The 55,627-nt window shown below is 64.3% G+C and carries 58 protein-coding genes, 1 tRNA gene and 1 pseudogene (1 of these 60 running past the window's edge); 17 read left to right on the top strand and 43 right to left on the bottom strand.

Annotated features, from left to right (window positions below):
• The 19 genes and pseudogenes from Q2M23_RS05890 to Q2M23_RS05800 all read right to left on the bottom strand — a co-directional run.
• Positions 1-189, bottom strand: the beginning of a protein-coding gene (locus Q2M23_RS05890) for an HK97-gp10 family putative phage morphogenesis protein (protein WP_316394944.1). Its footprint begins 219 nt before the window's first position; only the first 189 of its 408 coding nucleotides appear in the window; it begins with the start codon at positions 187-189; its stop codon lies beyond the left edge, outside the window.
• Between the two features lie 5 nt (positions 190-194).
• Entirely contained in the window at positions 195-1,844 is a 1,650-nt protein-coding gene (locus tag Q2M23_RS05885) for a terminase large subunit (protein ID WP_316394943.1), read from the bottom strand.
• On the bottom strand, positions 1,822-2,202 hold the full coding sequence (locus tag Q2M23_RS05880; RefSeq protein WP_316394942.1) for a phage terminase small subunit P27 family: 381 nt from the start codon (positions 2,200-2,202) through the stop codon (positions 1,822-1,824). The genes Q2M23_RS05885 and Q2M23_RS05880 overlap by 23 nt, the downstream gene beginning before the upstream one ends.
• Complete coding sequence (locus Q2M23_RS05875; protein WP_316394941.1) at positions 2,199-2,660, bottom strand: HNH endonuclease; 462 nt, start codon at positions 2,658-2,660, stop codon at positions 2,199-2,201. The genes Q2M23_RS05880 and Q2M23_RS05875 overlap by 4 nt, the downstream gene beginning before the upstream one ends.
• Positions 2,657-3,418, bottom strand: a complete 762-nt coding sequence (locus Q2M23_RS05870) for a hypothetical protein (protein ID WP_316394940.1) — start codon at positions 3,416-3,418, stop codon at positions 2,657-2,659. The genes Q2M23_RS05875 and Q2M23_RS05870 overlap by 4 nt, the downstream gene beginning before the upstream one ends.
• Positions 3,415-3,735, bottom strand: coding sequence for a phage head closure protein (locus tag Q2M23_RS05865; RefSeq protein WP_316394939.1), 321 nt, complete (start codon positions 3,733-3,735; stop codon positions 3,415-3,417). The genes Q2M23_RS05870 and Q2M23_RS05865 overlap by 4 nt, the downstream gene beginning before the upstream one ends.
• Entirely contained in the window at positions 3,735-4,154 is a 420-nt protein-coding gene (locus Q2M23_RS05860) for a DUF3168 domain-containing protein (RefSeq protein ID WP_316394938.1), read from the bottom strand. The genes Q2M23_RS05865 and Q2M23_RS05860 overlap by 1 nt, the downstream gene beginning before the upstream one ends.
• A gap of 1 nt (position 4,155) precedes the next feature.
• Positions 4,156-4,437, bottom strand: coding sequence for a head-tail connector protein (locus tag Q2M23_RS05855; protein WP_316394937.1), 282 nt, complete (start codon positions 4,435-4,437; stop codon positions 4,156-4,158).
• Complete coding sequence (locus Q2M23_RS05850; RefSeq protein WP_316394936.1) at positions 4,434-4,985, bottom strand: hypothetical protein; 552 nt, start codon at positions 4,983-4,985, stop codon at positions 4,434-4,436. Before Q2M23_RS05850 ends, Q2M23_RS05855 begins: the two co-directional genes overlap by 4 nt.
• A complete protein-coding gene (locus Q2M23_RS05845) occupies positions 4,982-5,305 on the bottom strand; it encodes an HNH endonuclease signature motif containing protein (protein ID WP_316394934.1) in 324 nt (107 codons plus the stop codon). The genes Q2M23_RS05850 and Q2M23_RS05845 overlap by 4 nt, the downstream gene beginning before the upstream one ends.
• Positions 5,305-5,532: pseudogene (locus tag Q2M23_RS05840) on the bottom strand (hypothetical protein); the annotation flags it as partial. The gene Q2M23_RS05845 and the pseudogene Q2M23_RS05840, both read right to left, overlap by 1 nt.
• A gap of 83 nt (positions 5,533-5,615) precedes the next feature.
• Complete coding sequence (locus tag Q2M23_RS05835) at positions 5,616-5,882, bottom strand: hypothetical protein (protein ID WP_316394933.1); 267 nt, start codon at positions 5,880-5,882, stop codon at positions 5,616-5,618.
• Between the two features lie 5 nt (positions 5,883-5,887).
• Positions 5,888-7,048, bottom strand: coding sequence for a phage major capsid protein (locus tag Q2M23_RS05830; RefSeq protein WP_316394932.1), 1,161 nt, complete (start codon positions 7,046-7,048; stop codon positions 5,888-5,890).
• Between the two features lie 32 nt (positions 7,049-7,080).
• Positions 7,081-7,572, bottom strand: a complete 492-nt coding sequence (locus Q2M23_RS05825; RefSeq protein ID WP_316394930.1) for an HK97 family phage prohead protease — start codon at positions 7,570-7,572, stop codon at positions 7,081-7,083.
• Positions 7,559-7,885: a gene transfer agent family protein gene (locus Q2M23_RS05820; RefSeq protein ID WP_316394929.1), complete on the bottom strand. Its 327-nt coding sequence runs from the start codon at positions 7,883-7,885 to the stop codon at positions 7,559-7,561. The genes Q2M23_RS05825 and Q2M23_RS05820 overlap by 14 nt, the downstream gene beginning before the upstream one ends.
• On the bottom strand, positions 7,885-9,141 hold the full coding sequence (locus Q2M23_RS05815) for a phage portal protein (protein ID WP_316394928.1): 1,257 nt from the start codon (positions 9,139-9,141) through the stop codon (positions 7,885-7,887). The genes Q2M23_RS05820 and Q2M23_RS05815 overlap by 1 nt, the downstream gene beginning before the upstream one ends.
• Before the next feature lie 238 nt (positions 9,142-9,379).
• Positions 9,380-9,453, bottom strand: a tRNA-Gln gene (locus Q2M23_RS05810).
• 196 nt (positions 9,454-9,649) lie between these two features.
• Complete coding sequence (locus Q2M23_RS05805; protein WP_316394927.1) at positions 9,650-9,847, bottom strand: hypothetical protein; 198 nt, start codon at positions 9,845-9,847, stop codon at positions 9,650-9,652.
• Between the two features lie 300 nt (positions 9,848-10,147).
• Positions 10,148-12,628 (bottom strand): penicillin-binding protein 1A, encoded by a 2,481-nt coding sequence (locus Q2M23_RS05800; protein WP_076826508.1) that lies wholly within the window; start codon positions 12,626-12,628, stop codon positions 10,148-10,150.
• 558 nt (positions 12,629-13,186) lie between these two features.
• On the opposite strand from Q2M23_RS05800, the gene Q2M23_RS05795 reads away from it, so the two are divergent.
• Positions 13,187-13,522, top strand: coding sequence for a hypothetical protein (locus Q2M23_RS05795; RefSeq protein ID WP_316394926.1), 336 nt, complete (start codon positions 13,187-13,189; stop codon positions 13,520-13,522).
• Between the two features lie 118 nt (positions 13,523-13,640).
• Here the strand turns inward: Q2M23_RS05795 and ggt are convergent, their stop codons facing one another.
• The 8 genes from ggt to Q2M23_RS05755 all read right to left on the bottom strand — a co-directional run bounded on the left by ggt (position 13,641) and on the right by Q2M23_RS05755 (position 23,241).
• Entirely contained in the window at positions 13,641-15,377 is a 1,737-nt protein-coding gene (ggt, locus tag Q2M23_RS05790; protein WP_316394925.1) for a gamma-glutamyltransferase, read from the bottom strand.
• Between the two features lie 84 nt (positions 15,378-15,461).
• Positions 15,462-16,961, bottom strand: a complete 1,500-nt coding sequence (locus Q2M23_RS05785; protein ID WP_410469694.1) for an amino acid permease — start codon at positions 16,959-16,961, stop codon at positions 15,462-15,464.
• Positions 16,962-17,107: 146 nt separating this feature from the next.
• The gene (locus tag Q2M23_RS05780) at positions 17,108-17,416 is read right to left on the bottom strand and encodes a BA14K family protein (RefSeq protein WP_316394922.1); all 309 of its coding nucleotides are present in this window, start codon (positions 17,414-17,416) and stop codon (positions 17,108-17,110) included.
• Positions 17,417-17,552: 136 nt separating this feature from the next.
• A complete protein-coding gene (locus tag Q2M23_RS05775; protein WP_057020025.1) occupies positions 17,553-18,050 on the bottom strand; it encodes a c-type cytochrome in 498 nt (165 codons plus the stop codon).
• A gap of 34 nt (positions 18,051-18,084) precedes the next feature.
• Positions 18,085-19,362, bottom strand: a complete 1,278-nt coding sequence (gene soxC / locus Q2M23_RS05770) for a sulfite dehydrogenase (protein WP_141340571.1) — start codon at positions 19,360-19,362, stop codon at positions 18,085-18,087.
• Between the two features lie 221 nt (positions 19,363-19,583).
• Complete coding sequence (locus tag Q2M23_RS05765; RefSeq protein ID WP_141340570.1) at positions 19,584-20,054, bottom strand: DUF1801 domain-containing protein; 471 nt, start codon at positions 20,052-20,054, stop codon at positions 19,584-19,586.
• A gap of 157 nt (positions 20,055-20,211) precedes the next feature.
• The gene (locus Q2M23_RS05760; RefSeq protein ID WP_316394919.1) at positions 20,212-21,168 is read right to left on the bottom strand and encodes a catechol 2,3-dioxygenase; all 957 of its coding nucleotides are present in this window, start codon (positions 21,166-21,168) and stop codon (positions 20,212-20,214) included.
• Between the two features lie 180 nt (positions 21,169-21,348).
• Positions 21,349-23,241: a putative bifunctional diguanylate cyclase/phosphodiesterase gene (locus Q2M23_RS05755; protein ID WP_316394918.1), complete on the bottom strand. Its 1,893-nt coding sequence runs from the start codon at positions 23,239-23,241 to the stop codon at positions 21,349-21,351.
• Between the two features lie 398 nt (positions 23,242-23,639).
• Between Q2M23_RS05755 and Q2M23_RS05750 the strand changes: the two genes are divergently transcribed.
• From Q2M23_RS05750 to Q2M23_RS05740, 3 genes are all read left to right on the top strand, one after another.
• Positions 23,640-25,388: an ATP-binding protein gene (locus Q2M23_RS05750; RefSeq protein ID WP_137479616.1), complete on the top strand. Its 1,749-nt coding sequence runs from the start codon at positions 23,640-23,642 to the stop codon at positions 25,386-25,388.
• Positions 25,389-25,486: 98 nt separating this feature from the next.
• Positions 25,487-26,065: a peroxidase-related enzyme gene (locus Q2M23_RS05745; RefSeq protein WP_076826497.1), complete on the top strand. Its 579-nt coding sequence runs from the start codon at positions 25,487-25,489 to the stop codon at positions 26,063-26,065.
• Positions 26,066-26,073: 8 nt separating this feature from the next.
• On the top strand, positions 26,074-26,586 hold the full coding sequence (locus tag Q2M23_RS05740; protein WP_316394916.1) for an MgtC/SapB family protein: 513 nt from the start codon (positions 26,074-26,076) through the stop codon (positions 26,584-26,586).
• On the opposite strand, the gene Q2M23_RS05735 is transcribed toward Q2M23_RS05740, so the two are convergent.
• Positions 26,547-27,173, bottom strand: coding sequence for a ParB-like protein (locus tag Q2M23_RS05735; RefSeq protein ID WP_057019711.1), 627 nt, complete (start codon positions 27,171-27,173; stop codon positions 26,547-26,549). The genes Q2M23_RS05740 and Q2M23_RS05735 overlap by 40 nt on opposite strands.
• Before the next feature lie 436 nt (positions 27,174-27,609).
• Here Q2M23_RS05735 and Q2M23_RS05730 point away from each other — a divergent pair, with 436 nt between their 5' ends.
• The 6 genes from Q2M23_RS05730 to Q2M23_RS05705 all read left to right on the top strand — a co-directional run bounded on the left by Q2M23_RS05730 (position 27,610) and on the right by Q2M23_RS05705 (position 32,432).
• Positions 27,610-27,951: a hypothetical protein gene (locus tag Q2M23_RS05730; protein WP_057019710.1), complete on the top strand. Its 342-nt coding sequence runs from the start codon at positions 27,610-27,612 to the stop codon at positions 27,949-27,951.
• A gap of 181 nt (positions 27,952-28,132) precedes the next feature.
• Positions 28,133-28,432: an acyl carrier protein gene (locus Q2M23_RS05725; RefSeq protein WP_024582229.1), complete on the top strand. Its 300-nt coding sequence runs from the start codon at positions 28,133-28,135 to the stop codon at positions 28,430-28,432.
• Between the two features lie 9 nt (positions 28,433-28,441).
• Positions 28,442-28,918 (top strand): 3-hydroxyacyl-ACP dehydratase FabZ family protein, encoded by a 477-nt coding sequence (locus Q2M23_RS05720; RefSeq protein WP_141340566.1) that lies wholly within the window; start codon positions 28,442-28,444, stop codon positions 28,916-28,918.
• Positions 28,911-30,095: a beta-ketoacyl-ACP synthase gene (locus Q2M23_RS05715; RefSeq protein ID WP_141340565.1), complete on the top strand. Its 1,185-nt coding sequence runs from the start codon at positions 28,911-28,913 to the stop codon at positions 30,093-30,095. The genes Q2M23_RS05720 and Q2M23_RS05715 overlap by 8 nt, the downstream gene beginning before the upstream one ends.
• Positions 30,096-30,201: 106 nt before the next feature.
• Positions 30,202-31,479 carry a beta-ketoacyl-ACP synthase gene (locus tag Q2M23_RS05710; RefSeq protein ID WP_028344597.1) on the top strand — a complete coding sequence of 426 codons (1,278 nt, stop codon included), beginning with the start codon at positions 30,202-30,204 and terminating at the stop codon, positions 31,477-31,479.
• Between the two features lie 17 nt (positions 31,480-31,496).
• Positions 31,497-32,432: a lipid A biosynthesis lauroyl acyltransferase gene (locus Q2M23_RS05705; RefSeq protein ID WP_057019707.1), complete on the top strand. Its 936-nt coding sequence runs from the start codon at positions 31,497-31,499 to the stop codon at positions 32,430-32,432.
• A gap of 103 nt (positions 32,433-32,535) precedes the next feature.
• Here the strand turns inward: Q2M23_RS05705 and Q2M23_RS05700 are convergent, their stop codons facing one another.
• The 7 genes from Q2M23_RS05700 to Q2M23_RS05670 form a co-directional block, all read right to left on the bottom strand.
• Positions 32,536-33,645, bottom strand: a complete 1,110-nt coding sequence (locus tag Q2M23_RS05700; protein WP_316394913.1) for a polyamine ABC transporter substrate-binding protein — start codon at positions 33,643-33,645, stop codon at positions 32,536-32,538.
• A gap of 6 nt (positions 33,646-33,651) precedes the next feature.
• Complete coding sequence (locus Q2M23_RS05695) at positions 33,652-34,821, bottom strand: aminotransferase (RefSeq protein ID WP_316394911.1); 1,170 nt, start codon at positions 34,819-34,821, stop codon at positions 33,652-33,654.
• Between the two features lie 8 nt (positions 34,822-34,829).
• On the bottom strand, positions 34,830-35,159 hold the full coding sequence (locus Q2M23_RS05690; protein ID WP_016848419.1) for a rhodanese-like domain-containing protein: 330 nt from the start codon (positions 35,157-35,159) through the stop codon (positions 34,830-34,832).
• A gap of 136 nt (positions 35,160-35,295) precedes the next feature.
• The gene (locus tag Q2M23_RS05685) at positions 35,296-37,221 is read right to left on the bottom strand and encodes a potassium transporter Kup (RefSeq protein WP_057019704.1); all 1,926 of its coding nucleotides are present in this window, start codon (positions 37,219-37,221) and stop codon (positions 35,296-35,298) included.
• Between the two features lie 155 nt (positions 37,222-37,376).
• On the bottom strand, positions 37,377-39,275 hold the full coding sequence (locus Q2M23_RS05680; protein ID WP_038376908.1) for a potassium transporter Kup: 1,899 nt from the start codon (positions 39,273-39,275) through the stop codon (positions 37,377-37,379).
• Between the two features lie 112 nt (positions 39,276-39,387).
• Positions 39,388-40,218 (bottom strand): flagellar motor protein MotB, encoded by an 831-nt coding sequence (locus tag Q2M23_RS05675; RefSeq protein ID WP_028334286.1) that lies wholly within the window; start codon positions 40,216-40,218, stop codon positions 39,388-39,390.
• Between the two features lie 28 nt (positions 40,219-40,246).
• Positions 40,247-41,020 carry a motility protein A gene (locus tag Q2M23_RS05670; RefSeq protein ID WP_016848416.1) on the bottom strand — a complete coding sequence of 258 codons (774 nt, stop codon included), beginning with the start codon at positions 41,018-41,020 and terminating at the stop codon, positions 40,247-40,249.
• 374 nt (positions 41,021-41,394) lie between these two features.
• Between Q2M23_RS05670 and Q2M23_RS05665 the strand changes: the two genes are divergently transcribed.
• Both Q2M23_RS05665 and Q2M23_RS05660 read left to right on the top strand, forming a co-directional pair.
• A complete protein-coding gene (locus tag Q2M23_RS05665; protein WP_316394970.1) occupies positions 41,395-42,375 on the top strand; it encodes an NADPH:quinone oxidoreductase family protein in 981 nt (326 codons plus the stop codon).
• A 296-nt stretch (positions 42,376-42,671) separates the two neighbouring features.
• Positions 42,672-42,860, top strand: coding sequence for a hypothetical protein (locus Q2M23_RS05660; protein ID WP_016848414.1), 189 nt, complete (start codon positions 42,672-42,674; stop codon positions 42,858-42,860).
• 6 nt (positions 42,861-42,866) lie between these two features.
• Here Q2M23_RS05660 and Q2M23_RS05655 read toward each other — a convergent pair whose 3' ends face one another.
• Complete coding sequence (locus Q2M23_RS05655; RefSeq protein WP_246786574.1) at positions 42,867-43,178, bottom strand: hypothetical protein; 312 nt, start codon at positions 43,176-43,178, stop codon at positions 42,867-42,869.
• 42 nt (positions 43,179-43,220) lie between these two features.
• Here Q2M23_RS05655 and Q2M23_RS05650 point away from each other — a divergent pair, with 42 nt between their 5' ends.
• Positions 43,221-43,454 (top strand): hypothetical protein, encoded by a 234-nt coding sequence (locus tag Q2M23_RS05650; protein WP_057019701.1) that lies wholly within the window; start codon positions 43,221-43,223, stop codon positions 43,452-43,454.
• Positions 43,455-43,474: 20 nt separating this feature from the next.
• Here the strand turns inward: Q2M23_RS05650 and Q2M23_RS05645 are convergent, their stop codons facing one another.
• Together Q2M23_RS05645 and Q2M23_RS05640 are read right to left on the bottom strand one after the other, a co-directional pair.
• Positions 43,475-44,746 (bottom strand): NAD(P)/FAD-dependent oxidoreductase, encoded by a 1,272-nt coding sequence (locus tag Q2M23_RS05645; RefSeq protein ID WP_076826735.1) that lies wholly within the window; start codon positions 44,744-44,746, stop codon positions 43,475-43,477.
• Between the two features lie 42 nt (positions 44,747-44,788).
• The gene (locus tag Q2M23_RS05640; RefSeq protein ID WP_076826490.1) at positions 44,789-46,450 is read right to left on the bottom strand and encodes a thiamine pyrophosphate-binding protein; all 1,662 of its coding nucleotides are present in this window, start codon (positions 46,448-46,450) and stop codon (positions 44,789-44,791) included.
• Between the two features lie 137 nt (positions 46,451-46,587).
• Between Q2M23_RS05640 and Q2M23_RS05635 the strand changes: the two genes are divergently transcribed.
• Together Q2M23_RS05635 and Q2M23_RS05630 are read left to right on the top strand one after the other, a co-directional pair.
• A complete protein-coding gene (locus Q2M23_RS05635; protein WP_316394904.1) occupies positions 46,588-46,737 on the top strand; it encodes a hypothetical protein in 150 nt (49 codons plus the stop codon).
• 676 nt (positions 46,738-47,413) lie between these two features.
• The gene (locus Q2M23_RS05630) at positions 47,414-48,823 is read left to right on the top strand and encodes a methyl-accepting chemotaxis protein (RefSeq protein WP_316394902.1); all 1,410 of its coding nucleotides are present in this window, start codon (positions 47,414-47,416) and stop codon (positions 48,821-48,823) included.
• 151 nt (positions 48,824-48,974) lie between these two features.
• Here Q2M23_RS05630 and Q2M23_RS05625 read toward each other — a convergent pair whose 3' ends face one another.
• From Q2M23_RS05625 to Q2M23_RS05605, 5 genes are all read right to left on the bottom strand, one after another.
• Positions 48,975-50,120, bottom strand: coding sequence for an acyl-CoA dehydrogenase family protein (locus Q2M23_RS05625; RefSeq protein WP_057019698.1), 1,146 nt, complete (start codon positions 50,118-50,120; stop codon positions 48,975-48,977).
• A gap of 12 nt (positions 50,121-50,132) precedes the next feature.
• Entirely contained in the window at positions 50,133-50,960 is an 828-nt protein-coding gene (locus tag Q2M23_RS05620) for an SDR family NAD(P)-dependent oxidoreductase (RefSeq protein WP_057019697.1), read from the bottom strand.
• A gap of 217 nt (positions 50,961-51,177) precedes the next feature.
• Entirely contained in the window at positions 51,178-51,582 is a 405-nt protein-coding gene (locus Q2M23_RS05615; protein ID WP_076826486.1) for a MaoC family dehydratase, read from the bottom strand.
• On the bottom strand, positions 51,579-52,034 hold the full coding sequence (locus Q2M23_RS05610; RefSeq protein WP_316394898.1) for a MaoC family dehydratase N-terminal domain-containing protein: 456 nt from the start codon (positions 52,032-52,034) through the stop codon (positions 51,579-51,581). Before Q2M23_RS05610 ends, Q2M23_RS05615 begins: the two co-directional genes overlap by 4 nt.
• Before the next feature lie 7 nt (positions 52,035-52,041).
• Positions 52,042-53,226 (bottom strand): lipid-transfer protein, encoded by a 1,185-nt coding sequence (locus Q2M23_RS05605; protein ID WP_253587148.1) that lies wholly within the window; start codon positions 53,224-53,226, stop codon positions 52,042-52,044.
• Positions 53,227-53,321: 95 nt separating this feature from the next.
• On the opposite strand from Q2M23_RS05605, the gene Q2M23_RS05600 reads away from it, so the two are divergent.
• Together Q2M23_RS05600 and Q2M23_RS05595 are read left to right on the top strand one after the other, a co-directional pair.
• Entirely contained in the window at positions 53,322-54,116 is a 795-nt protein-coding gene (locus tag Q2M23_RS05600) for a TetR/AcrR family transcriptional regulator (protein ID WP_310885955.1), read from the top strand.
• Positions 54,046-55,602, top strand: a complete 1,557-nt coding sequence (locus Q2M23_RS05595) for a long-chain fatty acid--CoA ligase (protein WP_316394894.1) — start codon at positions 54,046-54,048, stop codon at positions 55,600-55,602. Before Q2M23_RS05600 ends, Q2M23_RS05595 begins: the two co-directional genes overlap by 71 nt.
• Positions 55,603-55,627: the final 25 nt, after the last annotated feature.

Raw genomic sequence — 55,627 nt, 5'->3', positions numbered from 1 at the left:
CCGGACGACAGTGCAACTCTCCTCGAGGTGGCCCGTCTCGTCGGGTGACTGTTCCAGCGACTGCAGCGCGCGGCGCTGGGCGTCCGAAAGCTGTTCGGCCTGCTCGCGGACCACGTCCGATAGGTGCGCCTCGAGCTTGTCCGGGAGCGCCTGCAGCCATGCGTCAAAGTCGTCCTGATCGCTCGCCACGCGCGTCACCCTATGAGCATTTCTACGGTCACCGAGGGATCATCCCACGGCGACAGGCCACCTTCGCCGGCCGCAGCGCGCGACACGGCCATCCACGTCGCCGCGACCCCGTCGATTCGGTCGGTCGATTTCTGCTTTGCGATGATCCGATTGTTGTTGGTATCCGTGTGGAGGGCGACGTTGCCGAAGTTCCAGCGCAGGATCGGGTGCCCGCCGTGCTTGAACTTGCCGCCGATAATCGCCTCCTCAAGGAGGTTGAGCGCGGGGGACTGAGTCTTCCAGCCTTGCCTCAGGGTAACGACGCGATCGCCAAAGCCGTCATTCATAAGTGGGCGCATAACCGATTGCGCGTAGGTCTCGTCAAAGGCGACTTCGCGAACGTCAAACCGCTCAGCAAGGCCGCGAATGTAGGCCTCGACCATGCTATCGTCGATCACGTCGCCGAGCGTCGCGGTTAGGGCCCCGTCTTTCGACCATTGCAGATAGTTGACGCCATCGACGTCGCCACGCCGGCGGACGTTTGCCTCTGGTGCGAAAAAGTGCGGCAATACGGTGTAGGTGCCATCGTCGGATCTGAAGCACGCGACCACGGCGCTGAGATCGACCTTGCGGCTCATATCGACGCCGACCCAGCAGGGCCGGCCCCGGAAAGTCTCATAATCGATCGGGTCGCCGCCCTTGTCATAGATGGCGAGGTCCACAAACGACGAGGTCGTCTTGGCCAACCAGCGGTTCAGATTTAGCTGCAGGAAGCTGTCACGCTCCGACGGGGAATCGATCGCCTTCTTCGCCCGGTCGCGGTAGCCGCCAAGATCGGGATAGCCGTGACGCATGCCCGGGTTGAGGGCCTTCCACACCGCCTCGCTCTTCCAGTCGTCGCCCTCTTCCATCATGAACACGATGGGCAGGGTTGCTGGGTCGTCGATCTCGCCCTTCTGGACCTTGATTGCGTGCTGGACGATCTCGAATGCCAGGTTGTCCTCGCCGCGGCCCGCCGTCGTGGCTACCACCATGAGGGTCTCGGGCACTTTGATGAGGGCCGACTCAAGAGCTTCCCACTGCGATCGGCCGGCGCGGCCTTCCCACGCATGGAGTTCGTCAGCGATCACGACCTTGGGCGTCTTGCCGTGCTGCACCTTGCCGTCCGACGCCACGGCCTTGTAGCGGATGTTCCGCTTGCCGAACGTCATGGTGTGATTGCTGCCCCGGAGGATACGGACATGCCGGGACAGGCGCCGATCGCACTCGATGATCAGCGCCGACTCTTGGAACAACTCCAGCGCCTGCTCGTGTGCCGACGCCGCTGACACAATGAGGCTGCCGGGGTGCTTCTCGGGTCCGAGCAGGTGCAGGAGGTTGATGGCTGCCGCGAGACTGGTCTTACGGTTGCCGCGCGGTAGCACCATGATCACGCGCCGGACGATGCGCGAGCCCTTGCGCGCGACCAGAATGCCGTCGTCGTAAACGTCGTCGAGGTGGCGCGGGCCGTAAATCCGGAGCAAGATGCGCTCTTGCCACGAGTCAAGCTGGAACGGATGTCCCGGCGCAGGATTGCTCGGGTGCTTCAGCTTGCGAAGCCACTCCACCGCTGCCGCGCCACGCCCGAACGGGTCCGGAATGTCGGATCCGTCATCAATCCACGAGGGAATCAGCATCACTGTCATCTTCGCGGACTGACGGCCTAGACCTTGAGACCGGCGTCAGGCCAAGTTCGGCCGCAAGCTGGCGCGCGGTCACGATCGCCTTGTCCTGCATCCGGAAAACCTTGGGGTCGATGGTCTTGTTCTCTTTGAGGCCGATGCGCAGGAGGTATTCAAGCTCGCGGACGCGGCCGATGCCGATGCAGTAATTTTCGAGACTGCCTAAGTCTGCGGGGGTCAGGATCCTTCGCTGGGATAGCTCCGGCATGACGCGGCGCCATTCCTCCCTCGCAAAAGAAGAGAGCCATTCGGGTGGCTTCTTTCTGCGGATGGCCTTTGAGGCTTCGCGCAGTTTCGGCTTCGTGCCTTTCATTGGTCGACCCTCGCGAACTCGCCGAAGTGTTCGCGCGCGGCCCTGGCGTAGGACTCGGCTGCAAGCTCTATCGTCGGGAAGGTCCCAAGGTGAAGCTGGCGCTTCTTCATGAAAATGCGGGCGCGGTATCCGTATTTGGTTGAGGACACTCCTTTGATGCCAAGCTTGTTGCGGGCCTTCCGGCCCATTGCGGTTTGGCTCTGCGACGCGAGCCGCAGGTTGGGCCAACTCACGTCCGCCCGGTCACCGTTCCAGAAACTGACGCCGCGCGGGGGCCATTCACCCTTCATGAACAGCCACGCCAAGCGGTGCGCGAGGTAGTGCCGACCGTCGACCATGATCTCGCGGTAGCCTTGTGGATCGATATGTCCCGCGACCTTGCCGCCAGCGTCGGTGAAGATGCCGGAGATGGGGTCATAGTCGAGAACAGCGCGAAGGCGCTCAACGGTGAGGATCATCGAGCCACCCCCTCGACGAATCGGGGGAAGGACGGCACTTCTATCGTATGAAAAAGACAGAGTGGCCCGGAATAGCGACTGCTGTTGGGATCGTGTTTATCCTGACGATGATCGCATGGTTGGGCTTGTGGGGGCCTGTGAATCTGACTGCAATAAAAGATTGGCAAACGCTTATTGGCTTCGGCGGCACGTTGGCGGTTGGTTGCATTGCTTGGATAAACGTTACGCGACAAATCAGACAGCAGAGAGCGGGAACGCGTCTTACACTCCTGAGTCGAGAGGAAGATCGCATCGAGAAGACATTGCCGGGTTTCAAGGATGCGGCGAAACTCTGCGAAAATCTTTCGCGACGCTTGGACGCTGTTAGTGGCGATATTCAAGCGACAATTAGAGAGCTTCGGAGGGGAAACGTTGATTCTCCTCCAGACAAAATGCGCGAAACAGTGGGCAAGCTCCTCCCAGCGACGGATGAAGCAACGCGACAATCTGTAATCAATAGCCTTCAGATACTGGTCAACAAATGCCTGTCTGCATCCATCATGGACTCGGCCGGTCGCAAAGGCCCTGTCGATGCCCCTGGCGAAGTAGAGTTCGATCAGGATGCCCGTGAACGATTCGAGCAGCAGATGGCCGAGGTCAGAGACGCCATAGAAGAGCTCGCACGACTCGGCGCAAAGTTGCGATCCAAAGCTCGATGGAGCATAGCCCGACTCGATCGGATCAGGGCAGAAATAGAAGCCACGATCATATAGGGTCACGGTCCGACCCTCTCGCAATGGATGTCCCAGCCGACACGGCGACTTAGCTCTTTCAGATTCCGGATGGCGTAGGCGTCGCCCTGGCAGACAACCCGGTGCTCCAAGGTCAGGCCATCGAGCCAGCGGGTGCGGAACACGATAACCTTGTCCGAGGTGCTGCCCCGGTTGGCGCTCTCGGTGTCATTGACGGCAATCTGCATCAGCTTCGCCCGCACGGTGGCGAAGGGTGACCACGTATCCACCGCTGACCGGAACTCATTGACGGTCGTCGTGCGCTGCTGAATCTCAATCACGCGGTCTAGGTCGCCAGCACGCATCAGCGTTCCCTCATGATAGCTGCAACGTTGACCACGCCGTGGGAAAACGGGCCGTGCAGATCGCGCAGAAATCGGGTGCTATCCACGGCCATATCGAACACTGAGAAGTGCTCGGTCTGGATCACGCTACCTGCCACCTGTGCATCATGGTAAAGCGCGTCAACGATGGCACTAGCCGCCAGCTTTGCCTTCACCAGCGCGTTCTCTTCAAACCAGACGTGCAGCGTGGCGTTCACCGTGGCATCCCATCTCCGATAGATGGTCTGTGCCTCGCCGATGATGAGGCTGGGGAAGCGTTCCGGACGGCCGGTAACGTCCAGCACGTTGTCAGCCGGGATCATTTCCATGAGGTCCGCAGACTCCAAAAGGCGGTTACCGATCAGGGTTTGAAGCTCTAGACTGGGCTCAAAAACGGTCATGTCAGAACGCAAACGCCCGATAGGGACACAAGAGATCGAGCATCCCGAACGGCAGGGACGATGCCGTGACGCCAACGAGGCTGGCCTCCCTGTTCTCATAGAGGTGTCCGCAAAGCTGTAGGACAGCCTCAAGCACTGGGGCTGGCGCGCTGTCTGCATCCACGTCGCCGGCTGTGTAGGATCCGACCCAAGCCTTCGCCGCGTCCAGCTTCTGCTGGATGAGGACATCGTCAAAGTCGGTGGTGACGTTCAAATGGGCCTTCGCGGCCTCGAGAGTGATCACTGAAAAAACTCCAATTCGGAAGAATCTTGCGCTTGAGAGGAGCTGCGGTCTGAGACGCTTCCCTGTGGCTTTTGACCCACCCGGGGGGATGCTTGCCGTTGATGTTTGGCCGGTGCGAACAGCGCTTCCTCGATCGACCAGCCGCAACTGATGCGGTAGTAGACGGTCTGCTTGAGAACCGGTGACTCCTTCAGCCAGTCGGCAAAGCGCTTGGTCACGCCGTTGATCGTGCATGTCTTGCCCCGCAACTTAACCGGCTTGGGCTTCGCTGGACGTTCTACGCGCACGCGCTTCGGTGATGCATCGACGCGCTGGCGAGCGCGGGTGCGAACGTAGTCAGGCTCTAGATCAGCCAGCGCGCAGGACTCGTTGAAGTCGGGGTTGGGAGTGAACAGCCAAGAGAGGGCCTGCTGGTGCTCAAGCTCGGTGCAGTTGACGCCGCAGGCATCGAGGATCATCTGTTCGATCATGGCGCGCCACAAAGTTTTGCGTCCGCCGTTCTGTTCGGGCTCCGAGGAGTCCTGATATTTGGGGCGCTCGGCGGTCATCGTTCCTGTGCCTGCTTGGTGCTGTTGTGGTGATGGGTGCAGAGCGGTTGCCAGTTGCTCTTGTCCCAGAACAAGGCCTTGTCGCCGCGATGGGGGTTGATGTGGTCGACCACGGTTGCGGGCTTGCCGCACATGGCACAGTTGGGATGGCTGGCGAGGAAGCCGCTGCGGGCCTTCTGCCATGCGGTGCCGTAGCCGCGATCGGAGGCTGTTGGGCGGCGTCGTGCGGCTTCGGCCTTGCGGAGGATCTGACACGCGCACAGGACGCCGGCGGCGACCTTTCTGCCACAACCACAAATTCTGGGTGGACGCATGGGCATTACAGCGGAACCTCGACCATGCTATGGACGGTCTGGTCACCGAGCGCGTTGAGCCGGTCGCGCGCCGAACTGATGTTGGTGACGGTGTTGTCGTCGGCGTCTTTGCCGCTGCCGAAGATGGCCTTGAGCATTTCCATGCGGCCTTGGTAGGCCTCGTTGATCTCGGCGGGTGTGGCGTTCCACGCCTGCTCCGGCGACCAGCCCAACCAGCCGGTAGCGAGGCGAAAGAGCTTGGCGAAGTATTCATCGAAAGTCGGATCGTAGCCATGTCGTTCTGTGAGCCAAGGAGTTGAGTGTTATAGTTGTCTTCCTAAGACCGCTTGGCCTCCGACTTTCGCAGCGCGTTCAGTGTTTCAAGGGTCTCATAGGCGATCATCAGTTCGGCCGCTGTCGGATTGACTGCGCCCAAGCGGACCACGTCCGCAATGGTGGTCAGTCGCCATGCAGCGATGTCGTCCGAAAGCTTCTGAAAGCCGCCGTAATCCCGCTCAAGGCGTATTGCGGCCCGCAAGGTCGGGCGTAGCCTGATCGTGCCGGAGGGGAGCACGGCGACCACTTCGTCATTTGCGAGCCGCATGGTCGTTACGCCGTTGCCTTGACCAGAACCACAGCTTCGGAGAGGACCGGCTTGCCGCCGACGCGGCGACGGGCGCGGAACTTCACGATGCCGTTGTCGGCGCCGGTGAACTGGTCTTCGAGGATCGCCATGCCGACGCGATCGACGATCTGATAAGCACTGGAGTAGTCGCCGAATGCGATCGGATAAGTCGTCGCCGCCGGGCTACCTGCACCGACCAGCGGGTCCATATCGATCGCCTCATAGACCGGACGCCCAAGCAAAGTCGGCGGAGTGCCGTTCGCGAGGCTGTCGGACCAGAGGGTGCGGTTGCCGGTGGAAGCGTCAGCAAGCTTGCGGATGACGCCCATCGTCTGGCGCTTCATCAGCCAGGAACCGACTGAAGCATAGGCGTCGGGCAGCGCGTAGAACGTATCGATCAGCTTGGTCAGAAGGTCGCTGCCGTCCTGCTTGGCCGTGATCTGGTTGTAGTCGCCGGGCGTGTGCAGGAGGCCGGTCGGCTTGCCGTTGCCGTCGCCGACCATGAACGACGTTGCCTCGCTCTTGCCGAACTTCTTGATCAGATGCCGCAAGAGCAGGCCCGACAGGTCAACAATCGAATCTTCGAGCAACTGACGCGACACGGGCACGACGCCTGCGTATTCGTAGGTCTTGATGTCCACCTGATCGAAGGCAGATTCACCCGTCGGCCGCGGGCCGGTCTCGGTGACCCAACCTCCGTCAGCCTGATCGGTCACAACCGGAATGTAGACTTCGGTGGTGCCGATCGACATAACGCTGGCGAGGCCGCGCAGCGGCGAGAACTGCACCAGCTTTTCGATGACGCGCGTCGAATACTCGGGCGCGACGACATAGCCCCCGCTCGCCTGCGAGCCGATATTCATCGTCTTGCGTTCGATGTCGTCGAGGGCCTGAACGCCGCCCCGCAGGAACTTGTTCAGGGCCTTGGTCTCGATCGCGAGCGCGTCGTCACCGTTGTTGCTGTTGCCAGTCGGCAGGCGCGATGCCTTGGCCTCGATCTCGTCGAGGCGGCGCTTGAGGGCAGCGTGATCGTCGGCGCTCTTCTTTTCGAGCGCGGACCGGAAGTCAGCAAACTCTTTCTTGATGAGCTCGTCCGCCGACAGTTCCGGCGCGTCCTTGAATTCGAGGGTGGAGAGATGCTTCATTGGGTAGTGTAGCCTTCCTTTTGGTTCTGGGATCAGAGGGATGCCGTGAGGTTGCGAATGGCCGCAGCTACGGCGAGCGCGCGGTCATATTCTTTTGCGGACGAGATGCGGGCGCGCGGGTGCGCCGGGTTGCGCACGACACTGATCTCGGCGAGGTCGAGCGCACTGATGACGCGGTTGCGGCCTTGCGTGGTTGAGGCCTTGGTGCGGAAGCCGATCGAAAGCCCATCGACCAGTTTGCTCTTGACCATGGCGAGAACCGAACGGGCGCGCGGCTTGTCCATATGCAGCGTTCCCTTGACGACAAAGCCGTCATTCGTCTCGGCTGTCTCGGACCACGTCCCGATCAGATCCTGCGGGTCATGACCGAACAGCATGGGAAGATCGGCCATGATCGGGCCGAACGCGCCCTTGGTGATGATGTCGCCGGTGGTATCGGGGCCGGCATTGAAGGGCCACGCCGTGCCAATGATCACGCCCTCGTCTGTGACACTGAGCGTTGCCTTGATTTCAAGCTTGTCCATTCGATGCCTCGTTAGGTGCGCCGAACCAGACACGTTCAAGAATCTTGCTGGCGATGGGATAGGATTCGGCGATCGGTCGACCGTCGACATAGGCCGCGACCAACTCGGCGGCGCGCTTGGGCGCCATTCCGCCGCCGACCAATGCGATGCGGATGGTCTCGCTGAGATCGGACTGGCTGAAAGCTCGGTGATTCACGCGATTGAAGAGCGCGCCGATCGGGCCGCACTTCGTTTCAAGCTCGGTGATGAGCTTGGGCGTAAGCTGGAATGTGTGCTCGCCATCGGCAAAGAAGGTTGTGTAGGGAGCGGTCATCAGACGTGCGCCGGGTCGTTCTGGTTGTCATTGGACGGACCATTGAGCTTGCCGCCGGCATGCGCGCTCGAGGTGTTGAAGTTCTCGTAGGTGTCGCCGCCCTCGTATGCCGGGAGATTGAACCCGATCGCGCGGGCTTCGTTGGGCGACAGGATACGAGCAGCGACTGCGGCGCTGAGAGCTTGCGAGCGGGCGAGCAGGTCCGCGCGGGCGAAGCCATCCAAGTTGAACTCGATCACGAACTGGTCGCGCTCTTCCTGAGTGAGCAACTTCAGCGCTAGTTCCTGCTCCCAGCGCTTGATCCACGGCAACAAGGTCTGCGACAGGAACTCCTGGCCGAGAGATTCGACGTTCTTCATAGTCGCCCGTTCAAGCTGGGCGAGCATGTGCGGGCTGACACGGAAGACGCGCGCGATGTCGCTGATGGTGAAGTTCCTCATTTCAAGGAACTGCGCGTCAACGCTGGTCATGGTGGTGTTCTGCCAAGTCATATCAGCAGGGAGGAAAACGGTTTCGCCCGTGTTCTCAGCGCCGCCGACCACCGCTTTCCATGCCGCCCGCATCTTGGCGATGCCGTCCGGCGTGCTGATATCCTTCAACGTGACAACGCCGCCCGGCGTCGTGCGCTTGCTGAACAGTCGAGCGGCGTTTTTCTCGAGGATGAGCGCGAGGGCGATCGTTTCCCGGGCCTCGCCGACCAGTCCGCGCGAGGGATTGTAGGCCGGGGTGTGCAGATGGATGATGTCCGACGCGGGGATAGTGCTCGCGGCAGATTTCCCGTCAGCCTTCACCGCATATTGCGGTTCGAAGTTCGAATAATCGACAATGATCGACGACAGCGCCGGATCGAGGCGAATGATCTCATGCACCTTGTCGCCGACCCGGACGATCTGCGCAAAGCCGCCGTAGGGCTGCAGTAGAGCGTCGGCGGTGACTTGGGAGCGGAAGAGCGCGGATGGCGTCCAGCTATTCGGCGCGTCATGGAGCAGCCGGTAGAGCGGGTGATCCGTGGCCTTCGCTTTGCCGCCGTCCGGAAGCGTCTTGTAAACGTGAAGGGGGAGCTGGCCGATGGCCTCGCTGATCGCTCTGATTGCGCACGCGACAGGGGCGCATGTCATGGCCGTGTAGGGCGTCACCGTGATGCCGGCGAGCGTCGGGACCGCGCCAAATAGCTCAAAGAGCCACGGCTCCGGGTCAGCGAGGCCCTTGGTCTCTACCGCCGGGGCGGCCTTACGAAATCGAGAGAGGATCGACAAAGAGGCACAATCGGAATTGGCGCTCGCTGGTTGGGCGAGTGCGGGGACAGCTTCCGTTGTGCTTTTGTGTCGGGATCAGGCCCGAACGGGTAATATTATGTCGCGAAACTTTATTGCGCGCAACACCACCCTAATACCGTTTTGCGCTTTTTCTGCTACTCAAATGTGTTACGAGTAGCTACGTCCCGGCGGCCATGGGGCTCACTCAAGTTATTGATTTTATTGATGTATAGAAGATTGGCTGGGGAACCTGGATTCGAACCAAGACAAACAGAGTCAGAGTCTGTTGTGCTACCGTTACACCATTCCCCAAGAATCGTCCGTGGTATCAACAGCTTAGCTGGATGACTGGACATCTCGGTGCAGCGGGTTCGCCTGCCAAATCAGCGCCCGCGCGAGAGCGACCTTCTACCCGCTTGGTCCCACGCTTGGCAAGCATTGTTGGCGGAGCGGGCGCGAAAATCGCAAGTCGGGACGCCACTGACCCGACCGGTGCGAGCCACACGAGTCACATCCCGGCGAGCAATTCCAGCAGCAGTTCGGGCCAGGCTGCCCACACGGCTCCAACACCAAATCCGGCGGTGCCGAACCCAATCGCGCCGATCCAGCCGTGGCACCCAAATCCCAGCACGCCGATCACGGTTGCCATTCCAACCATCGAAACCGTCCAGGTTACCTGAACCACGACAACGAGCGTCTTGATCATTGGTCTCACGCACAATCGCTTGTTGGAGTAACCGCCCTAACAACGGCACCCGCGGCGCCTTCGCGCGGACGTCGCGACCGTTCTCTCTGGTTGGTGCGGCTCACCGGCGGGCCGTTCACACACCTCCCTCGAAGTTGATCGCCCACAGACCGCCGGACATCAGCGCCAAGCGTGGGGACGCAGGCCTTAGCGCGGGACATCGGCGCAAGGCATGTCATCTGACGTGTCATGCTTACGCATGCACCGCCCGTTCGTGGAAAAGGTCGAGCCGCGTCTCGTGAACGCCTTGCCGGCCCGACCTCAGTACAGCCCGCCCGTCCCAGACCGCATCACGGCCCGATCGGCGTCCGGCGAAATGCCCTGCTGGGTGCCGTCGATCACGTCGGTGCCGGCGACCATCCCGGGATCATTGAACGGCGGCGCCTGGCCCGGCTTGAAGGCCTCGAGCACCACGCCCCGGTTCTGGCCGGGCACAGCGCGCTGGCCAGTCTTGGCATCGACCAGGACCAGCCGGATGCCGACCGGCTGCTTGAACGGGGTGGCGGGCTTGTCGGCCAGCGCGAGCTTCAGGAAGTCGCGCGCGATCGGCGCCGCGGTATGGCCGGCCTGCGCGTTGCGGCCGAGCGAGCGCGGCTTGTCGTAGCCGACATAGAGACCGACCACGAGGTCCGGCGAAAAGCCGACGAACCAGAGATCCTTGGCCTCGTTCGAGGTGCCGGTCTTGCCGGCGAGCGGCTTGCCGACGTCCTTCAGCGCGGTGCCGGTACCGGCCTGAATCACGCCCTCCATCAGCGAGGTGATCTGGTAGGCGGACATCGCGTCAAGCACCCGCTCGCGGCGGTCGACGAGCTGCGGCTCCGGCTGGTTCTTCCAGCCCTCCGGTGCGTCGCAGCCGCGGCATTCGCGCTGATCGTGCTTGAAGATGGTGTGGCCGTAGCGGTCCTGGATGCGGTCGATCAAGGTCGGCTTCACGCGGACGCCGCCATTGGCGATCATCGAATAGGCCGTGGCCATCCGCATCACCGTGGTTTCGCCGGCGCCGAGCGCGTAGGCGAGATAGTTCGGCAACTCGTCATAGACGCCGAAGCGCTTTGCATATTCGCCGATCAGCGGCATGCCGATTTCCTGCGCCAGCCGCACGGTCACCGTGTTGAGCGAGAGCCGCAGCGCGTTGCGCAGCGTCACCTGGCCCTGATACTTGCCGGTGGAGAAGTTTTCGGGCCGCCAGATGTTGCCCTGCCCCTGGTCGATCTCGATCGGCGCGTCGATCATCATGGTCGATCCGGTGTAGCCGTTGTCGAGCGCCGACGAATAGACGATCGGCTTGAAGGTCGAGCCGGGCTGCCGATAGGCCTGCGTCGCGCGGTTGAACTGGCTCTGGTCGAACGAGAAGCCGCCGACCATCGCCAGCACGCGGCCGGTGTGCGGATCCATCGCCACCATCGCACCCGACAGCTCAGGGATCTGTCGCAGCCGGTACTGGCCTTCGACGCGCTGGCCGTCCTTGCTGAAGAGCGGGTCGGCGTAGATCACGTCGCCTGGCTGCAGCACCTGCGCCACCGATGTCGGCGTCTTGCCCTTGCTCTTGGCCCAGCGCGCGCCGTCCATCGTGATGATGCCGGTCTCGCGCTGCTTGCTGATGGCGCCGCCGAGCTCGCGGCCCGGCTGGAAGCCGATCCGTGCCGACTGGTCGTTGCTCTCCAGCACCACCGCCATTCGCCACGGCGAGATGTCGGACAGCGATTTGATCTCGGCGAGCGGCACGCCCCAGTCACTGGTCAGGTCGAGCCTTTGGATCGCACCGCGATAGCCCTGCTGCTCGTCATAGTTCACGAGCCCAGCCACCATGGCCTTGCGCGCCATCACCTGGACCTTGGGGTCGAGCGTGGTGCGCACCGACAGGCCGCCCTCATAGAGCTTCTTCTCGCCATAGCGCTCGAAGATGTCGCGGCGGACTTCTTCCGAGAAATATTCGCCGGCGAAGGTGTGCGCGCCATTGCTGCGGTTGGTGACGGTCAGCGGCTCCTTGCGCGCCTTGTCGGCGTCGGCCGCGGTGATCCAGCCGTTCTCCTGCAGGCGGTCGATCACGTAGTTGCGGCGCTCGACGGCGCGCGCGCGGTTGCGCACCGGATGCAGGCTGGCCGGCATTTTCGGCAGCGCCGCCAGATAGGCCGCTTCCGCGACCGTCAGCTCATTGACGGACTTGTCGAAATACACCAGCGAGGCCGCCGCGATGCCGTAGGCGCCAAGGCCGAGATAGATTTCGTTGAGATAGAGCTCGAGGATCTTGTCCTTGGAGTAAGCCCGCTCGATTCGCATCGCCAGCAAGGCTTCCTTGATCTTGCGGGTGAACGACACCTCGTTGGTCAAAAGGAAGTTCTTGGCGACCTGCTGGGTGATCGTCGAGGCGCCCTGCGGCCGCCGGTTGGAACCGAAGTTCTGGATGTAGGCGACACCGGCGCGCGCCATGCCGGTGTAGTCGACGCCGCCATGCTCGTAGAAATTCTTGTCCTCGGCGGCGAGGAACGCGTTGATCACGAGCTTCGGCACCGCCTGGATCGGCAGATAAAGCCTGCGCTCCTTGGCGTATTCGCCGAGCAGCGAGCCGTCGGCCGCGTGCACGCGGGTCATCACCGGCGGCTCGTAGTTCTGGAGCTGCGAATACTCGGGCAGGTCCTTGGAGAAATGCCAGAACAGCCCTGCGACCGCGGCCAGACCAGCCAGGAACAGGATGGTGCCTGCGGTGAACAGGAACCCGAAGAACCGCAACAGAAATTTCATCGACCAGATTTCCGTGGCGAATACGTCGCTCGTTCTGAGCGCGCTGCGTGCCACTTAGGCCGCCCGGTATATCGGTCGCTCCATGGACCTGCAATTCAACACCGGAGAATTAAAGCAAGCCAGGCGTCAAACTTATGCCATAGAGCCCGGCTCGCGCCCGCAGCCAAATCGGCAGACCTCGCCGACTGGCAGCGCCCGCGGAGGCTGCATCGATCGCCGCTGCAGCGCTGCGCGCTTCGCGCACCGCGCCTGATAGCGCTGCGGTCTCGATACGCTTGCGCGGAGAGCACGTTCCGAAAGAAAAGCGCGGGCCGGACGGACCGATTCCCCGATCCGGCCGACGATTTGGGTGCTGCGACATCAGAAATCGGTGGACAGCGCCGGCGCGCCAATCACATTAAGGATTTGTTAACCATAACTACCGCAAGTTGTTGGCATACACCGACTCGCGACGGGCTGATTTGGATGGCACTGCGCGGATTCAAACGGCCATTTACGGCCGACCCTAACGTTCTTGGATTTCCAAGACCACCCGCATCGGCCATGGGCACAGAAGCCTTGGACCTCGTCTATCAGGCGGCGGATTTGTTCCGCAGCATCGAGGACAGGGCCCGCGCCGGCGAAGCGCGCGCCGAGGCCGCCGAACAGGCGCAGCTCGAAATCATCGCCGCCACCGAGCGCAAATTGAGGGATGCGTCGCGGGCGCTTGAGGAAGCCCGACGGCGCATCGAGTCCCAACAGGAGCAACTCGATGCGGCCGAATTCCGCGCCCAGGCCGCCGAAGTCGAGGCGCGCGAAGCCAAGCAATCCCTGGCTCTGATCGAAGACGCGATCCGCCAGCGCTTGCTGCTGACCAGCGGGCAAAAGGACGGCAGGTCGACCGCCGTCGCCTGACCGCAGCGCGGATCAATTGGAGCGGCAGCCCGCACGAGCGGAGCGACATGCGGGAGCTCAACAAGACCCGGATATCGCTTCGCTCATCCGGGCTACGGATTGTCGCTAGCCGTCACGATCAATAGCCCGCGGCGAGCCCCGAATTGCGCCGCGGGTCGTTCGCGCCATAGAAGCGGTTGTTGCCGACCGGCTTGCCGCCCAGCGACGGCGCGCCGATGATGATCACCGCGAGGTGGTTGGCCGGATGCGGCGGGCCGAATTTGTGGCCCATGCCCTCCAGGATCTTCCGCGTATCCGGCGACAGCGTGTAGTCCTCGAGGTTGGTCACCTCGGGAAGCCACTGCTGGTGGAAGCGCGGCATGTCCACGGCCTCCTGCGCGTTCATGCCATAGTCGATCGCGTTGATCATCGTCAGCAGCACGGCGGTGATGATGCGGCTGCCGCCCGGGGTGCCCATCACGATGACCGGCTTGCCGTCCTTGGAGACGATGGTCGGACTCATTGAGGACAGCGGACGCTTGCCGGGGACGATCGCGTTGGCCTCCCCCTGCACCAGCCCATACAGGTTCGGCACGCCGACCTTGGCGGTGAAGTCGTCCATCTCGTCATTGAGCAGCACGCCGGTCCTGGCCGCCGTCACCTTGGCACCGAACCAGTCGTTCAGCGTGTAGGTGACCGACACCGCATTGCCGTCCTTGTCGGCAATCGAATAGTGCGTGGTGTTGCTGCCCTCATGCGGCGGAACGCCGGGCTTGATGTCCCTGGACACACCGGCCTTGGCCGGGTCGATCGCGGCACGGATCTTCGCGGCGTAGGTCTTGTCGAGCAGGCGCTCGAGCGGATTTTTCACGAAGTCCGGATCGCCGAGATAGCTGTTGCGATCGACGTAGGCGTGGCGCATCGCCTCGATCTGGTAGTGCACCGCCTGCGCCGAGTGGTAGCCGAGCTCCTTCAGCGGATAGCCCTCGAGGATGTTGAGCATCTCGCAGATCACCACACCGCCCGAACTGGGCGGCGGCGCCGAGACCACGTGGTAACCGCGATAGTCACATTCGACCGGCGCCAGCTCGCGAACCCTGTAGTTGTCCAGATCCTCCTGCGTCAGCAGTCCCTTGCCGGCCTGGCTCGCGGCGACGATCGCAGCACCAACCCAGCCCTTGTAGAAGCCATCACTGCCGCGCTTGCTGATCTCGCGCAGCGTCTCGGCGAGCTCATGCTGCGTCAGCCGTTCGCCGACCTGGAACGGCTTGCCGTTGTTGAGGAAGATCGCGGCCGAGGCCGGATCGTCCTGAAAGTCCTTGGTCGAGGCCTGCAGCATGCTGACGTCGCCCTGGTCGAGCACAAAACCATCCTCCGCCAGTTGCAGCGCCGGCGCGATGACGTCAGCGCGCTTCATCGTACCGTATTTCTCGCGCGCATATTCCATGCCGGCCACCGAGCCCGGTACGCCGACGGCGAGATGCCCCTTGGTCGATAACCCGGGGATGACCTTGCCGTCCTTGTCGAGATACATGTCGGCTGTGGCGCCCTTCGGCGCGGTCTCCCGGAAATCCAGGAAGGTCTTGCGGCCGTCGGCGAACTGGATGGTCATGAACCCGCCGCCACCGAGATTGCCGGCGGCGGGATAGGCCACCGCAAGCGCGTAACCAACGGCGACCGCCGCATCGACCGCATTGCCGCCCCGTTTCAACACCTCAACGCCGACCTGGGTCGCGAGATGCTGCGCGGAGACCACCATCCCGTTCTCGGCGGCGGCCGGCGCAACCGAGGCTGCGCGACCGGGCGCAGCCGACGCGATGCTGATCGAGACGAGCGCGGCGACCATCCATCGCGCGCGTGCCGTTGGATTTTGCATAAAAGTCTCCCCGGAGAATGCCGGCCTGTCGCGGCTTGCGGTGCTATCTCAACGCGTACATCTAGCAGGCCGCACGCGCGCACACTATAGGCCCGCGCGGTCCCCGCCGCTTGCCCGCAGCCGGCTGTGCCGTCTGCCATAGGCCGCATAGATCACAAGCCCGATCACGAGCCACACCGCGAGCCTGATCCAGGTGTCGAGCGGCAGGCCGAACATCAGGAACAGCGAGGTTGCAGCGGCGGCGGGGGCCACCAGCCAGATCGCCGGCGCCTTGAACGGACGCGGCAATTCCGGATCGCGCACGCGCAGCACCAGCGTGCCGATCGAGACCACCGTGAACGCGAACAGCGTGCCGATCGAGACCAGTTCGCCGACCAGCCCGATCGGCAACAGCCCACCGAGAAGAGCGGCCACGGTGCCGGCGAAGATGGTCGAGACATAGGGGGTCTGGAAGCGCGGATGGATCTTGGCGGCAAAGCCCGGCAGCAATCCGTCATGCGCCATGGCGCGAAAGATCCGCGGTTGCGCCAGCAGCATGATGAGGATCACCGATGTCAATCCGAACAGGATGCCGAGCTTGATGAACGGACCGAGCCAGCCGATACCGATCGCATCGATGCCGACGGCGATCGGATCGGGCACGCTGAGCCGGTCATAGGGCACGATGCCGGTCAGCACGAATCCGACCGTGACATAGAGCGCGGCGCAGATCACGAGCGAGCCGAGAATGCCGATCGGCATGTCGCGCTCCGGCGTCTTCGCTTCCTGCGCCGCGGTCGAGATCGCGTCGAAGCCGATATAGGCGAAGAACACCACCGCCGCGCCGCGGACCACGCCGGACCAGCCGAACACGCCAGGACCGGCATTCGGCGGGATCAGCGCGCCCTCCGGGTTGCTCGCCGTTACCCAGTTCGCCAGGGTCACCGAGGAAGCCGCGGTAGCGAGGAACAGCGCGATCACAACGAGCTTGACCACGACGACGAAGCTGGTGAAGCGCGCGGACTCGCGAATGCCGACCACCAGCAGCGTGGTCACGAAGGCGATGATCACCATCGCCGGGATGTTGATGACCGCACCGGTCGATGACCACGCGCCGGTGTTGACGTCGTAAGCGAGCGGCGCCGAGGTGAATTGCTGCGGCAGGTTGATGCCGAAATCGCGCATCAGACTGACGAAATAGCCGGACCACCCGACCGAGACCGCGATCGCGCCGACCGCGTATTCGAGGATCAGGTCCCAGCCGATGATCCAGGCGATCAGCTCGCCGAGCGTGGCGTAGGCATAGGTGTAGGCGCTGCCGCAGATCGGCACCGTCGACGACATCTCGGCGTAGCACAGGCCGGCGAAGGCGCAGGCCACCGCACCAAGCATGAAGGAGAGCGTGACCGCGGGACCGGCATTGGCGGCGGCCGCGTGGCCCGTCAGCACGAAGATGCCGGCGCCGATGATGCCGCCGATGCCGAGCGTGACCAGTTGCAACGCCGACAGCGAGCGCCTGAAGATCGGCGTCTCCGCGTCGCCATCGGCCCGCGCCGCCTCCCGCAACAGGTCCGAGGTCGACTTTCGGTCCCAGAAACCGGCCAGAGCGTCGGTCACGCCGGGTGTCCTCCGCTGCTCGGGTCCGGCGGGACCCGACACGATCGGCGGACTATAACGCGCCTAACGTCCAGTCGTTCGCGCGCCGGGCGAATGCCGGCGCCCTTATCCACCGCCAAGCGCGGTGCAGGGCCTTATCGGCAGGGATGGCGGCGGCCGTCGCGGCCAAGGAAGGTGCTGGACGCCGGATCGAATGAACGGTAACGCGCGCAGGCGGAAGATGGCTCCACCGCAGGCATGGCGGCGTAGGCGTTCGCCGGATTGCCGCGGCGCTGCACGGCCTCCTGGGCCTCACCCCATGGCGTCAGGGCGCCGCCGTTGATCGCGCTGCGTCCTGGATTTTGCGCGTCGAAATATGCCGGCTCCGACATCTGGGCCGCGACCGGCGTGAACGTCATTCCCACGAGCAGCATGGCGGCTGCGACTGCCCATGACCTGGTCATGCGGCCTCTCCTATCGATCATAAACGTGTGCCGGATGACGGCCGAGCCGCCCCCAAACGGACATAGGGACGGCAATCCTCCGGGCACAGGGGCCACGACGTCACGATGCTGCGAGCCACCCGGCCGTGCCTGCCGCTCAGTGGTTGTGCACGTCGGGCCGCGGGTCGGAGACGAAGCCGTCGCGGTTCGGCATCTTGATGGCGGCGAGCGACTTGGCGTCGAGCACCGCATTGGCCGGCACGATGCCGTTCAGACTGAGGATGTAGGCGGACACCGCGTAGACGTCCTCATTGCTCAGCGACTGCGGCGCGTTCTGCGGCATCGCGCGGCGGATGTAGTCGAACAGCGTCGGGGCATAGGGCCAATAGCTGCCGACGGTGCGGATCGGTTTTGGGCTCGCCAGCGTGCCCTGTCCGCCGACCAGGCGATCGCCGATGCCGCCCTGCCCGCTGTCGCCATGGCACGCAGCGCATTGCTCGCTGAACACCGTGCGGCCGTGCTCGACACTGCCGCTGCCCGGCGGCAGGTTGGAGCCGTCACGGCCGATATCGATGTTCCAGCCGGCGATCTCGGCAGGCGTCGCCGCACGCCCGATGCCAAAGCGATCCTCGGCCTGCCCGGCAGTGGCGAGCATCGCGATCGCACTCACAACGAACGCCGTCTTGAGCTTACGCCTGGCCATTGCTCACCTCACCATTCGCATCGATGCGCCAGGGCCAGATCGCGTTGTTGTGGTAGAACGAGTTGAGACCGCGCACCTTGACCAATTCCGCCAGCGTCGGCTGCACGTATCCGGTCTCGTCGATGGCGCGGCTCTGGATCACGGCAGGTTTGCCGTCCCAATGCCAGGGCAAGCGAAAGCGCGTGAGCGCGCGCGTCAACACCGGCTCCTGCAATTCGGCCTGCTGCCAGCTTTTGCCCTCGTCGAGCGAGACCTCGACGCTCTTGATCTTGCCGTGACCGCTCCACGCGATGCCGGTAATCTCGTGAAAGCCCTGCGCAGTCAGCTTCTGCCCGCCGGACGGCCGTGTGATGATCGACTTGGCTTCCATGTAGAAGGTGAATTCGCGCGACGTGCCGTCAGGCATCGGGTCGGTGTATTTCGAGGTCTCCTCGCGCGAATAGGCCGGCTCGGCGACGACCTTGAGCCGGCGCAGCCACTTCACGTTCATGTTGCCCTCGAAGCCGGGCAGCAACAGGCGCAGCGGGTAGCCCTGCTGCGGGCGCAGCCGCTCGCCATTCTGGCTGTAGACCAGCATGGCGTCGTCGAGGCATTTCTCGATCGGGATCGAGCGCGTCAACGCAGCGGCGTCGGCGCCTTCGGCCACGATCCATTTGGCGCCGGTCTGCGGGCCCGCTTCGTCCAACACCGTCTTGAGCGGCACGCCGGTCCATTCCGCACAGCTCAGCAGGCCGACGAGGTCGGAGGCCGTCTTGCCGTACGGCTTGGTGTAGACCGGATTGCCGGAGCACTCGAGGAAGTGGATGCGCGACTGCGACGGAAAGCGGCGGATGTCCTCCATCGTGAACACCAGCGGGCGATCGACCATGCCATGCAGCACCAGCCGGTGCTCGGCCGGGTCGATGGTCGGCACGCCGCCATGGTGGCGTTCGTAGAACAAACCGTTCGGCGTGATGATGCCGTCGAGCTCCTGCAGCGGCGTGCGGCCCGAAGCGGAGATGTATTGCGGCAGCGTCTTCGAGATGTTCTTGACGACAGCCTTCTCGTGAACCGACGGCGTGCCATAGGGCTGGCTTCCCATCGGGTCGCCGGGCGCTTTCATCCATTCCGGCACATTGGGCGGAAGATTATTCCCCTGTTCGGCAAGCGCGGTAGAACCCGCAACTCCCGATATGGCGGAGCCACCGGCCAGTGCTGCGCCGGCCTGAAGGAATCGCCTGCGAGACGCCTCTCGCACGCGCTTGTCCGTCGTGTGTTCGCTCATCGACGTTTTCCTCTGACGTTACCAGAGCATGATCCGGAAAAGTGCGAAGCGGTTTTCCGAAAAGATCATGCCAGGACAACAATCCAAAGCGCGATGGCGATTCATCGGGCTTTGGCGCAGCCTAACACCAAAGGGCTGAGGCGAGGCAATGCTCTATCGCGCAGAGCTGCATCGACAGCGCGTCGTGGCCGCTGCTTACCGGTCCTGACCTGCGTTGCCACTCACATCCGTTCGCCGGGCAATTGACTGGCTTGCTTCACCCACGCGGTGAACTGGGCTTCGTCGAGCTCGTCGTTCTCGTGAATGTCGAGATAGCGCGTGTGCTGCTGCTTGGACTCGCCCGGCGGCACCGGATGCAGCGACGCACCGCGAAAGAAAGCCACCTTGACGTAGCGCGTGAAGACATGGATGCCGAGGAACCAGCCGTCGCCTTCCATGCCGTAGAGCGGCGAGTTCCACTTCACCGCCTTGTGCACGCCGGGGACGGCACGCACGATGAGCGCGTCAAGCTTGCGCCCGACGTCGCGCTTCCACCCGGGCATCGCGGCGATATAGGCTTGCACCGGAGCATCGCCATAGCCTTTTGCGATCTGCGGATTGCCGCCCGCGAGCAGACGCGGCTTTGCCGAGCCACGCTTCGCGGCGCTCTTTTTCGCCCCCTTCGCCGACGTCTTTCGCGTCTTGCCAGCCATTGTGCCCGCTCTCACCGGTTCAAATTTCGCGCGGCGCAGCGTCCGCCGCCGCGAACCGGATCATATCGGTTGCGCGTCGGCGCTGTCGTCAGCGACCGCGGGTGTTCGCGGCGGCGTATCGACGCGCTCGGGCGGCCTTCGTGCGGCGGTCTCGCATCTAGTCGATCACGGGCGGGGTGCCGTGGGTGTGAAACGACTCGATCGTCTTCAACCCCCACGCCTGTCCCTTCCTGCGCTCTTCCTCGGTCCACACGATCGGCTTCCAGTCCGGCGCAAGGATCAGGCGTGCGCCGGCGTTGGCGACCTCGACGCGGTTGCCGCCGGGTTCATAGACATAGAGGAAGAAGGTCTGCTGGATCGCGTGCTTGTGCGGCCCGGTCTCGATATGCACCCCGTGCTCGAGAAAAATATCCGCAGCACGCAGGATCTCCTCGCGGCTGTCGAGCGCGTAGGTAACATGGTGAAGCCGGCCGCGCTTGCCGTAATGGTCGCGCGTATAGGCGAAGTCGTAGCTCTTGTTCGACATCGTCATCCACATCGCGGCTTCCGTGCCGTCGTTGAGTACGATCTGCTCGGTGGTGCGGCAGCCGAGGTAGTCTTCGAAGAACAGACGGTTGGCTTTGATGTCGACCGCGAGGCAATTGAGATGGTCGAGCCGGCGGACATTGACGCCGCGCGCCGGAAAGCGCTGCGCCTGGTTTTTCAGCGCGGGCTTCAGCTCGGCCGGCGCCTCGTACCACTCGGTCTCGTAATAGAGCTCGATGACATGGCCGTCGGGATCGCGGCAGCGGAATGCCGGCCCCTGCCCCATGTCACCGTCGATCCAGCCGATATCGAAGCCCGAGCCCTTCAGCGCGGCAGCGCGGCGTTCGAGCGCCTGCGGGCTGCGCGCCCGCAGCGCCATGTGCTCCATCCCCGAAGTCTTCGACGCCGTCAGCTTCAGCGAATAGCGCTCGTAATCGTCCCAGCCGCGCAGATAGACCGACTTCCCCTTGCGGCCGCTGACGGTCATGCCCATGACGTCGACAAAGAATTTCAGGCTCTCGTCCGGCTTCGGCGTCAAAAGCTCCATGTGCCCGAGATGCGCGAGATCGAAGATCGGTTCCGGCTGCATGGACGGTCTCCCTCCGCGACGACGCCGGATCGACGACTTGCGGTTGGACAGTGAGCGGCGCGCCGATTTGTACTAGTGTACAAATGATTAGGTCCCGTCAACAAATTACTGGCGACGGCAATTGCGCTCGCAGGGCATTCCATGGCCGGAATCACCTCGTGAAAGCGGTCAAGGCAGGCGTCAGGCGACCGAGACAGCCTTCTCGTGATCCGACGACAGGAGCTTGCGGATTTCAGCCGATGACACCGGCCGGCTGAACAGATAGCCCTGCATCTCGGTGCAGCCGAGGATGCGCAGCAGGTTGCGCTGCTGCTCGGTCTCGACGCCCTCCGCGGTCGTGGTCATGTCGCTGGCAGCGGCGATGTTGACGACGGCCTGGACGATCGTGGACGACGCGCCGGTCCCGGCGAGATCCTTGATGAAGGCGCGATCGATCTTGATCTTGTCGAAGGGGAAGCGCTGCAGATAGCTCAGCGAGGAATAGCCGGTGCCGAAATCGTCGAGCGCGATACGGACGCCGAGTTCGCGCAGCTGATGCAGGATATCGAGCGCAGCCTCGTCGTCGCGGATCAGCACCGCCTCGGTGATCTCGAGCTCGAGCCGCGAAGGTGCCAGACCTGTCGCGGCGAGCGCGGCGGCGACGTTGAGTGCCAGCGTCTGGCTCTTGAACTGGATCGGAGACACGTTGACCGCAACATGAACATGCTCCGGCCAGTTCATCGCCTCGCGGCACGCGGTGTTGAGCACCCAGTGACCGAGATCGTTGATCAGGCCGGTGTCCTCGGCGATCGGGATGAAATCCGCCGGCGAGATGGTGCCGCGTTCGGGATGACGCCAGCGCACCAGCGCCTCGCAGCAACTGACCTGCCCCTCCTCGAGATGGAGCAGCGGCTGATAGTGCAGCTCGAAGCTGCCGTCGGCGATCGCCTGGCGCAGCTCGAGCTCGAGGCTGCGCCGCGCCTTGGCGCGTGCATCCATGCCGGTCTCGAAGAACCGGTAGGTGCGGCGGCCGTCGCTCTTGGCCCCGTAGAGCGCGAGGTCGGCATTGCGCAGCAATTGATCGATGTCGAGGCCGTCGGCGGGCGCAACGGCGATGCCGATGCTGGCATCGGTGGTGATCAGATGCCCGCTGCAGTCGATCGGCCGGCGGATCGACTGATAGATCGCAGCGAGGAGCTGCATGGTCTCGGTCTGATCGCGGACGGTGGTCTGGATCACGGCAAACTCGTCGCCGCCGAGCCGCGCCGCGACGTTGGTGTCCCCAACGCAGCCGCGCAGGCGGTCGGCGATCGCCCTGAGCAATTCGTCGCCGATCTGATGGCCGAGCGCGTCGTTGACGGCCTTGAACTCGTCGATGTCGATATACATGACCGCGAGCTGCTGATCCGGCCGGATCGCCTTCAGCGCCCGCTCCAGGCGTTCGCGGAACAGCACGCGGTTCGGCAGGTCGGTCAGCGCATCATAATGCGCCATGTGGGCGATCTTGTTCTCGGTGCGCGCACGCTCGGTGACATCCTGGATGGTCGCCACCCAGCCGCCTTCCGGCAGCGGCTTGTTGACGATCTCGATCGCGCGCCCGCCCGGCGCCTGCGTCAGCTGACGCGTGGCGCGGCCAAGCTTCACGTTGCCGATGATGGCGTCGCAGAAGTCGTCGACATCGCCGTCGAACGAGCCCGTCTCCTGTCTATGCGCAATCAGCCGGTGCATCGTGCAGCCGGGCTTGGCGACGTCGGGCGAAAGCCCGAACATCTCGATGTAGGGGCGGTTGCAGATGATGATGCGCGCCGATGCATCGTAGAGCACGAGGCCCTGCGGAATGTTGTTCACGGCGGTCATGAGATTGCGGCGTTCGCTGGCGAGCCGCTCGTCGGAGATTTCGTGCCGCTTGAGCAACAGGAAGACGATCACGGCCATGATCGCGAATGCCGCCATCAGCAGGCCTTCGCGCTCACTCCATTGCGCGGTCGCGCTTCCGAGCAGGCTGCCGACCAACAGGCCGGCACAGAACGCCAGCCCCTTGGTCGAGCCAGCATCGGCATTTCCTGACGATGAATTGCGGTGTTCGATGCGCACGCTGATCTCTCCCAGGGCGCGGCATCGTTACGCAGCACAAATGGAAAGGTCGTTACAACTCGCAGTTAGCAATCGGTTACGCGATACCGGGCGACAGGGTATGACAAATCGCGCCCAATGCCCCGTAAACCTACGGAGCTGCCGATGCACTCCTCAGAGATGGTGAATCCCGCCTTAACGGAAAAACCGGGAAACAAACGCGGCTGTGCCGGAAAGCGACGATTCCGCCGCCGATGCGCGCGACAGCGCGTAATCTCCCGGTACGATAGAAACAAATCGTCACCGGGAAGGTGTAGATTTAGCCGATGCGGAACCCCGGCGATTTAACGGTTTTTCCAATCCCGGGCGGGCATATTGGTCCGGACATTTAGATTTTGAGAACGAGCCAGGCTGGAACTGTGACACCCTTCGGACGTGTGATCTCTGTGCGCGGCTCGCAGGCCCGGGTTGGGCTGCTGGCGGGCGGCCAGATGCAACTTTCGGAAATGCGAGCGACCGTCGGCCGGTTCGTCAGTATCCGCTGCGCGAGTTCGGTCATTGTCGCTATGATCACCGAAGTGACGTGCGAGAACCTGCCGGCGTCCGACGAATACATGGCGACCGCCTCGGTCGACCTGCTGGGCGAGATCCTGGGCGGCGACCGCCCGAAATTCCAGCGCGGTGTCACCCACTATCCGACCATCGGCGACAGCACCGATCTGATCACGAACCAGGAGCTGCGCACGGTCTATGCGCCGAGCGGCTCGGACCAGATCAATGTCGGCACGCTGCAGCAGGATCGTTCTGTCATCGCCTATGTCGACGTCGAGGAGATGCTGTCCAAGCACTTCGCGGTGCTCGGCTCGACCGGCGTCGGCAAGTCGACCGGCGTGTCGCTGCTGCTCAACGAGATCCTGAAGTCGCGGCCGAACCTGCGCATCTTCCTGCTCGACGTGCACAACGAATATGGCCGCTGCTTCGGCGAGCGCGCCCAGGTGCTCAACCCGCGGAACCTGAAGCTGCCGTTCTGGCTGTTCAACTTCGAAGAGATCGTCGACGTGCTGTTCGGCGGCCGGCCCGGCGTGCCCGAGGAGCTCGACATTCTCGCCGAAGTGATCCCGATGGCGAAGGGCATCTACACCCAGTACCAGAACTCCGACCGGGTCGGTCTCGGGCTGAAGCGCATCGACCCCAAGCAGGTCGGCTACACCGTCGATACGCCGGTGCCCTATCGCCTCGTCGACCTGATCTCGCTGATCGACGAGCGCATGGGCAAGCTGGAGAACCGCTCTTCGCGCATCATCTATCACAAGCTGATCTCGCGCATCGACGCGGTGCGCAACGATCCGCGCTACGCCTTCATGTTCGATAATGCCAATGTCGGCGGCGATACAATGGCCGAGGTGATCAGCCATCTGTTCCGCCTGCCCGCCAACGGCAAGCCGATGACGATCATGCAGCTCGCCGGCTTCCCCGCCGAAGTCGTCGATTCCGTGGTGTCGGTGCTGTGCCGCATGGCGTTCGATTTCGGGCTGTGGAGCGACGGCGTCTCGCCGATGCTGTTCGTCTGCGAGGAAGCGCACCGCTACGCCTCGGCCGACCGCAATATCGGCTTCGGGCCGACCCGCAAGGCGGTGTCGCGCATCGCCAAGGAAGGCCGCAAATACGGCGTCTATCTCGGCCTGATCACCCAGCGTCCGGCCGAGCTCGACGCGACCATCATCTCTCAGTGCAACACGCTGTTCACAATGCGCCTCGCCAACGACCGCGACCAGGCGCTGCTACGCTCCGCGGTCTCGGATGCCGCCGCCAACCTGCTGTCCTTCGTGCCCTCGCTCGGCACCCGCGAGGTGCTGGCGTTCGGCGAAGGCGTGGCGCTGCCGACCCGGCTGCGCTTCAAGGAGGTGCCGCCGCACCAGCTGCCGCGCGGCGAGGCCACCATCGCCACGGTACCGTCGGTCACCGCCGGCCATGACATGCATTTCGTCAGCGCCGTGCTGGAGCGCTGGCGCGGCGCCACCTCGCATCGCGATAGCCCGAGCGGCGACGCCAACTTCAACTCTCCGGCGCCGGCGCGCACCATGGCGCCAGCCGAGGCGCCGATGCTGCAGCCCTCGCTCGGCCTCGATCCGGACCGCTTCTCGCTGCTGAAGAAGCCGCTGCGTTAGCCGAATTCCGCCAAGGCGCCGATGCGCCTTGCGCCCAAGGCGTCATCCATTATGGTCTCGCGTGACGCCGCATCCAGGCGGCACGCCGGAACCATCTCATGACGCAGCCGACCGCAAAACGCTTCCCGACGCCCGCTCTCGACAAGCTCCCCGAGGACATCCGCGCCCGCATCCTGGCGGTGCAGGAGAAATCCGGCTTCGTGCCGAACGTCTTCCTCACCTTGGCCTATCGCCCCGACGAGTTTCGCGCCTTCTTCGCCTATCACGACGCGCTGATGGAAAAGGACTCCGGCCTCTCGAAGGCCGAGCGCGAGATGATCGTGGTGGCGACCAGCGCCGCCAACCAGTGCCAGTATTGCGTGATCGCCCACGGCGCGATCCTGCGCATCCGCGCCAAGAATCCGGAGATCGCCGACCAGATTGCGGTCAACTACCGCAAGGCCGACATCACGCCGCGGCAGCGCGCGATGCTCGACTTCGCCATGAAGGTGAGCCGCGCCGCTGAGGAAGTCTCGGAGGCGGACTTCGCCACGCTTGCGGCCCACGGCTTCAGCGACGACGACGTCTGGGACATCGCCGCGGTTGCGGCATTCTTCGCGCTGTCGAACCGGCTCGCCAACGTCACCGGCATGCGGCCGAACAGCGAGTTCTACATGCTCGGCCGGCAGCCGAAATAGAGGACGCCTTGGCGGACTGGAGCGAGATCGTCCTGCGTCTCGGCGCGGCTACCCTTACCGGTTGCGCGATCGGGCTCGACCGTGACCTGCGCGGCAAGCCGATCGGCCTGAAGACGCTGGGTCTCGTCAGCCTTTCGACGGCCATGGTCGTGCTGTTGGCATTGCAGGCCGTCGAGCCCGGCAAATTCACCGACGCGGTGAGCCGCGTGATCCAGGGCGTGCTGACCGGCATCGGATTCCTCGGCGCCGGCGTGATCGTGCGGCAGGGCGACCGCTTCCAGGTCCGCGGCCTGACCAGCGCCGCATGCGCTTTCTTCGCCGCTTGCGTCGGCATCGTCTGCGGCGCCGGACATTGGCCGATCGTCGTCACCGCCGTCGCGCTGGCGTTCCTGCTGTTGACCTTCGGCAAGCGGACCGAGCGGTGGCTGCACCACTTGCTCGGCGGCAGGGAGGATCAACACGGGCCGGCGGTCGCGGCAGATCAGTCGTCAGATGCCGGCCCGCACCAGCCGGGCAAATAGACCGCGTCCTTGCTGCGGCCGAGCGCCAGTCCCTTCTCCAGCGCCTTGGCGAAATTGTTCTCCACCGTCTTGCGCGGGATGTGGCGGCGCAGGAAATCGGCCCACAGGAATTCGCTGAACGGCGTCGTGTCCTTGGCAAAGCCGCCCGCCCGGCGCATCTCGCCGGCGAGGCTGCGGAACGGATCGTCCCTGAGGTCCTTGATCGATTTCGGAATGTCTTTGAAGTGGCGGCGCTCGCCCTTGGAATCGTAGGGATAGACCCAGCGCTTGTTGTCCATCACGCCCCAGAACACGTCACGCTCGACCATCGTGAGATCGCCGATCACCGTGACCAGGATGTCCTTGACGCCCTCGTCGTGCAGCGCCCGCGCCATGTGATGGTGATCGACCACGTAGTAGCGATCGTCGGGACCATGGACTACCGGGATCATGTGCTTGCCCAGCAGTTCGGCGCGCTTCTTGTCCGACTTGTGCTCGCGCCAGCGCTTCCGCTTCTCCGTCACCTCCTGCATGCCGACCGTCATCTGGGTCGGCCGCAGCGACAGGATCGGGACCGGTTTGACGTAAGGCTCGCGCGTGTGGGCCATGATTTATGCTCCCTTTTGACCGGCATTCCGGAACGGGTTCCACTATGTCATGAGCCCGCAGGCGGGTGAAAGAGTCCGGTGTGCCGGAATGGCTTCACGAAGCGGTGGGGGCCGATGGCCGGATGGTCCGCTCTCGGCTGTCGATGCTCCCGGGCTGTCAATGCCCGGGCTGCCAATGCCCGGGCGCGCAGCCTCAACCTCCGTGACGGCGTTGCAGCGCAAACTGTGCATGCGCGAAGGTCGAACGAGCGTGTCGACATCGGCTTGGTCATCGCAATGCCGAGCATCCCGCGCTCCGCAGCAGCCGCCTCGACGGCAAGCCAGTTCCTGGAGGTGATCGACGCATGAATACCACCTCTGCGCGCACCAAGATTTTAGGTGTGAAGTGCAGCGAACATGCTAAACATAGCCGGCGACGCGACCGGACTGACAAACAGTGAAGACGCAGCGGCCAATCTCCTCGGATGCCGAGCACGTGGTGCTCAAATTCCGGCCGCGTACCTCGGCGCAGCCGCCCGGCAAGCGCGAGGAGCCGCACCGAACGACGCGCCCGGCTTCCGTTGCCAACGATCTCTCTCGCTATGAGAAGCCGCGCGAGGAGCCCGACGATTTCCGCCAGCGCATGCTCGCCAACATCGCCGCCTTCGCCTTCACGGTGGCGCTCACCGCGATCGGCATCTGGCTTGCCATGAGCATCGCCGATTTGCGCAAGACCCAGGATTGCGTGCTGATGGGCCGCCGGGATTGCGCGAAGATTACGGTGATGCCGCGCAGCTAGGCTGGCCGGAACCCTGCCCAAAAACCGTCCTTGCGATGCCGGCCAAGCTCCATTGAACTAACGGCCCTGCTCCGATATACGGGCACACGACTCCGGCACCAGCAATCGGGCATTCCGGGGCAACGCGCCCGCCTCCTCTGAGCCGACCCGGAATTACCTTCAATATATCAAAGGCTTAATGATGTCCTCCACATTCGAGCAGATCGCCAACATTATCGCGGAGACCTGCGACATCCCGCGCGACACGATCAAGCCGGAGAGCCACGCGATCGACGATCTGGGGATCGACAGCCTCGACTTCCTCGACATCGCCTTTGCCATCGACAAGGCCTTCGGGATCAAGATGCCGCTCGAAAAGTGGACCCAGGAGGTCAACGACGGCAAGGCCACGACGGAGCAGTATTTCGTGTTGAAGAATCTCGCCGACCGCATCGACGAGCTGGTTGCAGCCAAGAACGCGGGCACGGGCACGGGCTCGTAATCGCCCATCATGCAGCTCGAGATCTTTCAGCTGATTGATCGGATCGTCGACCTCAACCTCGACGCAAGGACCATTGTCGTCGAGGCGGATGTTCCGCCCGACAGCCATTCGGTGTTCGCGGGCCACTTCCCGGGCTACCCGATCATGCCCGGCGTGCTGCTGACCGAAGCAATGGCCCAGAGCTCGGGCTGGCTGATCCTTGGTCTGACCAAGTTCGAGCGCATGCCCTTCCTCGCCATGGTCAAGGAAGCCAAGATGCGCGGCTTCGTCAGCCCCGGCTCGGTCCTGACCATCGAGGCCAAGATCGAGCACGAAGGTTCAGGCTTCGCCGTGACCTCGGCGAAGGTTCGCGTCGGCAAGGAGCTCAAGTGCAATGCCGAGCTGACCTTCCGTCACATCCCCTTCCCCAGCCCGGACTTGCGCGTGCACATGGATGCGATGGCCGCCAAGATCGGGTTTCCGCAGCAGGCACTGAGTAATGGCTGAGAAGGAAGTCTGGATCACCGGCGTAGGCCTGCTCTCCTCGCTTGGCGAGGGACTGGATGCGCATTGGGAGGCGCTCGGCGCCCGGCGCGTCAATGCCGACGAGAAGCGTCTCGCGCCATACGTCATCCATCCGATCGCTCCCGTCAGCTTCGACGCCCAGATCCCGAAGAAGGGCGATCAGCGTCAGATGGAAACCTGGCAGCGGATCGGCACCTATGCCGCCGGGCTGGCGCTCGATTCCGCCGGCGTCAAAGGCAATCAGGAAATCCTGTCGCGGATGGACATGATCATCGCAGCCGGTGGCGGCGAGCGTGACCTCACTGTCGACCTCGCGATCATGAACGCCGACGCACAGGGCAAGTTGCCGCCAGCCCTCCTCAACGAGAAGCTGATGAACGAGCTGCGCCCGACGCTGTTCCTGGCGCAGCTCTCCAACCTGCTCGCCGGCAACATCGCGATCGTTCACGGCGTGTGCGGGACCTCGCGCACCTTCATGGGCGAGGAAGCCTCAAGCATCGACGCGGCACGGATCGCGGTCGCGCGCATTGGAGCCGGCCAGAGTGACATCGCCTTGGTCGGCGCCGCTCATAACGGCGATCGCGGCGACCTCTTGATGCTCTATGCATTCGGCGATCTCGCCCTCAAGGACCAGCATAGCTCGGTCTGGGCCCGCAGGAACAACCCGGGCTTTGCCATCGGCTCCGCTGGCGCCTTCCTCGTGATGGAATCGCGCGAACATGCCGAGGCCCGCGGCGCAAAGCCGTACGCCAAGCTGACCAAGGTTGTCGCCGACCTTGCCCGACGCAAGGAGCCGGGCGCCGTGACGAAATCGCTGCAGGCGTTGTGGCCGCAGCTCGGTGTCAGCGGCGACAACGGTATCCTGATCACGGGCGCGACCGGCGCCGAGCCTGCGACCGCCGAAGAGCGCGCATTCCTCAGCCAGCATGCCGACTTTGCCGTCCGCGCCACCGGAACGACCTTCGGCCACACTATGGAGGCGCAATTCCCGCTTGGGCTCGCGCTGGCCGCGTTGTCGATCTCGCGCGGCGCGCTCTATCCGGCCAACGACCCGACCGGGCTGGAGGTTGAAAAGACCGAAGCGCCAACCCAGATTGTGGTGTTGGGGGTCGGCCACTGGCAGGGCGAAGGCATGGCACTGGTCGAGGCCGTCAGTTAGAGCATGATCCGGAAAATTGTTTCCGAACATCATGCTCGAACAAACAACTAGGGTGCGATGAAGCTCATCGCACTTTAAGTCCGGCGCAAGCACCGACGGGGAAACCATGACAGCACCACGCGATAAATTCGGCCGACCGATCGTTGTCGTGACCGGCATGGGAATCGTGACGTCGCTCGGCGGCGGCAAAACCGACAATTGGAAGCGCCTCACCGCGGGTGAGTCCGGCATCAAGACCGTGACACGCTTCCCGCTCGACAGTATGAAGACGACGATGGCCGGCGCCGTCGATTTCGTCACCGTCGACCCGTTCTCGTCGACCAGCCTGTCGCAGCGTCTGGCGGAGATCGCGACCGAAGAAGCGCTCGAGCAAGCCGGCATCGGCAGCAAGGGCGACTTTCCCGGCCCGCTGTTTCTGGCAGTCGCCCCGATCGAGACCGAGTGGCCGCAACGGCTCGAAGTCGCGCGCGAGGTTCCGACCAAGGACTTTGGAATCATCGAATACCTGGCGACCTGTAGCGGCGGGAAGTTCGCGCACTTTCACCGGCGCTTCACCTTCGGCTCCGTCGCGCTCAACCTCGCCGAGACCTTCGGTACCAAAGGGTCCCCGATTTCGCTGTCGACGGCTTGCGCCTCCGGTGCGACCGCGATCCAGCTCGGCGTCGAGGCGATCCGCCGCGGCGAAACCGATGCGACGCTGTGCGTCGCAACCGACGGCTCGGTGAACCCGGAAGCCATGGTGCGCTTCTCGCTGCTGTCGGCTCTCTCCACCCAGAACGACCCGCCGCAGGCCGCCTCGAAACCGTTCTCGAAGAACCGCGACGGCTTCGTGATGGCCGAAGGCGCCGGCGCGCTGGTGCTCGAGAGCTACGAGGCCGCGATGGCCCGCGGCGCGCGCATCCTCGGCGTCGTCGCCGGCTGCGGCGAGCTCACCGATTCCTTCCATCGCACCCGCTCGGCCCCGGACGGCAAGCCGGCGATCGGCTGCGTGCGCAAGACACTCGCCGATGCTGGAATGGAGCCCGAGCAAATCGATCACATCAACGCGCACGGGACCTCGACGCCGGAAAACGACAAGATGGAGTATCTTGCGACGTCGGCCGTGTTTGGCGAACACACCAAAAACATTCCGGTGTCGTCGAACAAGTCGATGGTCGGCCACACCATCTCGGCCGCCGGTGCAGTCGAGGCGATCTTCTCGCTGCTCACGCTCGAGCATCAGCGGATTCCGCCGACGATCAACTACGAGGTGCCTGATCCCGCGATCCCGTTCGACGTGGTCGGCAACAAGGCGCGCGATGCCAAGGTGACCGCCGTGATGTCGAACTCGTTCGGGTTCGGCGGGCAGAACGCCTCACTGATCCTGACGCGCGAGCCGGCCTAGCGCCCTCGCCTCATCAGATGAAACGCCTGCTCCTTCGCACCAGGGCGCACCTGCGTGACGCCGCGAAGCCCGTGACCGACGCGGCGATCGGCGGGCTGACGATCGGCCTGCTGCGTACGACGCGCTACTTCGATCCCGAGAAGACCGCAAGATTCTTCGGCCGCGCCGCGCATTTCATCGGCCGCCGGCTGCGCGAGGATCGCATCGGCCGCGAGAACCTCAAGGCCGCCTTCCCGGAAAAGTCACCGGAGGAGATCGAGGAGATCCTGACGGGCGTCTGGCACAACCTCGGACGCATCGGCGCTGAATTCGCGCACATCGACCGCATCTGGGACCACGATCCCCAGAATCCCGACAAGCCGGGTCGCGTCGAATTCTCGGCGCGCAGCAAGCAGCTGTTCGATCAGTTGCGTGACGACGGCAAGCCGGCACTGTTCTTCGCCGCACATCTCGGCAACTGGGAGCTCTCTCCAATTGCCGCCGCAGCGCATGGGCTCGACGCCACCATCCTGTTTCGCCGGCCGAACATCGAAGCCGCCGACCGCGCCATCGAACGCATCCGCGCGGTCAATCTGGGCACGCTGGTGCCGGCCGGCCGTGACGCGCCGCTCAAGCTGGCGCAGGCGCTGAAGAACGGCCAGCACGTCGCGATGCTGGTCGATCAGTATTTGACCAACGGCGTTCCCGTCACCTTCTTCGGCCGCAAGACCACCGCGAATCCGCTGCTGGCGCGCCTGCGCCGGCAGATCGATTGCCCAATCCACGGCACGCGGATCATCCGCCTGCCCGACGGCCGCTTCCGCGGCGAGGTCACCGAGGAAGTCAAGCCGGTGTTCGACGCATCCGGCCAGATCGATATCCAGGGCACCATGCAGGCGATCACCGACGTCGTCGAGGGCTGGGTCCGTGAGTATCCCGATCAATGGCTCTGGCTGCACCGGCGCTGGCGGTAGGCCCGACACTCGTCATTGCGAGCGAAGCGAAGCAATCCATTTCTCCGAGCATACGGAGCGATGGATTGCTTCGTCGCTTCGCTCCTCGCAATGACGGATAGACCTACTTCCCGGTCTTCACCCGCGTCCACAGGCGATTGATGATCCGCTGCGTCGCCGGATCGCGCGCGGTGATCACGAACAGCTTCTTCTGCATCGCTTCGTCGGGATAGATATTCTTGTCGTTGAAGATCTTCGGGTCGATCAGCTTCTGGCTCGCCAGATTGCCATTGGCGTAGGACAGGAAGTTCGAGTTCTTCGCCGCGACCTCGGGACGGTAGAGGTAGTTGATCAGCTCATAGGCCTCAGCGACATTCTTCGCATCCGCGGGGATCGCGAGATTGTCGAAGAACATTTGCGCGCCCTCCTTCGGGATCGTGTAACCGATCTCGACGCCGGTGTTGGCTTCCGCCGCCCGGCTGCGCGCCTGCATGATGTCGCCCGACCATCCGACCACGAAGCAGATTTCGCCAGAGGCCAGCGCGCTGAGATATTCGGACGAGTGGAATTTGCGCACATAGGGCCGGACCTTGATGACGAGATCGGCGGCCTTCTCGAGGTCGGCCTGCTTGGTCGAGTTCGGATCGAGGCCGAGATAGCTCAGCGCCGCCGGCAGGATGTCGTCGGCGGAATCCAGCATGTGGATGCCGCAATCCTTGAACTTGGCGAGGTTCTCCGGCTTGAACACCATGTCCCAGCTGTCGATCTTCGCGTCGGGACCGAGAATCTTCTGCGCGATCTTGACGTTGTAGCCTATGCCGGTGGTGCCCCACATGTAGTTGGCGCCGTAGCTATTGCCGGGATCGTAAGTCGCAAGTTGGCTCGTCACTACGGGCCATGCATTGGCGAGGTTCGGCAGCTTCGACTTGTCGAGCTTGAGGAACACCTTCGCGGTGATCTGGCGCTGCAGGAAGTAGCCGGTCGGCACCACGACGTCGTAGCCCGACTTGCCGGCGAGCAGCCGCGTCTCCAGCGTCTCGTTGGCGTCGAATGTATCGTACACGACCTTGATGCCGGTTTCCTTGGTGAAGTCCTCGAGGACTCCCGGCGCCATGTAGTTCGACCAGTTGTAGAAGTTGACCGTGCGCTCCCCGGCGTCGGCGGACGCCGAGAGCAGCAGGACCGTCGCGACCGCGCCGACGAAGCTGACGAGACGACGGTTCTGCTCTCGCATTCTGGCTTACCTCTTGCGGCGGTGGACAGCGTCCGACAACCGCTCCAACGCGGCGTCGAGCGTTGAGTCTTTCTTGGCGAAACAAAAGCGCACGACCGACGTCACCGCATCCTGCTCGTAGAACGCCGACACCGGGATCGCCGCGACCTTGTAGTCCTGCACGATCCGCCAGCAGAACTCGGCATCGGTCTCGTTGAGCCCGAGCGGCGACAGGTCCACGGTGAGGAAGTAGGTCCCCTGCGACTTCAGCACCGGAAAGCCGATGCTCTTCAACCCCTTGGTCAGGCGGTCGCGGCTCCGCGCCATGTCCTTGCGCATGTCGAGGAAATAGTCGTCGGGCTTGCCGAGGCCATATGCCACCGCCGCCTGCAGATTGGGCGCCGTCGTGAAGGTAAGGAACTGGTGCACCTTCGCCGCGACGCGCAGCAGCGGCGGCGCGGCGCAGACGAAGCCGATCTTCCATCCGGTCAGCGAGAAGATCTTGCCGGCGCTGCCGACCTTGATGGTGCGGTCGCGCATGCCCGGGATCGTGATCAGGGGGATGTGCTCGCGGCCGTCGAACACCACGTGTTCCCAGACCTCGTCGCAGATCGCGACCGCGTCGAATTCCTGGCAGAACCGCGCCAGCAGTTCGAGGTCCTCGCGCGGATAGACCACCGCCGCCGGATTGAGCGGATTGTTGAACAGCACCGCCTTGGTCTTGTGATTGAAGACGCTGCGCAGCATCTCCTCGCTCAGCCGCCACTCCGGCGGTTCGAGCCGCAGCAGCCGCGGAATGCCGCCGGCCTGGCGGATGATCGGCAGATAGGAATCATAGACCGGCTGGAAGCACACCACCTCGTCACCGGGCTCGACCACGGAGAGGATCGAGGCGGTCAGCGCCTCGGTGCCGCCGGAGGTGACCATCACCTCGGTCATCGGATCGAGCTTGAGTCCGTGCCAGTGGCCGTAATGCGATGCGATCGCCTGACGGAGTTCCGGGATGCCCATCATCGACGGATATTGATTGTAGCCGTTGATCGAGGCGTCCGCGGCGGCGCGGCGGATGTCCTCCGGACCGGGATCGTCGGGAAAGCCCTGGCCGAGATTGATGGCGTTGTTGTCGCGCGCGGCCTGCGACATCGCCTCGAAGATGGTGACAGGAAGGTCCGCGAAGACCTTGTTCATGGAGGTCATGTCAGGGATCAGCCGCCGGTCTTGGTCGGCAGTCCCGCCGCCTTCCAGCCGATGATGCCGCCCGCCAGGTGCTTGTCGTAGGGCAGGCCCGCGGCCTGGGCGGCCAGCGAAGCCGTCACCGAGCGCTTGCCGGAGCGGCAGGCGAACACCACCTGCTTGCCCTGCGGATCGGGAATCGCCGCCGGATCGAACGTCGACAGCGGCACTACGACGCCATCGGGATAGGCCTCGACGGCGACCTCGTTGGGCTCGCGGACGTCGACCAGCAGATAGCGGCCTTCCGCTATGCCCTTCGACACCTCGTCCGGAAACAAATCTTCCACCTTGTGGTCCGCCACGGAAATATCCTCCCGATATCAGCTTGGCGAGCGTCGCGCGGCCCGCCGTTCCGGGCCGCAAAGTCGCCTCTTGCGCAGAGAAAATCAAGCGTCCGAAACGGGTTAGATGACTCGCAGGATGTGACTGGCAGGACCGCTAGATCGTGACCTGCGTGCCGACCTCGACCACCCGCCCGGTCGGGATCTGGAAATAGTCGGTGGCATCGTTCGACGAGCGGCTCAGCGCGATGAACAGATGGTCCTGCCAGCTCGGCATGCCCGAATGCGCCGCCGGCTTCAGCGCACGGCGGGACAGGAAGAACGAGGTCGACATGATGTCGAACTGCCAGCCGAGCTTGCGGGCGATCGCCAGCGTCTTCGGCACGTTCGGCTGTTCCATGAAGCCGAACTTCAGCGTCACCTTGGAGAAGGTCTCGCTCAGCTGCTCCATCCGCACCCGCTCGGACGGATCGATCCGCGGCGTCGGCGCCGTCTCGATGGTCAGGATGACGTTCTTCTCGTGCAGCACCTTGTAGTGCTTGAGGCTGTGCATCAGCGCGGTCGGCGCGCTGACGGGGTCGCTGGTCAGGAACACCGCGGTGCCGGTGACACGCTGCGGCGGCCGCTTCTCCAACATCGCGACGAGATCGGCGAGCGGGAATTCCAGCTTGCGCGACTTCTCGAACAACAGCCGGCTGCCGCGCCGCCAAGTGTACATCACCACGATCATGGCGCCGCCAAGCGCGAGTGGCACCCAGCCGCCCTCGAACACCTTGAGCAGGTTGGCGGCCAGGAAGGTGATGTCCAGGAACAGGAAGGGCGCGACCAGCGCGGCGGCCGCGATCGGCGACCAGCGCCAGACCTTCCAGATCACGACAAAGCCCATCATCGCCGTCACCACCATGGTGCCGGTCACCGAGATGCCGTAAGCCGACGCCAGTGCGCTCGACGAGCGGAACATCAGCACCAGCACGATGACCGCGATGAACAGGAAACGGTTGATGCGCGGCATGTAGATCTGCCCGGAATGCGCCTCCGAGGTGTGGCGGATCTCGAACCGCGGCAACAGGCCGAGCTGGATCGCCTGCCGCGTCAGCGAATACGCGCCGGTGATGACGGCCTGGCTCGCGATCACGGTCGCCATGGTCGCCAGCGCAACCATCGGGATCAAGGCCCAGTCCGGGAACATGAGGAAGAACGGGTTCTCGATGCCCTTGGGATTGCCGATCAGGAGCGCGCCCTGCCCCAGATAGTTCAGCGCCAGCGACGGCAGCACGATGAACAGCCACGCGGTCTGGATCGGGCGTTTGCCGAAATGGCCGAGGTCGGCATAGAGCGCCTCGGCGCCAGTCACCGCGAGGAAGACCGCACCGAGCGTGATGAAGCCGATCACGCCGTGATGCAGCATGAACGACACCGCGAGAATCGGATTGAGCGCGTATAGCACTTCGGGATGCCGCGCGATCTGCGGCAGCGCCGCGACCGCGATCAGGGCGAACCATACGCACATCACCGGGCCGAAGAAGGCCGCGACGCGCGCGGTGCCGCGCGACTGCACCGCGAACAGGACGACAAGGATCACCACCGTGAGCGGCACGACATAGGGATCGAATGTCGAGGTGACGAGCTTGATGCCCTCGATTGCCGACAGCACCGAGAGCGCCGGCGTGATGACGGCGTCGCCATAGAACAGCGCGCCGCTGATGATGCCGAGCAGCACGATCGCGGCGCCGCCCTTGGTCGCCGCGCGCTGCGCCAGCGCCATCAGCGCCAGCGTGCCGCCCTCGCCATTGTTGTCCGCGCGCAGCAGGATCACGACGTATTTCAGCGTGACGACGACGATCAAAGCCCAGAGGATCAGCGAGAGCACGCCGAGCACCGCATGCGCCGTCACCGCGCCCTCGCCGCCGGCGGCGGCAACGACGGCCTCGCGCAAGGCGTAAAGCGGGCTGGTGCCGATGTCGCCATAGACGACACCGATGCTGCCGAGCATCAGGGCCTTGAAGGTGGCGGTTGAATGCGCCTCACCATTGCCGTTTGCCGCCGGCGTTTCCGCCGCGGTGATCGCACTCTCGGATGACATGGGGAAGCTGTGCCTCTGTCTTCTGCCGCACCGCACAATGCTGGGTCGCAGCGCTATACTCCCGGCAGGAATGCATAGGTTAGCCCGGATTCAGGCCTCCGCCATGCACATCACGCATGGGTCACGGCCGATCAATGTCAGAATCCTGCGCCCGGTCAGATAGTTACCTGGGTACCCACTTCAACCACCCGGCCGGTCGGGATCTGGAAATAGTCGGTGGCATCATTGGCGGACCGGCTCATCGCGATGAACAGGTGGTCCTGCCATTGCGGCATGCCGGACTGGGCCGACGGCTTCAGCGAGCGGCGCGACACGAAGAACGAGGTCGACATGATGTCGAACTGCCAGCCGAGCTTGCGCGCGACCGCCAGCGCCTTGGGCACGTTCGGCGATTCCATGTAGCCGAAGCGCAGCCGCACCGCGGTGAACTTGTCGCTCACCTTCTCCATGTTGACGCGCTCGGATAGATCGACGCGCGGCGTCGGTGCGGTCTCGATGGTCAGGATCACGTTGTGCTCGTGCAGCACCTTGTTGTGCTTGAGATTGTGCAGCAACGCGGTCGGCACGAAGCTCGGATCGCTGGTCAGGAACACCGCGGTGCCCTTGACGATATGCGGCGGCCGCTTCTCCAGACTGTGGATCAGGTCGCGCAGCGGCACCTCGATGCGTCGGGTCTTGGCGACCAGGATGGCGGCGCCGCGGCGCCAGGTCCAGATCATCGTCGCCATCACGACGCCGAACAGCAGCGGCACCCACGCGCCCTCGAACAGCTTCAGGAGATTGGCGCTGAAGAAGGTCATGTCGACGATCACGAACGGCAGGATCAATGCCGCCGCCGACGCCACGCGCCAGTTCCACAGCTTCCAGATCACGATGAAGCCCATGATGCCGTCGGCGACCATCGTGGTGGAGACGGCGATGCCATAGGCCGACGCCAGCCCGCTCGAGGTGCGGAATAGCAGCACCAGCAGCAGCACGCCGATCAGCAGCAGCCGGTTGACGCGCGGCAGATAGATCTGACCGGCATGGGTCTCCGAGGTGTAGCGAACCTCGAAGCGCGGCAAGAGCCCGAGCTGCACCGCCTGGCTGATCAGCGAATAGGCGCCGGTGATGACCGCCTGGCTTGCAATCACCGTCGCGGCGGTGGCTAGCCCGACCAGGGGCAGCAGCAGCACGTCGGGCACCATGCGGTAGAACGAGTTCTCGATCGCGCTGGGATCGGACAGCACAAGCGCGCCCTGCCCGAAATAGTTCAGCAGCAGCGACGGCAGCACGAAGAACAGCCAGCCGGACTGGATCGGCTTGCGGCCGAAATGCCCGAGATCGGCATACAGCGCCTCGCCGCCGGTCACCGCGAGGAATACCGCGCCCAGCGTCACCAGGCCGATGGTGCCGTGGGTCAGCATGAACTGGAGCGCGTAATAGGGATTGATCGCCGCCAGCACCGACGGGTCGTCCATGATGTGAACGAGCCCCATCACCGCCAGCGAGGCGAACCACACCACCATCACCGGACCGAAGGCGGAAGCGACGCGCGCGGTGCCAGAACTCTGCACAGAGAACAGCACGACCAGGATCAGGATCGTCAGCGGCACCACATAGTGCTCGAGATGCGGGGTGGCGAGCTTGAGGCCTTCGACCGCCGACAGCACCGAGATCGCCGGCGTGATCATGGAATCGCCGATGAACATCGAGGCGCCGACCACGCCGAGCGCGAGCAGCGGCCAGCTGCGCCGACCGATCGCGCGCTGGCCGAGCGCCATCAGCGAGAGCGTGCCGCCCTCGCCATTGTTGTCGGCGCGCAGCAGCAACAGCACGTATTTCGCGGTGACGACGGTGAACAGCGCCCACAGGATCAGGCTGAGCACGCCCAGCACCATGATGCGGGTGACCGGTTGGCCGTGCGCGGCGCCGCCGACCGCCTCACGGAATGCGTAGAGCGGCGAAGTTCCGATATCGCCGAACACCACCCCGATGCTGCCGAGTGTCAGGGCCCAGAAGCTGGAGGTCGGTTGTCCTTCCTGAGCTTCGGTAGATGAGACGCTGACAGCCATGGCGAGGTTGGAACGCTCGATCGGTTGATTTGATCCGCGCGGCTATCGACGCTTCCGCATCGCGTGTCAACCGCGCAACAATGGTAGTTGACGGTAGTATGGTAACCCAGAGCTACGGCTTCAGATCCGGCGGCAGCGGCGGATTTTCCCGCATCAACGTGATGGTCACGCGACGGTTGGCCGGCAGCGTCGGATCGTCGGGAAACAGCGGCTGGCCGTCGGCCTTGCCTGAAACCGCGAAAATATGCGACGGCGGCAGCCCTTCCCGCTCCAGGATCTGCCGCACCGCGTTGGCGCGGTCCGCGGACAGGTCGAAGCCGTCATAATCGCTGCGCGCCGGCACGAAGCCTGCGGCCGTATGCCCCACGATCGCAACCCGCAGCGGCGTCGCCTTCAGCGGCGCGGCCAGCTTCTGGATCAGCCGGCGGGTGCGGTCATACGGCTCCCTGGAGCCGTCGGCGAACATCGAGCGGCCATCCTGGTCGACGATCTCGAGATTGAGCCCCTCCTTGGTCTCCTCGAACATGATGTTCTTGGAGATCTCGGTCAGCTCCGGCATGTCCTGCAGCGCCTGGCGAAGCGAGGCCGAGGCGAGAGCGAATTCGCGGTCTATCTTCAGCCGCGCGCCGTTGATCTGGCTGCGCTCCTTCTCGTCCGGCGTCGGATTGGCGGAGGACTCTTCCGGCGAGATGTGCTCGACGTTCTTCAGTTTCGGCCGGGTCGGCAGGCCGTCGGACTCGACGATGCCGGAATAGCGCACATTGGTCTGCACGCCGAACGCATCGCGCATCGAGCCGGCGACGATCTTCAGCTTGTTGTTGTCCATGGTGGAGAACGCGACGAGCATCACGAAGAAGCTCATCATCAGGCCCATCAAATCGGCGAAGGTCACGAACCAGCCGTGACCTCCGGTATGGGCGTCGCCGCGCTTTTTCTTGGCCATCGCTGCGTTTCCCGAAAGCGCGGTCCGGTCAGGCCGGAACCGGCTCGCCTTCCTCCTGGCGATGCTTCTCCGGCAGATAGGCCAGCAGCATCTCGCGCACCAGCGCCGGGCTCTTGGAGTCGCGGATCATCAGGATGCCGTCGATGATCAGCGTGCGGTTGGTCTCCTCGTCGAGCAGCTTGCCATGCAACTTGTCGGCAATCGGCAGGCAGAACAAATTGGCGACCAGCGCGCCGTACAGCGTCGCGAGCAGCGCGGTCGCCATGAACGGGCCGAGCTTGGAGGGGTCGGTCATGTTGGCGAACATCTGCACCATGCCGATCAGCGTGCCGATCATGCCGAACGCCGGAGCGCAGTCGCCGATCGCGCGATAGATCTTGCTGCCCTCGTCGAGGTGCATCAGGAAGTTGTCGCGGTCGCGCTCCATGTTGTCGCGGATGAATTCGAGGTCGTAACCGTCGGCGACGTAACGGATGCCCTTGGCGAGGAACGGCTCGTCGGTCTCGACCTTTTCCAGGCCGACCGGCCCCTGCTTGCGGGCGATCTCGGCGATGCGGGCGAGCTCGTCGACGAGGTCGCGGGCCGACAGCCGGCTCATCGTGAAGGCGAATTTGGCGCCGAGCGGCAGCCCATGCAGCATCACGCCCAGCGGGAAGCGGATCATCGTCGCCGCGATCGAGCCGCCGAAGATGATGATCATGGCGTGTTCGGAGATGAACATGTGCAGGTCGCCGCCCATGAACATCATCACCGCGATGACGATGATGCCAGCCAACAGCCCGGCGCCAGTCATGATATCCATAGGAGACTCCAACGCGTACGCAACCTGCCCGTCCTGGACGGCGCGCAGCCCAAGGCGGGCCGCGTGGAAAACCCTAACGTTAACGCCATTAAGGACGCGTTACCGAATTTGGTAGGGATAACAACGGGTAAACGCCGGTCTTTTCGCGATGTCGTTGAAGATGCTGGCTTTCCGCATGCGAGCCTGCCGTCGCATGCGCAAATCCCCTCCCCGTAGAACAACGGACATGGGATAGGTTTGCCGGAAGCGTATTCGCGCGAACTGGCTACCGGCTCGCGTGAAGAAGACGCGTCAATACAAGAATCCGGGGCTCCGTTCCGATTCAATCGGAGCGGAAAAGGCTCTTGAGGAAACCAACCAATGAGCAGGACAGGATGAAGGCCGTCGTCGTCGAGCAATACGCGCCCATCGATCAGATCGGGCTGAGGGAGATCGCCACCCCCGAACCCGGCCCCGGACAGATCCGAGTCCAGGTCCACGCCGCGAGCATCGGCTTCGTCGATGGGCTGAAGGTCGAGGGCCGCTACCAAACCAAGGATGCCCTGCCCTTTACGCCGGGCGCGGAATTCGCTGGCGTGGTCGATGCGGTCGCAGGCGACGTCGCCGGCATCGCGCCGGGCATGCGGGTGATGGGCGCGGCGCGCTCGGGCGCGCTGGCCGAGCACATCGTGGTGCCGCCCGACGCCGTCGAGATCATGCCCAACGGACTGTCGATGGAGGCCGCCGCGGCCTTTCGCACCAATTACCTCACCGCGCTCTATGCGCTCGGCGAGCGCGGCTCGCTCAAGGCCGGCGAGCAGTTGCTGGTGCTCGGCGCCGCCGGCGGCACCGGCATCGCCGCCATTCAAGTCGGCAAGCTGCTCGGCGCGCGCGTCGTCGCCGCGGCCTCGACGGAGGAGAAGCGCAACTTCGCCGCAAGCTTCGGTGCCGACGCTGTCGTCGACTACACGAAGCCCGACTGGCGCGACGCGCTGAAGGACGCGACCGGCGGCCACGGCGCCGACGTGATCTTCGATCCGGTCGGCGGCGAGGTCTCGCTGCAGGCGTTCCGCTCGATCGCCTGGAACGGCCGCCATGTCGTGGTCGGCTTCGCGGCCGGCAGCATTCCCGCATTGCCGTTCAATCTGCCGCTCCTGAAAGGCGGCCTCCTGATCGGCGTCGATGCCGCCCAGATCGCGCGGCACGAGCCCGAGGCGCAGGCGCGCGTGATGACGCAATTGTCGGCATGGCTGAACGATGGCCGACTGACGCCTGTTGTCGGTAAGGTGTTCGCATTCGACGATTTTCGCGCGGCCTTCACCACCATGCAGACCCGTGCGGCGCTCGGCAAGATGGTGGTGCGGATCGGGTCGTGAGAGAGGCAGCGCTATCGCCTCATCCTCGCTGTCGTCCCTGCGAAAAGCAGGGACCCATACGCCGCGGCGGATGTTGTGAACAAAGCTGGTCATTCCAGCGAAGCACACCAATCAGCGCTTGTGGTTATGGGTCCCTGCTTTTCGCAGGGACGACACTGAATGTCGCAAGCCAAGCTTGCCTTGAGGGTCAGAAAAATACGCGACCCTCGCCAAGGTTCGCGAAAATTATCACAGGTTATTGTTACGCGGTTCTATGCCGCCTTAGCGTTGCGGAGTACGGCATTCGGGGACGAAAAATGCAGGACATGCTGACGCATCTCGAAAAGCTTCGCCGCGACGCGGCGGAATGTGCGTTGATCCGAGACCTGGCGACTGACATGCGCAAGCGCGAGTTGTTCAGCAAGCTCGCCGAACATCTCACGGCCCTTGCCGCCGAGGTGGAGGAAACCATCAACGCAGCCCGCAAGGAGGACCAAGTCATTTAGCGAGGCCTACGTCGAGCGTTCGAAAGTATCGACACTTGTCGTGACGGCTCGCCACCAGTTCACGGGCTTCAGGGCCGCCGCTTCGCCCTCGCGGACCGCGACCAGCGCCTCGTCCGACATGACAATTTGCCGGATGGAACCAACGTCGCAACGGCGCATTGTCATTTCACCCATCGGTTGACAGGTAATATGCCGCCAGTATCGGTAGACGTGCCGATGCTGTAGCATTGCTGGTTCGCCGAGGAGCCTATTCGCCGCAATGTGTTGTATTTCAGGATTCTTTGTCTTGGCACTTTTTGCACATCGAGCATCGAGCATCACGTCGCGATCGCGCGGGCGGATTACCACCAAAGAGGCGCGATGAAGACCGACAAGGCCATCTGGTACGTCTCGTTCGCCATGCGAAATCCTGACGCCGGACATCACCGCTTCGCGCGCCAGACCCGTACCTTCACGACCGAGCAGGACGCCAAGGCGTTTGCGCGCACGCTGCTCGTTCAGACGCAGGACGTCAGCGCCGGAACGATCAATCCGCACGCACCGCGACGCGTGATCGCACCGGCCGCGATCACGGCCTGGGCCGGCGACAGCTGAGGCTTCGCCGCCGTTGCTTCCTACAGGAAGCGCGAGGGCGCAAACGGGGCGAGCGGAATCTCCGGCGCCTTGCCGCTCAGGAGTTGCGCGACCAGCCGGCCGGTCCGGGCCGATCCGACCAGGCCGACATGGCCGTGGCCGAAGGCGTAGACCACATCGCGCGTGGCACGGGCATAACCGATGCAGGGGCGCCCGTCCGGCATGCTCGGCCGATGGCCGAACCAGGTCTTGATCCGCGATGGCGGAATATCCGTCGGCAGCTTCGGGAACATATTGAAGAGGTGCTTGCGCAGGATTTCGGCGCGCTTCCAGTTCGGCGCGGCGTCAAGCCCCGCGATCTCCACCGTGCCGGCGGCGCGCAGGCCCTTATCGGTCCAGTTGACGACCATCTTGGCATCGGAGGCCATCATCGAATTGCGCGGGCCGGATTCCGCATTTTCGATCATGACGTGATAGCCGCGCTCGGTCTCCAGCGGCAGCGGATCGCCGATCGAGGCGGTCAATTGCCTGGAGCGCGCGCCCGCGGCGACGACGGCGGCGTCGCAGGCAATCTCGCCGCTCTCGGTGATCACAGCGACAAGCCTGTCACCGGCGAGCCTGAGGCCCGTTGCCTTGGCGGCGACGCGTTCGGCGCCGTTCGCGACGGCGTGCGCGGCAAGCGCCGCGACATAGGCGCCGGGATCGCGGCAGCGGCCCGCCTCCTCCACCACGACGCCGAATTTGTAGCGCGGATGCAGATCGGGCTCGCGCTGGCGCATCTCGTCTTCATCGAGCTCCAGCCATTCGATGCCGACGCGCTTGCGGATGCGCCAGCCGAGATCGCGGTCGAACGGCGCGCGTGAGGGAAACACATGCATCACCCCGCGCCGCTCGATCAATTCGCCCACGCCGGCTTCCTCGGCGAGTTGCCGGTGCAGCAGCGGTGCATCCTTCAGGAGATCGCGCATCGCCCGCGCGGTGGCCTCGACCTGCGCCTCGGTCCGGCTCGACAGCAGATACTTGACCAGCCACGGCAAGGCCTTCGGCAGATACGACCAGCGGATCGCCAGCGGCCCGAGCGGATCCATCAGATAGCCCGGCACCTTCTTCCAGGTGCCCGGCTCGGCCGGCGGGATCACCGAATGCGACGACAGCCAACCGGCATTGCCGTAGCTCGCCGCCTGGGTGCCGCCGGGCTCGCCCGGATCGATCAAGGTTACGCTGTGGCCCGCACGCAGCGCCTCGATGGCGCTGATGACGCCGACCGCGCCGGCCCCGATGATCGCGACGTGACGGGACTTTTGTTTGGGCATGATCTCCTCGGAAAACCGCTTCGCATTTTTCCGGATCATGCCCTAGCGCGTGGCCTGCGGCGCAAAATCCTTGCCGACCGACAGCGCACGCTGATCGACCAGGCAGTGCAGGATCGCGGGCTTGCCGGAGGCCAGCGCGCGCTCGAACGCGGGCGCGAAGTCTTCGGTGCGCTCGACCCGCTCGCCATGGCCGCCGAACGCCTTGGCGTAAAGCGCGAAGTCCGGGTTCTTGAGCTGGGTGCCGACGACGCGGCCCGGATAGTCGCGCTCCTGATGCATGCGGATGGTGCCGTATTGCGCGTTGTCGATGACGACGACGATCAGCGGCGCGTCATACTGCACGGCGGTGGCGAACTCCTGCCCGTTCATCAGGAAGCAGCCGTCGCCGGCGAACGCCACGACGACCCGGTCCGGATGATGCCGCTTGGCCATCACAGCCGCCGGCACGCCGTAGCCCATCGAGCCCGAGGTCGGCGCGAGCTGCGCGGCGAAAGCGTGGAAGCGATGGTGGCGGTGAATCCAGCCGGCATAATTGCCGGCGCCGTTGCAGACGATGGCATCCTTCGGCAGGCGATCGCGCAGCCAGGTCACGACCTCGCCATACTGGAAGCTGCCCGGCAGCTCGCGCGGCTTGTCGGTCCAGGCGAGGTAATCCGCGTGCGCCTTGGCCGCCTCGCCCTTCCAGGCCGGCACTGCCGCCGGCATCATGGTCTCGACCGCGGCGGCAAAGGCCGCAGGCGTCGCCTGGATCGCCAGCGCCGGCTGGTAGACACGGCCGAGCTCCTCGGCGCCGGGATGGACATGGATCAGTTTCTGGCTCGGCACCGGAATGTCGAGCAGCGTGTAGGACGAGGACGGCATTTCCGACATGCGGCCGCCGATCAGGAGGATGACGTCGGCGCCGGTGATGCGATCCCTGAGCTTCGGACTCGGGCCGATGCCAAGATCGCCGGCATAATGCGAGTGGTCGGCGTCGAACAGCGAGGCGCGGCGGAACGAGGTGGCAACCGGCAGGTCGAAGCGCTCGGCGAAGCGCGCAATGCCCTTGGCGGCCTCCGCGGTCCAGGCCGAGCCACCGAGCACCACGATCGGCGCCTTGGCGCCGGCGAGCATGCTGCCGAGGCGCTCGAGATCGGCCGGCGCAGGCCAGGTCGCCGCAGGCTCGACCTTCGGCGCGTCGGCGACCGCGGCGGTTTCAGTCAGCATGTTCTCCGGCAGCGAGATCACCACCGGACCGGGCCGGCCCTGCAGCGCGACGCGGAAGGCGCGCGCGACCAGTTCCGGAATGCGATCCGGACGATCGATCTCGACCGCCCATTTCGCCATCGTGCCGAACACCGCCTTGTAGTCGAGTTCCTGGAATGCCTCGCGCTCGCGCATGCCGGTGTCGACCTGGCCGACGAACAGGATCATCGGGGTGGAGTCCTGCATCGCGATGTGCACGCCATGGGCGGCATTGGTCGAGCCCGGACCGCGGGTGACAAAGCAGATGCCCGGACGTCCCGTGAGCTTGCCATAGGCCTCCGCCATCATCGCGGCCCCGCCCTCGGCGCGGCAGATCACGACGTCGATCGCGCTGTCGTGCAAGGCGTCGAGCGCCGCCAGATAGCTCTCGCCCGGCACGCAGGTGACGCGCTCCACCCCTTGCGCGACCAGCTGGTCGATCAGGATCTGGCCTCCGGTGCGGGCATTGCTTTTGGTCATGAGGGCTCCCTGCAAGTACTGGCGCGCGTTTGAGCTTCGCGCGGATCGTGGTCCCACGGGGTATGATAGACGGAAATAGGGTGCAAGGCCGAAGCTGCGTCTCCCGCGCGCAGCGGCGCCAAGCCATGCGGTAGGCAATGGGCAACGCCGTTTCGTCATCGATTTCCGCAGAGCGGACGATCGCCGGCAGGATTGAAGCCGCCGGCCGGCAAGCAACGCAGGTCACGATCGTCCGGCTCGAGGGCGATCTCGTTGCGCTCGCGCGGGACCACGACGCCGGTCCGTGACCCCGATCGCGTCTCGCGCGGCATGATCAACCTGCGCGGGCTTCTTTCATGAACACCCGCATCGACGATGCGGCCGCCCTGTCATCACGAGGCGCCGATCGACTCAACAGAGCGCAGGCGAAAGAATGCTCGCACGCCGCATCGCCAAGACCGACAGCGCGTGGCCGCCGAGACGATTGCAGTCAAGAGCTCTCCGCTGCGCGCGATGGCGTGGCACAATCTGCATGAGCCACACGTTATGTGCACGATAACAATCATTAGGAGCGCACGCGTGTGCTTCCGTAAGATTACGGTGCAGCGATCGGCCGCTTCACATCTTCGTCGCCGGATCGCGCGGATTTCACGGCAAATCGCGGTGTTGTGCGACGTTTTCGGCTGCGCTCATCGCGAGCATCGCGCGTTCGACCTGCGCGAGCGCACGCGGCGCATTGCGCGCCCTTCTTGGTGGAACTCGAATCGCCTACCGTTCCACGCAGTCAGAAATTGTAAATCGTGTAGCGCACCTGCGTGGGGCCGGCGGTGGAAGGCATTCCGTCGCCGATCAGGTGCAACGTTTCAATTCACCAAGATCATTATCAAGGCTGGAGGCAATAAGTCGGAGGCCAAGCGGTCTTAGGAAGACAACTATAACACTCAACTCCTTGGCTCACAGAACGACATGGCTACGATCCGACTTATGCTCTGCGAGCTGGACAATTTCAAAATCACCTACATCAACGAGTCGACGCGGCAGAACCTGAAGAAGATCGAGCATGTGCTGCCGGTGAAGGTCGACGCGCTGATCGGGCAATCGATCGATATCTTTCACAAGAACCCGCAGCATCAGCGCCGGCTGCTGTCCGACCCGAAGAACCTGCCGCACAAGGCGCGCATCACCATCGGCGGCGAGACGCTCGATCTCACCGTGACAGCCATGACCAATTCGCGCGGCCGCTACACCGGCCCGATGCTGACCTGGGAGCTAGCGACCGAGAAGGCGCGGCTTGAAACGCAGACCGAACGGCTGTTGCAAATGCTCGACAACATGCCGATCAACATCATGATGTGCGACACCGACTTCAACATCACCTACATCAACCAGACCAGCCTCAAGACGCTCGACACCGTGAAGCACCTGCTTCCGGTGGCGCCGGACAAGATCCTCGGCAACTCGTTCGACATCTTCCACAAGAACCCGGCGCACCAGCGCCGCATCGTCGGCGATCCCAAAAACCTGCCGCATGCGGCCAAGATCAAGCTCGGTCCGGAAACGCTCGACCTGCGGGTCTCCGGGCTGACCGACAAGCGCGGCAACTACACCGGCGCGATGCTGAGCTGGTCGGTCGTGACAGGCAATGTGAAGCTGGCGGACGATTTCGAGAAGGACGTGAAGGGCCTTGCCGGGATGCTGGCGTCGGCGTCGACGCAAATGCAGGGCACTGCGCGATCGCTGACGACGACCGCCGAATTCGTCAATCAGCGCTCGGCGAGCGCGGCGTCCGCGTCCGAGGAACTGTCGTCCTCGGTCAACGAGATCAGCCGCCAGGTGGCCGAGGCGAGCCGCATTGCCCGCATGGCGGTCGACGAAGCCGAGAAGTCCGACAAGCTGGTCGCGGGTCTCGTGACCATGGCGCAGAAGATCGGCGACGTCGTCGCCCTGATCAGCCAGATCGCCGGCCAGACCAACCTGCTTGCGCTCAACGCAACCATCGAATCCGCGCGGGCCGGTGAGGCCGGACGCGGCTTCGCCGTCGTCGCCTCCGAGGTGAAGGCGCTGGCCAACCAGACCGCCAAGGCCACGGAAGACATTTCGGCGCAGATCAACGAGATGCAGGCCGCGACCGGCAACACCGCCACGGCGCTGAAGGCGATCTCGCAGGTCATCGTCCAGATCAGCGAGATCTCGACCGTGATCGCCAGCGCGGTCGAGGAACAGGCCGCGGCCACCAAGGAGGTCACCGCAAACATCAACGGCACGACCAAGGCGATCGACGATGCCAGCAAGGCCGCCGAGAACGTGCTGGCGGCCTCCGGAGAGCTCGCCAGCAACGCCTCAGAGCTGGAAGTTCAGGTCGACAAGTTCCTCAAGAACGTACGGGCGATGTAGCGGCGCACGGCCGAAGGAGATGAGCGCGCACTCACCCCTCCGCGTCATTGGGGCGATGCGCGAGCATCGAACCCGGAATCTCAAGCCGCAACTTCGAGATTCCGGGTTCACGCTTCGCGTGCCCCGGAATGACGGCCAAAGACGCGCCCGCCTACAGCGAACGCGCGATCAGGAGCTTCATGATTTCGTTGGTGCCGCCATAGATCTTCTGGATGCGGGAATCGATGAACATGCGCGAGATCGGATATTCCTGCATGTAGCCGTAGCCGCCATGCAGCTGCAGGCATTCGTCGGCGGTCTCGACCTGCTTCTGCGAGCACCACCATTTCGCCATCGACGCCGTCACGGTGTCGAGGTCGCCGGCGACCAGGCGCTCGACGCACCAGTCGACGAACACGCGGGCGATCATCGCCTCGGTCTTGCGCTCGGCAAGCTTGAAGGCGGTGTTCTGGAATTCGAGCAGCGGCTTGCCGAACGCGGTGCGCTCCTTGGTGTATTCGGCGGTGATCCTGACCGCGCGCTCCATCGAGGCGACCGCGCCGATCGCGAGCGACAGCCGCTCCTGCGGCAATTGCTGCATCAGCTGTACGAAGCCGTTGCCCTCCTCGGCGCCGAGCAGGTTCTCCGGCGGCACCGTGACGTTATCGAAGAACAGCTCCGACGTGTCTGATGCGTGCAGCCCGATCTTGTCGAGGTTGCGCCCGCGCCGGTACCCCTCGGCGCCCGCGGTCTCAACCACGATCAGCGAGATGCCCTTGGCGCCCGGAGCCCCGGTCCGCGCCACCACGATGACGAGATCGGCGGCCTGGCCGTTGGTGATGAAAGTCTTCTGGCCGTTGATGACGTAGGAATTGCCCTGCTTCTTCGCCGTGGTCTTGACGGCCTGCAGATCCGAGCCGGTGCCGGGCTCGGTCATCGCGATGGCGCCGACCATCTCACCCGACGCCATCTTCGGCAGCCAACGTTTCTTCTGCTCCTCCGAGCCATAGTTGACGATGTAATGCGCGACGATCGCGCTGTGCACGGAGACGCCGGTGGTCAGCTCCGGCACCGTGCTCTCGAGGTCATCGAGCACGGCGGCGTCATAGGCGAAGCTGGCCCCTAAGCCGCCATAGGCCTCGGGCACGCTCGGCAGCAACGCGCCCATCTCGCCGAGCGCGCGCCAGGCCGAGCGATCGACCAGCTTCTGCTCGCGCCATTTTTCGGCGTGCGGCGCCAGATCCTTGGCGAGGAATTTGCGGAACTGGTCTCGGAAGGTGTCCAGCTCCTCGGTCATCCAGGACGATCGGTAGTGCATTCTGCCCTCGTATTAAATCAGAAGACCGCCGCCGGCGACGATCACCTGACCACTGATGTAATTCGATTCCGGAGCGCAGAACAGATAGACCGCATCGGCCGCCTCCTCCGGCGTGCCGCCGCGGCCGAGCGGGATCATGCGGCCCATCGCCTCCAGCATCTGCGGCTGGACGCCGACCTTGATGTCGCGGCCGGCGACGTCGATGGTTTTCTGCTGGGTCTCGATCGGCTGGGTCAGGCGGGTGTTGATCAGGCCGAACGCCACGCAATTGACGTTGACCTTGTAGCGGCCCCACTCCTTGCACATCGTGCGCGTCAGCCCGATCAGCGATGCTTTGGCGGACGAATAGCTCGCCTGCCCGGCATTGCCGTAGAGGCCCGCGATCGAGGAGATGTTGACGACCTTGCGGAACACCTCGCGGCCCGCCTCGGCCTCCCTCTTCGCCATCACTCGGATCGGCTCCGACGCCGCGCGCATGATGCGGAACGGGGCGACCAGATGGACGTCCAGCATCGCCTGGAACTGCTCGTCGGTCATCTTCTGGATCGTCGAGTCCCAGGTGTACCCGGCATTATTGACGATGATGTCGAGACCGCCGAACCGCTCGATCGCGGCGCCGACGAAGCGATCGGCAAAGCCGGCTTCGGTCACGCTGCCATTGACCGCGATCGCCTCGCCGCCCATGGCCTTGATCTCCGCGACGACCGCATCGCCCGGCTCGGCATCGAGGTCGTTGACCACGACGCGCGCGCCCTCGTTCGCGAGCTTCAGCGCAATCGCGCGCCCGATGCCGCGGCCGGAGCCTGAGACGAGCGCGACTTTGCCTTGCAGCTTTGACATTCAAACCTCCCTCAAACAACGTGATCTTTGCGGTATGCCCGCCTCACCTCGCCCCGCTTGCGGGGAGAGGTCGGAACGCATCGTCAGATGCGTTCCGGGTGAGGGGGTACAGGTCTCAACACCTCCAGAGTGCGCGGAAGCAGCCCCTCACCCCAACCCTCTCCCCGCAAGAGCGGGGCGAGGGAGCGCACAATCCTTCGTGGCGAGACCTTTCGCGCTACAGCGCGATAACCGCCTCGCCGGCGAGCTTGATCTCGCCGTTCTGATCCCTGGTAGTCAGCGCGAGTATTGCGCGCCTCTCACCGCCCTGCTCGACCAGCTCGGTCACCGTGCCCTCGCAGGTCAGCTTCGCGCCGAGCTGGGTGATCGCCGCAAAGCGGGTCGAGAACGAGCGGATGCGCGACGGCGCCACCGCGTCGGTCAGCGCCTGGCCGAGATAGCCCATCACCAGCATGCCGTGCGCGAACACGTCGGGGAAGCCGGCCGCCTTCGCGAAATCGATGTCGACATGGATCGGATTGTGATCGCCGGAGGCGCCGCAATACAGCGCGAGGCGATGGCGGGTGATCGGTGGAAACTCCTTGTGGACGATGCGGTCGCCGACAGAGGGAGAGCTGCTCATGACGGCCTCGCATTGCGTACCACGACGGTGCGCGAGACATCGGCGACATGGACACCGTTCTGGTTGGTGACCGGAGTGTCGACCACGATCAGCGTCATCGCCCCGCCCTTCTTGTCGGTCACGCCAGTGACACGCGGATGGAAGGTCAAGGTGTCGCCGACCACGACGGGCGCATGATAGTCGAAGCGCTGCTCGCCGTGCAGCACGCGCGCCAGATCAATGTCGAGCGCCGTGAGGAACTCGAACGCGTCCGGCGCATCCATCATCTCGAGGCAGAACAGATAGGTCGGCGGCACCGGCGCCGCCGTGAAGCCGGCCGCCTGCGCGGCCGTCTCGTCGCGATAGACGGCATTCGTCTCGCCGAGCGTATCGAGGAAGAAGCGCAGCCGCCCCGGCTCGACGCGCGCGGTCACGGGCGTAAATGTACGCCCGACAGCGGATTGATCGACCATGACGACCTCAAGCGCGTTCGTAGAGCGTCACGACGCAGGCGCCGCCGAGGCCGAGATTGTGTTGCAAGCCGACCCGCGCGCCCTCCACCTGCGTCGCCGCAGCGGTGCCGCGCAACTGCCGCGTCAGCTCATAGCACTGCGCAAGCCCGGTGGCGCCGAGCGGATGACCCTTCGACAGCAGCCCGCCGGACGGGTTGGTGACGATCCTGCCGCCATAGGAGTTGTCGCCGTCGTCGATGAATTTCGCGGCCTCGCCCTCGCCGCACAGGCCGAGCCCCTCATAGGTGATCAGCTCGTTGTGCGCGAAGCAGTCGTGCAGCTCGACGACGTCGAGATCATCAGGCCCGATGCCGGCGGCCTCATAGACCTTGCGCGCGGCATCCCGCGCCATGTCGTAGCCGACCACCTGCATCATGTCTGACGCACCGAAGGTCGAGGGCGTGTCGGTCGTCATCGCCTGCGCCGCGATGCGGACCTGCTTGTTGAGGCCGTGCTGGTCGGCGAATTTCTCCGAGACCAGAATCGCGGCGGCGCCGCCGCAGGTCGGCGGGCACGCCATCAGCCGCGTCATCACGCCAGGCCAAATCACCTGGTCGTTCATCACGTCGTCGGCGGTGACCTCTTTGCGGAACAGCGCCAGCGGATTGTTCTTGGCATGACGGCTCGCCTTGGCGCGCACTTTTGCAAAGGCGGAGAGCGGCGTGCCGTATTTCTTCATGTGGCTGAGGCCGGCGCCGCCGAAATAGCGCAGCGCCAGCGGCACGCCGGGCGCGTCGACCAGCTTGTCGGCCGCGGCGTCGAAATCGTCGAACGCACTGGGACGGTCGGTGAACACGGCCCCGAGCGCGCCGGGCTTCATCTGCTCGAAGCCGAGCGCCATCACGCAATCGGCCGCGCCCGACTCGATCACCTGCCGCGCCAGGAACAGCGCGGTCGAGCCGGTCGAGCAGTTGTTGTTGACGTTGACGATCGGGATGCCGGTCATGCCGACCGGATAGAGCGCGCGCTGCCCGCAGGTGGAGTCGCCATAGACGTAGCCGACATAGGCCTGCTGCACGCGGCCGTAGTCGAGCCCGGCGTCGGCGAGCGCCAGCTTCGCCGCTTCGGCGCCCATCACGTGATACGGCGCATTGGCGCCGGGCTTGACGAACGGGATCATGCCGACCCCGGCAATATAGGTGCGTGACGTCATCGCGTGTCCTCCCGGAAATTACCCACTGGACTATTTGTTACCCATGGGTAATATACGGGCGATCTTCCGGAGTCAATGCGACAACAGCCGACGCGATGGACGCCCACTCCCCCTCTTCCAGCAACGAGTCGCCGTGGCTGCCATTCGAAAGCCGGCGCCGCGCCCGCGACGAGAAGCGCGAGGCAGTGCTGCGCACGGCCGTAGCCCTGTTCCTTGAACAGGGCTATCACCGTGCCACGCTGAACGACGTCGCCAAGCGGCTCAACATCACCAAGCCGGCGCTCTACAACTACTTCCGCGGCAAGGACGAGATCCTGTTCGAGTGCTGGTCGATCGGCAATGAGCTGGTCGACGAATGCATTGCCGAGACGTCGGCGGGCGGCGGCTCGGGACTCGACAAGCTGCGCAAGCTCACCGTCCGCTATGCCGAGCTGATGACCGCGGACTACGGCAAGAGCCTGGTCCGGTTCGACATCCGCGACCTCAGCAAGGACAACCGCAAGATCGTGCAGACTGCGAAGCGGCGGATCGACCGCGCCTTCCGCGACTATATCGCACAGGGCGTCGCGGACGGTTCGGTGAAACCCTGCGACCCGAAGCTCGCAGCTTTCGCGATCGCCGGCTCGCTGAACTGGATCGGCCACTGGTTCCAGCCGGGCGGCGAGCTGAGCGGACGCGCCGTCGCCGAGGAATTCGCGATCCGCCTCACCGAAGGCATCGCCAAAACAACAACGCAAATGACATCAACGCGCAAGACAACGGCGCACGAGAAGGCGGACAAACCGCCTCGCAGGGGAAACGCATCAAGGGAGGAGACGAGTGAACATCACACACGGACTGCGGCGCGCGCTGCAGGTCAATCCAAACGGGCTCGCAGTCGTCTGCGGTGAGCGGCGGCGCAACTGGCGCGAGGTCGGCGAACGCGTCGCCCGCCTCGCCGCCGCGATCCGCGGCCTCGGCGCCCAGGACGGCGATCGCGTCGCGATCCTGTCGTTGAACTCCGACCGCTATCTCGAGCTCTACCTCGCGGTCGGCTGGGCCGGCGCCGTGATCGTGCCGCTCAACATCCGCTGGTCTCCGAGCGAGAACGAGGACGCGCTGCGCGACTGCCGTGCAACGATCCTGTTCGTCGACAAGCCGTTTGCGCCGGTCGGCACGGCGCTGGCAGGCGCCATCCCCGGCCTCAAGCTGGTCTATGCCGACGAGGGCGACATGCCTGCCGGCATGGCGAATTACGAGACGCTCATCGCGCGCAGCGCGCCTGTTCCGGATGCGATGCGCAGCCGCGACGACCTTGCCGGCATCTTCTACACCGGCGGCACCACCGGCCGCTCCAAGGGCGTGATGCTGAGCCACGGCAATCTGATGGCCAACGCGCTCAACGCGCTCGGCGAAGGCCTATGGCCGAGCAGCACGATCTATCTGCATGCGGCGCCGATGTTCCACCTCGCCAATGGCGCGGCGATGTATTCGGTGCTGCTGTCCGGAGGATCCAACGTCGTAATCCAGGGCTTTACGCCTGACGGCGTCGCGGCCGCCGTGCAGAAGGAGCGCATCACCGACGTGCTGCTGGTGCCGACCATGATCCAGATGTTCGTCGATCACCCGACGCTCGGCAATTACGACCTGTCGTCCTTGAAGCGGATCTCCTACGGCGCCTCCGTGATCAGCGACGCCGTGCTGATGCGCGCCATGAAGGCGCTGCCGCATGTCGAGTTCACGCAAGCCTACGGCATGACCGAGCTGTCGCCGATCGCGACCCTGCTGCACTGGAAGGAGCATATCGGCGACGGCCGCGCCAAGGGACGGCACCGCGGCGCCGGCCGCGCCACGCTTGGCGCCGAGGTCAGGATCGTCGATGCGGAGGACAAGGTCGTGCCGACGGGTACCGTCGGCGAGATCGCGGTGCGCGGCGACATGGTGATGATGGGCTATTGGGAGCGGCCGGAGGAGACCGCGCGCGCCGTGATCGACGGCTGGATGCACACCGGCGACGGCGGCTACATGGACGAGGACGGCTTTGTCTACGTCGTCGACCGCGTCAAGGACATGATCATCTCCGGCGGCGAGAACGTCTATTCGGCCGAGGTCGAGAACGCGCTCGCCCAGCACGCGGCGGTGGCGCAATGCGCCGTGATCGGGATCCCGAGCGAACGCTGGGGCGAGCAGGTTCACGCCGTCGTGGTGATGAAGAGCGGCGCCAGCGCCACGCCGGAAGAGCTGATGGAGCACTGCAAGATGCTGATCGCCGGCTACAAATGCCCGCGCAGCGTCGACATCACCGCGACGCCGCTGCCGCTCTCCGGCGCCGGCAAGATCTTAAAGCGCGAGCTGCGCAAGCCGTATTGGGAGAACCGCGAACGGCGGGTGAGCTGAGGGATAGCTCTCAACGTCACCCCGT

Source organism: Bradyrhizobium sp. 33ap4 (assembly GCF_032654765.1).
GTDB lineage: Bacteria > Pseudomonadota > Alphaproteobacteria > Rhizobiales > Xanthobacteraceae > Bradyrhizobium > Bradyrhizobium australafricanum.
This window is presented reverse-complemented; position numbering and strand designations above follow the sequence as displayed.

What these genes read in the sequence shown, in the direction of transcription:
- Q2M23_RS05680 (WP_038376908.1), bottom strand. Translation starts at nt 39,275, where the DNA reads ATGGCTGTCAGCGTCTCATCTACCGAAGCTCAGGAAGGACAACCGACC.
- Q2M23_RS05655 (WP_246786574.1), bottom strand. Translation starts at nt 43,178, where the DNA reads ATGCTCGATGCTCGATGTGCAAAAAGTGCCAAGACAAAGAATCCTGAA.
- Q2M23_RS05610 (WP_316394898.1), bottom strand. Translation starts at nt 52,034, where the DNA reads ATGGTCGATCAATCCGCTGTCGGGCGTACATTTACGCCCGTGACCGCG.
- Q2M23_RS05850 (WP_316394936.1), bottom strand. Translation starts at nt 4,985, where the DNA reads ATGACCGCCGAGCGCCCCAAATATCAGGACTCCTCGGAGCCCGAACAG.
- Q2M23_RS05825 (WP_316394930.1), bottom strand. Translation starts at nt 7,572, where the DNA reads ATGGACAAGCTTGAAATCAAGGCAACGCTCAGTGTCACAGACGAGGGC.
- Q2M23_RS05800 (WP_076826508.1), bottom strand. Translation starts at nt 12,628, where the DNA reads ATGAAATTTCTGTTGCGGTTCTTCGGGTTCCTGTTCACCGCAGGCACC.
- ggt (WP_316394925.1), bottom strand. Translation starts at nt 15,377, where the DNA reads ATGCAAAATCCAACGGCACGCGCGCGATGGATGGTCGCCGCGCTCGTC.
- Q2M23_RS05835 (WP_316394933.1), bottom strand. Translation starts at nt 5,882, where the DNA reads ATGCGGCTCGCAAATGACGAAGTGGTCGCCGTGCTCCCCTCCGGCACG.
- Q2M23_RS05860 (WP_316394938.1), bottom strand. Translation starts at nt 4,154, where the DNA reads ATGACCGTTTTTGAGCCCAGTCTAGAGCTTCAAACCCTGATCGGTAAC.
- Q2M23_RS05780 (WP_316394922.1), bottom strand. Translation starts at nt 17,416, where the DNA reads ATGACCAGGTCATGGGCAGTCGCAGCCGCCATGCTGCTCGTGGGAATG.
- Q2M23_RS05875 (WP_316394941.1), bottom strand. Translation starts at nt 2,660, where the DNA reads ATGATCCTCACCGTTGAGCGCCTTCGCGCTGTTCTCGACTATGACCCC.
- Q2M23_RS05620 (WP_057019697.1), bottom strand. Translation starts at nt 50,960, where the DNA reads ATGTCAAAGCTGCAAGGCAAAGTCGCGCTCGTCTCAGGCTCCGGCCGC.
- Q2M23_RS05665 (WP_316394970.1), top strand. Translation starts at nt 41,395, where the DNA reads ATGAAGGCCGTCGTCGTCGAGCAATACGCGCCCATCGATCAGATCGGG.
- Q2M23_RS05765 (WP_141340570.1), bottom strand. Translation starts at nt 20,054, where the DNA reads ATGGCTGGCAAGACGCGAAAGACGTCGGCGAAGGGGGCGAAAAAGAGC.
- Q2M23_RS05775 (WP_057020025.1), bottom strand. Translation starts at nt 18,050, where the DNA reads ATGCTCGCCACTGCCGGGCAGGCCGAGGATCGCTTTGGCATCGGGCGT.
- Q2M23_RS05760 (WP_316394919.1), bottom strand. Translation starts at nt 21,168, where the DNA reads ATGCAGCCGGAACCGATCTTCGATCTCGCGCATCTCGGGCACATGGAG.
- Q2M23_RS05705 (WP_057019707.1), top strand. Translation starts at nt 31,497, where the DNA reads ATGAAACGCCTGCTCCTTCGCACCAGGGCGCACCTGCGTGACGCCGCG.
- Q2M23_RS05605 (WP_253587148.1), bottom strand. Translation starts at nt 53,226, where the DNA reads ATGACGTCACGCACCTATATTGCCGGGGTCGGCATGATCCCGTTCGTC.
- Q2M23_RS05880 (WP_316394942.1), bottom strand. Translation starts at nt 2,202, where the DNA reads ATGAAAGGCACGAAGCCGAAACTGCGCGAAGCCTCAAAGGCCATCCGC.
- Q2M23_RS05650 (WP_057019701.1), top strand. Translation starts at nt 43,221, where the DNA reads ATGAAGACCGACAAGGCCATCTGGTACGTCTCGTTCGCCATGCGAAAT.
- Q2M23_RS05700 (WP_316394913.1), bottom strand. Translation starts at nt 33,645, where the DNA reads ATGCGAGAGCAGAACCGTCGTCTCGTCAGCTTCGTCGGCGCGGTCGCG.
- soxC (WP_141340571.1), bottom strand. Translation starts at nt 19,362, where the DNA reads ATGAGCGAACACACGACGGACAAGCGCGTGCGAGAGGCGTCTCGCAGG.
- Q2M23_RS05635 (WP_316394904.1), top strand. Translation starts at nt 46,588, where the DNA reads ATGGGCAACGCCGTTTCGTCATCGATTTCCGCAGAGCGGACGATCGCC.
- Q2M23_RS05640 (WP_076826490.1), bottom strand. Translation starts at nt 46,450, where the DNA reads ATGACCAAAAGCAATGCCCGCACCGGAGGCCAGATCCTGATCGACCAG.
- Q2M23_RS05615 (WP_076826486.1), bottom strand. Translation starts at nt 51,582, where the DNA reads ATGAGCAGCTCTCCCTCTGTCGGCGACCGCATCGTCCACAAGGAGTTT.
- Q2M23_RS05725 (WP_024582229.1), top strand. Translation starts at nt 28,133, where the DNA reads ATGTCCTCCACATTCGAGCAGATCGCCAACATTATCGCGGAGACCTGC.
- Q2M23_RS05645 (WP_076826735.1), bottom strand. Translation starts at nt 44,746, where the DNA reads ATGCCCAAACAAAAGTCCCGTCACGTCGCGATCATCGGGGCCGGCGCG.
- Q2M23_RS05865 (WP_316394939.1), bottom strand. Translation starts at nt 3,735, where the DNA reads ATGCGTGCTGGCGACCTAGACCGCGTGATTGAGATTCAGCAGCGCACG.
- Q2M23_RS05710 (WP_028344597.1), top strand. Translation starts at nt 30,202, where the DNA reads ATGACAGCACCACGCGATAAATTCGGCCGACCGATCGTTGTCGTGACC.
- Q2M23_RS05805 (WP_316394927.1), bottom strand. Translation starts at nt 9,847, where the DNA reads ATGATCAAGACGCTCGTTGTCGTGGTTCAGGTAACCTGGACGGTTTCG.
- Q2M23_RS05715 (WP_141340565.1), top strand. Translation starts at nt 28,911, where the DNA reads ATGGCTGAGAAGGAAGTCTGGATCACCGGCGTAGGCCTGCTCTCCTCG.
- Q2M23_RS05630 (WP_316394902.1), top strand. Translation starts at nt 47,414, where the DNA reads ATGCTCTGCGAGCTGGACAATTTCAAAATCACCTACATCAACGAGTCG.
- Q2M23_RS05675 (WP_028334286.1), bottom strand. Translation starts at nt 40,218, where the DNA reads ATGGCCAAGAAAAAGCGCGGCGACGCCCATACCGGAGGTCACGGCTGG.
- Q2M23_RS05600 (WP_310885955.1), top strand. Translation starts at nt 53,322, where the DNA reads ATGGACGCCCACTCCCCCTCTTCCAGCAACGAGTCGCCGTGGCTGCCA.
- Q2M23_RS05670 (WP_016848416.1), bottom strand. Translation starts at nt 41,020, where the DNA reads ATGGATATCATGACTGGCGCCGGGCTGTTGGCTGGCATCATCGTCATC.
- Q2M23_RS05845 (WP_316394934.1), bottom strand. Translation starts at nt 5,305, where the DNA reads ATGCCCATGCGTCCACCCAGAATTTGTGGTTGTGGCAGAAAGGTCGCC.
- Q2M23_RS05735 (WP_057019711.1), bottom strand. Translation starts at nt 27,173, where the DNA reads ATGGCCCACACGCGCGAGCCTTACGTCAAACCGGTCCCGATCCTGTCG.
- Q2M23_RS05830 (WP_316394932.1), bottom strand. Translation starts at nt 7,048, where the DNA reads ATGAAGCATCTCTCCACCCTCGAATTCAAGGACGCGCCGGAACTGTCG.
- Q2M23_RS05745 (WP_076826497.1), top strand. Translation starts at nt 25,487, where the DNA reads ATGACGCAGCCGACCGCAAAACGCTTCCCGACGCCCGCTCTCGACAAG.
- Q2M23_RS05885 (WP_316394943.1), bottom strand. Translation starts at nt 1,844, where the DNA reads ATGCTGATTCCCTCGTGGATTGATGACGGATCCGACATTCCGGACCCG.
- Q2M23_RS05660 (WP_016848414.1), top strand. Translation starts at nt 42,672, where the DNA reads ATGCAGGACATGCTGACGCATCTCGAAAAGCTTCGCCGCGACGCGGCG.
- Q2M23_RS05820 (WP_316394929.1), bottom strand. Translation starts at nt 7,885, where the DNA reads ATGACCGCTCCCTACACAACCTTCTTTGCCGATGGCGAGCACACATTC.
- Q2M23_RS05695 (WP_316394911.1), bottom strand. Translation starts at nt 34,821, where the DNA reads ATGACCTCCATGAACAAGGTCTTCGCGGACCTTCCTGTCACCATCTTC.
- Q2M23_RS05625 (WP_057019698.1), bottom strand. Translation starts at nt 50,120, where the DNA reads ATGCACTACCGATCGTCCTGGATGACCGAGGAGCTGGACACCTTCCGA.
- Q2M23_RS05720 (WP_141340566.1), top strand. Translation starts at nt 28,442, where the DNA reads ATGCAGCTCGAGATCTTTCAGCTGATTGATCGGATCGTCGACCTCAAC.
- Q2M23_RS05685 (WP_057019704.1), bottom strand. Translation starts at nt 37,221, where the DNA reads ATGTCATCCGAGAGTGCGATCACCGCGGCGGAAACGCCGGCGGCAAAC.